Raw genomic sequence first — 57,671 nt, 5'->3', positions numbered from 1 at the left:
GATCAAAACCTACATCGCTTTGACTACTATTCTTGGCCTGCTCGGCAAAATGCTGCTGATGACTAAAATACGGCACAAAACTCAGTTGGCTATGGTTTGGAATGGCCGATTTGAGCTTTGGCATACCCAGATAAAAATCGCTATTGCTGGTTGTTTGTTTTTGATTTGAATAGATATAATTTTTCCCCAGGTCATAAAGCTGTATTGACACACCAATATCACCAAGCGCACTTTCCGTGCCTTGAGCCGGGTTGTAAAAAGATACGGTATGCCACGGGATAAAGACTTCTGTAGACCAGTAATCATCCGCCTCAAACGTTGCAAACTGCCAATCGCCATCCCAGTCACCGTCTTTGGTCAGCTGTGGCGTCAATACGGCATCTTGCGTGCCACCACCCAGAGTCACGGCAAACTCGTACGCGCCGCTGCCATCACCCGCGAAATCCACCACGATGCGGTTGAATTCAGCCTGCATAAAGGCATCCTGAATATTAAACTGCTTCTGCCTGCTTGCTCTGTCCTGAAAGTTAACAATACCAATATAAACCCCCGCTGCGTTGCTGAATGCTTTTGCATGGAGCTTGTCTGAATGTGTTGTCAGTGTCGCCGGAACCACCTGATAAAATTGCTTAAACTGATGAGCTGATTGCCATTGTTGTTCATCCAGACGACCGTCGAGGTTTACCTCTGTATTGTGAATTTCGCTTGCCCAGAGTGACTGGCTGCCCAATACCGCTGTGATACACAAAGTTAAATAGTGCTGTTTCATATGACTGCTTCCGATATGACTGATTGCGTTCATTGCAGCAGAAATGGGCCTTTAAAAAGCTGAAATTTTCCTGAATAAAGGTGATCAACCCCTGAAGATTATTGACTTTGTTCTGAACTAGGTTAGTTTCAGCAGACAGAATGCGTGACACCTGATAAGTCGGCCTCTGAGTCAGTCATCTGACCAAACGATCCAGACTCAGGTGCGGGTACCGCATTGCAGCGGCAACAGGCTACAACAATAATTAAGGAAACAACCACCATGGCGATATCGACTGGCGCTCAGCAATACCACTTTTTATCCTGGCATTTTGATGCCAGTCAGGATGAATTGCGCGCCCCCGAAAGCCAGGTCGCTATCAAGCTTGAGCCACAAGTTGCCAGACTCCTTGAACTCTTTGTTACGTCTCCTGATAAGGTCCTGTCTCGGGAAGCATTAAACACCGCACTGTGGCCAGACACCATTGTCGAGTCCAATAGCCTGTACCAGCTGCTGACCAAATTGCGTCGTGTACTCAATGACAGTGCCAAAACCCCTCGCTTTATTAAAACCGTACCCAAACGAGGCTATGTATTTATTGCGCCAGTGACAGTTCTGCACGCCTCCCCGCTAGTACGGGCACCACAATATAACGGGCACACTATCACGGCTTTACCAAACGATGCGGTTGCAAAGCAAGGCATGACCGGTAAAAAGCGTGTACTAATGATGGCACTCCCTGTCGTCACAGCCTGCTTCAGTGCAATCGCTTACTTTTCTGCTGCACCGGCTCCCTTTGCTGCTCCGCAGTATGAGGTCGCAGATATCACGTATGAATTGGGGTTAGAATTTGATGTCGCCGCCCACGCCAGTAAATCGCTTCTGGCGTATATCGACGATTTCAAAACTCTGGTTATTTCCGATAAGCAAGGCAACCCGATACAGCGTTTACAATTTGACAGCCGAGTTGCCAAACCAACCTGGCACCCTGAAAAAGACTGGCTGGCAGTTTGGCGTTATCAGGGTGACCGTTGTGAACTATTGATTGTGAACGCGCAAGGTCAGCAGCTGAACCGCGCTCAAGGCCTGCCTTGTTATCGTATACAGGCGCCAAGCTGGCAATCAGACAATCAGCTTATTGTCTCTGTATTAAGCAAAACGGGCATGCAGGCATATCAGTATCATACTGATAATAATAAATATATTCCTATTCCTCTCAAGCTCGATGAAGGCGATAAGCTCACCAGCACATTGCGCGGCTGGGACAATCAAATCTATTACCTGGTGAAAAATGCCTTTCAGCATTCACGCTTAATCACGCTGGATGGCAAAGTGCAGCTACACTGGAACTTCCCAGTCTGGCTGATTGCCTATGATCCAAAACAACACAGCATGATCACTAACGATGGCAGCAAGCACCATAACCTGATCGCCACAACGCGTGATGGACATCAATATCAGGTCATCTCGACACCGCAGGGGATATTTAGCAGCCTTAGTGTTGACAAGCAGGGTTATATTTTCAGTGCCGCCGAAAGCTGGCAGGTGAATATTCGCGACAAAGACAACCTGCCTATTTTTTCCAGTTCCAGCCATGATTATCTGCCAGTCACCAACAGCCTGGGTGAAACGGCATTTATGTCACGCCGCACCGGCGCGTGTGAAATATACCTGCATAGCAATGACAAGGTAGTTCAGCTGACCCATCACAAGGGCAGTGAGTACGTCAACTTTGTCACCTGGAGCCCGGATAATGCCCATATTCTGGCTAACCGGGAGACTCGGTTACTGCTGCTAGACCGCTCTGGGGTAATGCACACCTTCACTCCTGCCCTATCGCGCTCACTTCGCCATTTTGGTTGGATAGATGCAGATACGCTGTGGGCAACAGACGGTCATGACGTTTTGATCTATGACAAAGCAGGTCAATTGCAGCGCCGCTTTGCACTGGCATCAGATATGTTGATGTATGACTATCGGGCTCAAAGTTGGCTCATCTTTAAAGACGCCGCACTTTATCACAGCACGGAAATAAGCGCTGCGCGCATGGAGGAAACTAAACTGACTCCCCTTGAACCCAGAGCATATCATCAGATAACCAATCCCAGACTCAAAGATGGTTATTTGTACTGGCAAAGCGCCTGGTCAAAAACGGATCATATCTGGCGACTGGCACTGGATGGTGTCGCAAAGCCTGAGCTTCTGAAAACACAACACCTGCTCTGGCACTACGATATTGCAGCCGATGGCACCTTAGTGATCGCCAAAATGGAATCGGTTGAGGGAGATATCAAGCGATTAAGCGCCAAATAAAAAGTCGAACCTGGTTTGTCGAAGTTTAACCCTAATAGAGGTAGACCTTTCTCACCCAAAAGTTAACGGGGCCGGTCAGGTATGGGATCGAGAAACCCAGCTAAGGTTAACGCCCAGTGCAAACGCGAGCGTATTTGGCTGCTCCTGAAAAGTAGTGCATCACTGTAGTGTATGGAGAAAAATGATAGCGGCAGGCTTACACCGAATGATGAGCCTGCAGCGTTTGCCATGTGTCGATAAAACCATTTCGGGAATGACACTTGTTGAAAGAGTTCCCTTTGCATCATGGCTTAGGCACACGGCGTTACTCAACTGAACTTAGCACAGGGTGGTTCTGCAGCAACCTGTACCCTGGTAGGTATAAAGCTGAGAGTTACAACCCTGATCTTTATTCGTAAAGCAATGCATAGTATTGCAGTAACTGCCCGTATCACATTCGTATTGTGTGAATGTTCCACCAGCAACCGCAGGCGTTGCTGCATTAGGGAGTCTTTTGTTGTCCGAACTCAACGATTTGATGCTTTTCTTCTTTAGATTTAACTTCATTATAATTTCCTTATGTTTGTTAAAGTCGCTTCAAACTAACACATTAAAATCAAATTACAACACCGCGGGAAAATCCATGAATTAATTCATAATGACAAAAATACAGATAATAAACAGCCAGTTATATTTGGTCTTATCATTATCCTGACACGTCATCTGACAAGCTGGAGAAGCCGTTTCTAGTGTGGCCTGCTCACCTTCCATAGAAACTAACGTTCCGGTACAAACTCTCCATTCAGTAACCGCTGCCACTGGCGTTCAAACTCACCAGTCGCTTTGAGTGTTTGCAGCCCCCGATTAAACTGGTCGCGTAGCACAACACTCTCTTTTCTAGATTTTGGAAATAAGACATGAGCGCGGTAATTTAAAAATGGTCTGGGGTGTGCCCGAATCTTATCTTTTTGTAAGGAAGGAAAGTGGTTGTTCAGCAGGCTTTGCATTGCCGTGTCACTGAGCAGGATCAGGTCCACACGGTCATTGAGTAGCATATTCAGATTAAGCCGGTCATTGCTGACCATAATCACATCCAGCTCGCCCTCTTCAATCGCCTTGCGAAACTCTGGCACATATTCATAGCCTAAAATCGCGCCTATCCGATAAGGTTTCAGATCGTCAATACTACGCCACTGTGGCAACGGTGTGTCGGAACGGAAATACAGCAAAAGCTGACCACGATAGAGCTCATCGCTACAGTAAAAATGTTGCTGATATTCAGTCTCACAGACCCAGTATGACGCCATCGCATATTGCCCCTGCCGAGCCGCCTGAAAACTGCGCTTCCAGGGTAAGTATTCAAACTGCGCCAGATATCCTTCATTCGCCAGTGCCAAGCGGATAACCTGGTTCACGAACCCATCGTCCTGCAACTTACTGCCGGTAAACGGCGGATATTCACCAGTTGCAATACTTACGGGATTTGTGCCCTGAGCGTGCGGCTGCCAGGCTAGAAAAGATAACAGCAATATGATCCTGAACATGATGCAATATGCAGTACAAGGAATTTAGTTAAACTATAGAAGCGTGTGGTCGCTTGCGCTAACTTTGCGCCGGGGTAGCGTGTTTACAGATAAGCGAGTTGAGAGGTTAGATGCCCGGCACACTCACGTGCCGGACCAGGTCGATGGCTTAGCGCCTTCGGACCACCCCTTACTAAGATGCGCAGTTCGCCGCTTCCGTTTGAAACAGACTAGCTGCCGCTAACTGCATTTGCTTTTGTAACTTAGCGTCAACAGGTGCGGTGGTGGTGACTGCAAGCTGATCTGCCGGGCGACCAAGAATACTTTGCGATAACACCAGCGCGGCCAGAAACGCGCCTTTGTCATTAGCATGGTTACCGTCCATAGCATGTAAGTTCATACGGTGCTCCGATAAAAACTTATCCCACACCAAACCAACGGGTGCAATACATGCGCCCGACTCTTTTGCTATGCCCGCATAAATATCATGCACATACTGGCCTTCCCACTGACGGCCTCTTTGACCCCACTCAGGAAACATAACGGCCTGGGTGCCATGGTCCTTCGCCAGCGCAACCAGCTTTTTCGCCTCTTTGGTTGAGTAGAGCTTTCTGCGGCTTTGTGAGTATTTTTGCGCCTGCAATACCACATGGCTTAATGAGGTGTCTTTTAACATCTTACGGCTCGGACCATGATCCCAGCGCTGATCCAGAAATAAGATCCCGGGCGCCATTTGATAGCTAACCTGAACCCCCGGCTCGGACGCTTCAATGATGGCTTTGACAAATTCGGGCACACTGTGACGTTTGGTGTGACTGTTGCCCATGTATAATATGTTCAGTGTTGATGTTTCCATTGCGTGTTTTTTAACTCCGCTATCCGTGACTACTGCGGCTCCTGCCTGTGCGCTGACCAGCAGCGACACGGCAGAAGCCAGTGAATAAAGTGTTTTCATTGTTGTCTATCCTTTTCTAGTTCCGTTTATCGGCTACATTGGGATCCGCGTCAAGAGCAGATCGACCAGTAAGGCCTGTTGGTGATGGATAAAAAAGTGTCCACCGGCGACTGACTCCAGCTCAGCCTGTGGCAGCAACTCGCGCCATGCAGACATCGCTTGGGCGCCCACATCCACATCCTGTGTACCATAAATCAGCGTGGTGGGAAGCTGCTGCAAGCGCTGCTGAGGCTCTGTGGACATATAATCAAACCCCAACTTAAAGTCGCTGCGTAGCATAGGTGACAGCAACGCCAGCAATTGTTCATCCGCCAACAGCGCCTGTGGTGTGCCGCCCAGCTCAGCCAGTGCCTGCCTGAAATCCGTTTCATTCAGCAAGTGAAGCGGATCGCGCCGATAGGTAATTCGGGGCGCGGCCTTTGCGCCCAAAAATACCCGCCGACAATTTAGCAACTGTCCGCGATTAAGTAACTGACGAGCAAATTCATAACTATATAACGCACCATTACTGTGACCATACAGATAGAAGGGCCTGTCCAGATAGGGCACAAACTCGTCAACCATATTGGTTGTGGCCGCCTCAATGCTGGCATCAAATGGCTCACCAAAGCGCGCACCGCGCCCTGGCAGACTGACTGCCACTACTTCAATCTGCCGGCTGAAAAAATAGTCTGGCCAGTCAAAGTAAATACTGCTGGTGCCCCCCGCGTACGGAAAACAAAAGATCCGTGCACGAGGGTTAAGCAGTGGCTTAGGTGCAAAGTAATACGGAGACTTTATCATCTTATAACCACCCACTTTCTTGCTCATCCAGCATTATGTCGATTTCTTCGGCCATCGACGCAATGTCGCCCAGCTCAAACAAATCAGCCACATTCAGCTCTAACTCAAAGGCATCATTGATCTTCGAAATCAGCTGCATCGCTAACAAGGAGTGGCCTCCCAGTTCGAAGAAGTTGCTGCGGATACTGATCTGCTCCAGGCGAAGCATCTGCGACCAGAGCTCGGCCAGTTGTTGCTCCGTGTCTGTTTCCGGTGCGACATAGTTATCCACTGTACACTCGCTGAGGGTCAGCGCCTGCAGGGCTTTATCGTCGCGCTTACCATTGAGATTCACCGGCATTTCTGTCACTAAGGCATAATGCCCTGGCACCATATATCCGGGTAACCCTGTACGAACCTGTTGCCAGATATCGCCAAGTTGCGTCTCGTCGGCGCCCTGGGCCAGGCATACATAAGCACACAAGGTAGGGACCGCAAAGTCCGTTTTATTGACCAAGACCGCGGCCTGACGCACCGCAGGATGCAGTTCAAACTGTTGCTCAATCTCCTGTAACTCGATACGGAAGCCCCGCAGTTTCACCTGATGATCTTTGCGTCCCTTGAAGTAACACATGCCATCCATACCAATCCGTGCCATATCACCACTGCGATAGTATCGCTGTTGCGACTGCGGATCTGTGATAAAGGCCGCTTCAGTGGCTTCAGGGTTGTTCTGATAGCCAATACCCACGCTCGGGCCATGCCAGCACAGCTCACCCACAAATCCAGATGGCAGACGCTGCCCCTGTGCATTACGGATTGTATACTGGGTACCACCCAGAGACAGGCCAATAGGAATATCATCGCTCAGCTGCAATGTGCGCGGAACCGGATAATAACTCGACAAAACGCTGTTCTCGGTCGGACCGTAAACATTGTAAACCTCAACCTCAGGGTCTAGTTCAAATAAGCGTCGCACCGACTGAGTCGGGAAAACGTCTCCCCCGATCAACAAGTGACTAAAGCCACAAGTGCCCGTGAGCTGCTCACACCAGGGTTCGAACAGTGCCGGGGTGATCAACGCGGTATTCGCACCACTTTGCTTCACCACCTGCTCCAGCTTATCTATCTCAACATGACGACCCGGATAGAACACCACAGCACCGCCGTGGACCAAAGGTCCCCAGATGTCAAAAACAGCCGCATCAAATGCCAGTGACAACAACTGCAATACCCGGGTATCGCGATTGAACGGGCAGAATTCCAGCTGGGTCAGCATAGAGAAAATCGAGCCCTGGCTGATCTTCACCCCTTTCGGACGCCCTGTGGTACCTGAGGTATAGATAATATAAGCCAGATCATCCGGGTGGTTTTCGACCACAGATACAGCCGTGCCGTGAGCCTCAGGAAGTTGCGCCGCGGTGTAAGTCGGACACGGCAGTTCAACCTCAAAGTGTGAGGCTTTCAGCAACATACAACATTGTGCGTTATCTACAATGTAGCTCAGCCGGTCCATGGGGGCGTTCGGGTCAAGTGGCACATACGCTGCGCCCAGCTGCATAATGGCCAGCTGCGCGACCACCAGCTCAAGCGAGCGGTCAAACATCACCGCTACCTTGTCGCCATGACTCACGCCTTGCGCCGCCAGGCGTTGCATCAGTGCGTCGGCCTGCTCGATAAGTGCGCCATAACTGAGCTGCTCCTGTGCATAGAACACCGCAGTATGTGCGGCATCCTCCAGCGCAAAGGCGCGGATCGCCGCAGCGATGGACTGTGGCCCTTGCGACGAGTGACAAATTGCCTCAGCAATCGGCTCATCGCTGAGCGTGTGCTGTGACAAAGCCAGCTGTGGCGCATCAACTATCCCTTTGAGCAAGCGGTTAAAGGCCTCAGCGGCGATTTCTATGCTCTGCTGAGCAAACAAATCACGGCAGTAACCCCAGGTGAAGTACAGACCGGTATCAGATTCGTGGGCTGTCAGTGACAAATCAAACTTCACATCTGACTCAGCTGAGCGTTGATAGTCCTCTACCACCAGCTGGTCCAGACCATAATCCGCCGACTGATTGTTTTGTAACACAAAGAGCACCTGGAACAACGGATGATAAGCCGTGCTGCGTTCTGGCTGCAGTTGTTCTACCAGCAATTCAAACGGCATATCCTGATGCGACTGAGCATCCAGATGCATTTGCTTGGAGTCGCGCAACGCCTGCTCAAAACTCGGGTTGTCATCAAAGCGGTTGCGCAGCACCAGGGTATTTACGAAGAACCCGATCAGCGCTTCAACATCTCGCTGGGTGCGGTTTGCCACCACGGTCCCCATCACAATATCAGTTTCATTGCTCCAGCTGCTTAGCAGTGCCGCAAAGGCGGTTTGTAACGTCATAAACAAGGTTGCACCATGACGTTGCGTAAGCGCTTTAAGCCCCGCCAGGGTCTGCTGATCCAGTTCAGTACCAATAAAGTGCCCACGGTGAGACTGGGTTTTCGGTCTGGCAAAATCCAGCGGCAAACTGTGCACCGCCGGGATATCCTGCAGCTGTTGTTGCCAGTAGTCACTTTGCTGTTCAAGCACTGCACCACTGAACCAGCCGCGCTGCCATGCGGCATAATCCCGATACTGCACTTTTAGCTCAGGTAACTGCGGTTGTTCACCACGTACCAGCGCGGTATAGAGATAACTGAGCTCCTGCCAGAAACGTCCGATTGACCAGCCATCACAAATCACATGATGGAAGACAAAGTTCACCATGTGGCGCTCAGCCCCCAGGGTAGCGACATGTACCCGGAACAGGCTGTCTCCCTGCAAATCAAACGCGCGGGTCGAAGTTTCATTCACCCAGTCAGCGATACTTTGTGCATCCCCCTCTAACTCTGCCAGCTCAAGGGCAACCTGAGTATGTTCCGTGTAATACTGTAATAGTGTCTCGCCCAGCACAAAACGTGTCCGTAAGCTGTGCTGACGTGTCACGATTATATCTAGCGCTGCCCTGAACATCGTCAGATCAAGCGGCCCTGAGATGTCATACGGGTAAGGCATGTTATACAGCCCGGACTCAGGGTTGGACTTGGCAATAAACAACAGACGCTGCTGTGCATAAGACACCACAGACGGGCTGTTATCTGCCAGCACCTGGATCTCGGTCATGCCTGAAACTGCACTCATTGCACTGAGTCGCTCGCAGAACTGCGCCAGTTTTGGTGCTTCAAAAATGGTTCTGACCGGCACTTCCAGCGTCAGCTCATCGCGGATCCGCGAGACCAGCTGAATGGCCAACAATGAATGCCCGCCCAGTGCAAAGAAGCTATCGTCCAGGCCAACTTGTGCCTGGCCCAGCAATGACTGCCAGATCTTTGCTAGCTGCTGCTGCAATGGCGTTTCAGGTGAGCGATAAGCCACCTCTGATTGCCAGCTAGGCTGAGGCAGTGCTTTACGGTCGACTTTACCACTCATATTCAGTGGTAAGGCATCAAGCTGCATCCAGGCTTTAGGCACCATGTATTCAGGCAGCAAAGCACTGAGCTGAGTCTGTAGTGTCTGACTGTCGAGCGTCTGCGATGCACAATAATATGCCACCAAAATGGCCTGCTGCTGCGCATCTTGCCTAATCACCACACAGCTTTGTTCAACCCCATCAAGGCGCTGCAGACAGGATTCAATCTCTGCGGTTTCAATCCGGTAACCGTTGAGCTTCACCTGTCCGTCGTTACGACCAAAGTACAGGATCGTACCGTCATTGAGCCAGCGCACCTGGTCGCCCGTGCGGTACATACGGCCACCCGGATTACCATATTCAGGCAGGTAACGGCTCCCGGTCTGCTCAGCGGCAGCACCAAGGTAGCCCAGCGTGACCCCTTCACCCGCAATATACAATTCGCCCACAGCGCCCACTGGTGCCAGCGCCTGGTGCTCATCCAGCACATACAAGCGAGTATTGTGAATAGGTTTACCCAGGGCAATCGCGGTCCCCTGTGGCGGCTCTGCCACAAAGTTAAATGTACAGCCAATGGTGGTTTCAGTCGGACCATAGTGGTTATAGATGCGGGCGTCAGGCAATAAAGCACGGATCCGCTCATAGGTTTGCACCGTGAACTCCTCCCCTCCCATCATCAGTGTGTGTGGCTGAGCCACAGGCGCACTTAACTGAGACAGCAGGACCTCTATCTGAGTTGGCGTCACCTTAATGTACAGCGGCACGTCGCTGTCTGTCAGGATCTGCGCGGCACTGAGATACAGGTTATCATTGTCAGCGATATGGACTGTTTTACCCCGCAGTAACGGCAGGTAAATATTCGGGATAGTACCGTCGAAACTGACCGAGCTCATCAGTACTGACCCTTCCAGTTCCGACACAAAATAAGTGTCTAACGCCTGAGCCAGATAATTGGCAATATTGGCGTGACTGATCATGACGCCCTTTGGCTGACCGGTAGAACCTGAGGTATAAATGACATAGGCAGGCATCAGTGACGACACGGTGACATCAGGTGCGACAGTCTCACAGGCGCTCAGCTGAGCCTGCCAGTGCGGACAGTCAACTAAGCAGCGTGTTGCCAGTGCCGGGAACTTCTCGCTGTCAGAGTGTGATGTGATCACACAAACAGCCCCGGAATCAGCAACCAGATAGTCAATCCGTGACTGCGGATAATCAGGGTCAACGGGCAGATAGGCACCGCCGGCTTTTAATACCGCCAGCATGCAGGCAATCAGCGTAATCGATTTATCCAGGCTCAGCGCAACCACATCACCCGGTTTCACGCCCTGTGCAATCAACAAATGTGCCCATTGATTAACCAAAGCATCCAGTTGCTGATAGTCTATCTGCGCAGCGCCCTGACGAATAGCAATCGCATTAGGTGTCGCCTTAGTCTGGGCACTGAACCAGTCATGGAAGGGCACCTGCTCAGTAAACTGATGGCGGGTATCATTCCAAGCGGCAAGCTCTGCATGTGCCAGCGGGTCGATCATGTCCAGTTGTGCCAACGGAGTATGGGGCTGGTTCACAACCGCCCGGGCAAGCGTGGCAAAACTACGTGCCATACGTTGTATGCTCTGCTCGCTGAACAAGTCCAGGTTATATTCCCAGGCCAGCACTACGCCGCCCTCGGGTTGCTCTATGGTCGACAACTTAAGGTCAAACTTACTGGTGTCCCTGTCATATCCCATAGGTTCAACCGCCAGATCAGCGACCTGCAATTCGTCAAATTCATTGTTCTGAAGCGCAAACAGGATCTGGAACAATGGTGAGTGACTCAGGCTACGCTCTGGCTGAAGCACTTCCACCAGGCGCTCAAATGGCATGGCCTGATGCTCAAAGGCGTCCAGGATCATCGTGCTGGTACTTCTGAGGTTTTCAACAAAGCCCTGCGACAATGCCAGACGGTTACGCAGCACCACAGTATTGACGAAAAAGCCAACCAAAGGTTCGATTTCAGGTCGTTCACGTCCGGCAACGGGTGTGCCTATCATGATATCGTCCGTGCCACTGTAACGGGCCAGCAACGCCGCAAAGAGCGACTCCAGCACCATAAATAATGAGCACCCCTGATCCAGCGCCAGTGTATTGAGCATCGCACTGACATCACTATCCAGTTCGGTAATAAACCGTGCCCCGCTAAAGCTCTGTACCTGAGGTCGAGGCTTATCCAGCGGCAAGCTGTGCAGTTTGGGGGCGCCGTTAAGCGCCTCTTTCCAGTGCTGCTCGGAGCGACTCAGCGCCTGTTGCTGCGCATCCTGATGTTGCCATTGGGCAAAGTCTTTATACTGAATGGCTAATGGCTCTGCATCCGGCATCTGATCGGCACACAGCTGCTCATAATGAGCGAACAACTCGCGCTCAATCACTGCAAATGACCAGCCATCAACGGCAATATGGTGGATCACCAGCGCCAGAACATACTCCTGTGTGGCCACTTTATATAACACCGCCTGTACGGGCAGATCTGCTGCCAGGTTAAAGCAGGTCGCAGACAACTCGCGAAGCGTAGTGTCCAGTGCCTGTTGCGGATCAGACAGACCACTCAAATCACGCAGGGTGAGCTGAGCTTGTCGCTGTGTAATGCGCTGGACAGGCCCGTCTGTGCCCTGTTCGTAAACTGTACGCAGGATATGATGACGGTCACTCAGGGCGGCAAAAGCGGCTTGCAGTGCGGTCACTTTAAGGGCACCACGAAGGCGATAATTCGCCGGTACATTGTAGTTGCTGCTGCCCTGCTCCAGCTGGTCGATAAACCATAGGCGACTTTGCGCATAGGACAAGGGATAACAGGCATCCGGGTTGGATACTGCATTTATCTGCCCCAGCTCACTGTGTGCAGCCGCATCAATGGCCAATGCCATGCTGTCCAGAGTCGGAGTCTCGAATACCTGCTTAACCCCAAACTCGATGGCAAAGCTCTGCTTAACCTGAGTCACCAGGCGCATTGCCAGCAGAGAATGCCCGCCCAGAGTGAAAAAGTTATCCCCTTTGCCCACTTGCTCTACTGACAGCAACTGTTGCCAGATCTGCGCCAGTGTTTGCTCGGTTGGCGTCTGGGGTGGCGTATACTGCGCCTGCTGCTGAGCATCAGGCTGTGGTAGCGCACGTCTGTCGACTTTACCATTATCGGTAAGCGGCAGTCGCTCAAGGTGATAGTAAAGCTCCGGGCACATATAATCTGGTAAAGCACCTTGCAATACCGCCTTTAGAGCTTCATCACAAGGCTTATCCGCCACATAGTAAGCAATTAAACGGCTTTGCTGGTGTACCGTCACCAGAGCTTCACTCACGCCCGGGTATTGGTTCAGCAGAGTTTCAATTTCGCCGAGCTCAATACGGAACCCGCGCAGCTTAACCTGGGTGTCGCTGCGGCCAACATAGCGCAACTGGCCCTGCTCATCGAGCTGCACCAGATCTCCGGTGCGATACCAGCGTTTGCCCTCTGCCATCTCGACAAAGCGCTCATTGGTCAGTACCGGATTATTCAGATAACCCAGCGCCATGTTCACACCGCTGATAAATAACTCACCCACGCACCCGGGCAACACAGGCTGAAGATGCTTATCCAGCAGGCGTGCTTCATTACCCGGCAGTAGCTGACCAATTGGTGGAAGCTGCGGCCACTGAGCCGGGTCTCCCCGGAGTACATACTCGGTCACAACATGGGTTTCAGACGGACCGTAATGGTTAATCAGCGTGCAATTCGGATACTGATTGAAGAAGCGGGTAATATCAGCACTGATCTGCAGCTGCTCACCGGCTGTCACAATCTCACGCAGCGCATCCAGTGAGACACCAGACGCCAGCGCCTCACTGCACATCACCTGCAAAACGGCAAATGGCACAAATATCCGGGCGACTTGCTGTGTGGCAATCACATCCAGCAATGCCGCCATATCGGTACGGGTATGCTGATCGACTACCACCAGCTCAGCGCCTGTGGTCAGTGCCGTGCAGATCTCCTGCACAGACACATCAAAGTTCAGTGAAGCAAACTGCAGCGTTTTTGCCGGTGCAGACAGCACACTGTTGTCGCGGCGCTGGAACGCCAGCAGGTTTGCCAGTGTACGGTGAGGCACCACCACCCCTTTGGGTTTACCCGTTGAGCCCGAGGTATGGATCACATACGCCGCTTCATCCGCATCCCCCTGCCAGTGAGGTGCGCTGGCTGCCACGGTACTGTTCAATAAGGCTTCAATTTCCAGTACCCGGGCGACGTCAGGGTGCTGCGCTGATGGCGTGTTGTTGCTGATCAGCGCAAAGGTCACCTCATTGTCGTGGCAAATGGTGTCGATACGAGCCTGAGGCCATTGACTGTCAACGGGCATGTATACTGCGCCCAGACGCCAGACTGCCAGCATCGCCAGCACCGCATTGATCCCCCGCGGGACCATCACTATGACTTCACTACCGGGCTCAACACCTTGCTCGAACAAAGCGCCGCTGAGATGCTCAACCCGCTCAGCAAGTTGCTGATAGGTCAGGTGTGTCCCCTGGAAACTCAGCGCACCGTGTTGCGCATATTGCTCCGCAGCGGCCATAAATAAAGGTATAACCCGTGACTGCGGCGTCACTTCAACAGCGGCAGTTGTCAGCTGACCTTGCGCTGGGGTAGCCAGCGAGATATCCGCAATACGTTGTTGTGGCGTATCCAGTAGCAAGTCAATCAAACGGTGCAGCGCCGCATCAAACAGGGCGATCCGCTGCGCGCTGAACAAATCGGTATTGTACTCCCAGGACAGACCCAGACCCGACTCATTTTCCATCGCCGTCAAGGTAAGGTCGAACTTAGCCAGTGCCGCTTTACTGCGCTCAATATCAATTTCGAAGGCGCTGTTGTCCAGCTCAACCGCCTGGTTGTTGTGCAGTACAAACATGATCTGGAACAGCGGGCTGTACGCCAGACTACGCTCCGGTGCCAGACTTTCAACCAGTGCTTCAAAAGGCACATCCTGATGGGTCTGCGCCTCCAGCATATAAGCCTTGGAACGAGCCAGCACATCCATAAAGCCATCCTGCGCCTCAAACTGAGTACGCATGACCAGAGTGTTCACGAAAAAGCCCACCAGGTCCACCAGCTCTTCACGGCGGCGGTTCGCCACCGGTGTACCCAGCACAATGTCATCCTGATGACTCAGTTTGTGCAGTAATACGCTGAACATAGACTGCAACACCATGTATAGTGTGCTGTCTGTTTGCTGAGCCAGAGACTGTAACTGAGCAAGCTGTGCATGACTGAGCTGAGACTCATGCCAGGCACCGCGATAACTCTGTTTTGCCGGACGAGGCTGGTCGGTCGGCAATTCATGCACCACGGGGATCCCTGCCAGAGCCTGTTGCCAGAAGCCAACTTGTTGTTCCAGCTGTGCCCCCTGCAACCAGCTTCGCTGCCACATTGCAAAGTCAGCGTACTGCACACTCAGTGTTGGCAATACGGCCTCACGCCCTTCAACCAGCGCTTCGTAAAGACGAATAAACTCATTGGTGATCAGGCCCATGGACCAACCGTCGGCAACAATATGATGTACCGTCAGCAACAGTTTAAAGCAACATTCCTGCTCTTTGATCAAGGTGACATGCAACATAGGGTCACAACTTAATTCAATCGCCAGGGTGGCGGCCTGCGTTGTTGCCAGGGCCAGCTGCTGCTGTTTCTGTGCATCAGGCAAGGCACTCAGGTCACGATAATCCAACGTGAAATGACTGCCATCATGGGCAATTTGTCGCGCCTCTCCGTCATGGTTGACAAATTGGCTGCGCAACACTTCGTGACGCGTCAGCAACTGAGCAAAAGCCAGCTCCATAAGACTGACATCCACCTCACCACGGATCGCATACACCATCGGGATATTGTAGTTGCCGCTGTTGCCTTCCAGCTGGTTGATAAACCACATACGCTGCTGCGCATAAGACAGCGGAGCCCCTTCAGCAGGACGCGCCTGAACGCTCAACTGAGCACCAACAGAGAGCTGCTCACTGCTGTCTATCAGCAGAGCCTGCTTGGCAATGGTGTTGGCACTGAATACGGATTTAACCGCCAGCTCCACGTTAAACTCAGCAATGATGGCCGTCACCAGACGCGTAGCCAGTAATGAGTGACCCCCAAGGTGGAAGAAGTTGGCTTCGGTACTAATCGACTCTTTGTCCAGCAAACGTTGCCAGACAGCTTGCAGCCGTTGCTCTGTTGGCGTAGCCGGAGCGACATACTCATCCTTCACCGCCACATCAAATGCCGGTAAGCGACTGCGGTCCACCTTACCATTGGGTCGATAGGCAAAGCTGCTGACACACATAAAGGCATCCGGCAACATGTAATCAGGCAGGGTCTGAGCCAGCTGCGCTTTGATTGCCTGCAACAAGGCCGATTGCTGACAGGCAGGTACCTGGGTCAGCAGATACGCCTGCAGGCTCTGCTGCTCAGGCACATATATGACAATGGCATTCTGGACATCACTGTGACGCGCCAGCTGCGCTTCTATCTCACCGATCTCAATACGGTAACCCCGGATCTTAATCTGATAATCTTTACGGCCAAGACAATGCAGACGACCCGCTTCATCAACCCGACCCAGATCGCCCGTCGCATAAGCCCGGCCAATCGGAGTTTCAATAAAGGCACCAGCTGTTTGCTCCGGACGATTAAAATAGCCAGTTGCCAGGCCGTGGCCTGTGATCACAATTTCACCCACCGCGCCCTGTGGCACCGGATTGTGGTTGGCATCCAACAATACCACCTGGGTATTGGCTATCGCAGCCCCAATAGGCGCATATAAGGTATCGGTAAGCGAAGTGTCAGTGACAACGTAATGGGTGACATCTGACATCACCTCAGTGGAGCCATAGAGATTCACCAACTGAGTATCGCCCAGTGTAGGCAATACCTGACGGGCCAGTGCCGTCGCCAGCGGCTCACCACTGACAAACCAGTAGTTCAGCGCCAGTAACCTGAAGCCCGTTTGCGCCATATATTCATTGGCAATATTCAGCAACGACGGCGCCGTAACAATACGGGTGATCCCTTGCTCACTCAGAGCCTGCAGCAACTGAGGTACCTGCTTAACCAGTTCGCGGTCTATCAGGTGCAGCGTAACGCCTTGCAGTAACGGCGTGAACAATTCCCATACCGCCCGGATAAAGGCCATCGATGTAATATGACAGGCCTGCTCATCGTCCTGATATGGATAGGCTTGTGCCATCCAGTTAACCCGGTTCAGGGTGGCGCCATGGGTTCCCAGCACCCCCTTTGGATTACCTGTTGAGCCAGAAGTAAAGATGATATGGGCGCCATCATTGGGTGTCAGGCTAACCTGATAGCAAGGCGTTGTTGGTTGAGCCGCAATCGCGCTGGCAGCGTCGCTGTCATCCAGGGCACAAACCTGCGCTTCAACCTGCCAATCCAAGACCTCACTGCCCGCATTACTGAGTACCCATTTACAGCCAACTTCATCAATCATAAATTCGCAGCGCTGTTGAGGCAGTTCAGTAGAAACAGGAACATAGATTGCACCCAGCTTGATCACCGCCATAATGGCGACAATCCTGGGCAACGCCCGGGCCATACACACGGCGATCCGATCGCCCTGCTCAACCCCCAGCGTACTAAGGAAGTTCGCCACCTGTGTGGCCTGTGCATCCAGCTGCTGGTAAGTGAGGCGATGCTCACCAGATATCAGCGCAGGCTTATCGGCACACATCGCCACCACCTGCTGCCACTGAGTCAGTATGGTGTCAGTTTGCGATGGCAGAGCCAGAGGCTGCGGCAGCACCGCGTTGTCGCTCCAGGCATGGCTCAGCAGCGGCTGTTCCGGGTTATTGCAGCCCAGAGCCAATAGGTGTTCAAATTCAGCGGCAATCATGCTGATTGTGCTGGCTTTAAACAACCTTGCATCGTACGCCCAGGTCAGTTCATATCCCCGTTCACGGCGCGACAAATACAGGGTCAGATCATATTTGTTATCGAACTCGCCCAGCGCAAGGCCTGATACGTCCAGTCCGTCCAGTGCCAGTTCGGGTTGGTCATGACCATCGAAATTAATCATCACCTGGAACAGTGGTGCATGTTGCAGGTTACGCTCCGGATTGAGCACTTCCACCAGCCGCTCAAATGGCAGGTTGGCATGCTCATGCGCCGACAGGTGGTGCGTTTTTGCCTGTTGCAGCAGGTTCGTCAAACTCGGCGAGTCACTTAAATCCAGACGCAACACCACTGAATTTAAGAACAAACCAATCACATTTTGCAACGCGGCATCGTTGCGGTTAGACACCGGAGTGCCAACCACAATATCCGTCTCATTACTCCAGCGAGCCAGCAGCGCGGCAAACACGCTATGCAACAGCATGAACGACGACGCCTGCTCATTTGCAGACAGCGCATCAATTTGTGCACTGAGCCCCCCGTCAAGCTGGTGGTGATGGAACCCACCCTTAAATGACTGTGTGCTGTCGCGCGGCTTATCCAGTGGAATGCTGTGGACAGTTGGCAGACCTTGTAACTGTGTTTGCCAGTACTGCTCGCTGTGCTCCAGCGCGGCCAGATTCTCAGGCGCGCGTTGCCAGGCAGCAAAATCACGATACTGAAGGTCCAGCTCTGCAACTTCAAGCTGTGTCTGGGCACGGCGCGCATTGTAGGCGCTGAACAGTTCCTGCTCAAAAATCGCGAACGATCCGCCATCGGTTGCTATGTGGTGCATACAAATCATCAAAATATGATGCTGCTCAGCCACTTTACACAACTCAGCACGGATCACCTCGCCCGCCTGCAAATCAAACGGCCGGGCGTTAAAGGCATTAAAGTGTGCTTCTGTCTCTGTGTCGTTCAGTGTGCACTGAGTCAGGGTAAAGGATAACTGCGCCGGGCTCAGGCTGCGCTGACGTACAACCTGTTGTTCCCCTTCATCTGCAAACACCCGGAACTGAGTGCGCAGGCTGGCCTGTCTGGCCACAAGCCAGTGTAGTGCTTGCTCCATCGCAACGACATCCAGTTCCCCCTTAAACACATAGGCTGCCGGCATATGGTAACTGGTAGCATCCGGGTTAAGTTGCTGCATAAACCACAGCCTTTCCTGTGCAAAGCTCAGCGCACACCACTGGCCTTCCACAGTTGCAGCAGTCAGTTTCAGGGACTGCTCCGTCGCCTGTGAGTCATCAATCAGTGCGGCCAGTTTGTTGATGGAGCTGTGACTGAAAATGACTTTCAACGGCAGCTGAAGCGAGAACGCTTTTTCAATGGCAATTAACAGGCGTGTCGCCAGCAGTGAATGTCCGCCCAGTTTAAAGAAGTTACTGTCGATACTGATCTGCGCTTCGTGCAGTTTCAGCAGCTCGGCCCACACAGTGACCAGGAAAGTCTCTGTCGGCGTACTGGCTGCTACAATCACTTCATTCAGAGTGACTGAGCTTTGCAGTTGCTCGAGCACGCGAGCCTTGTCCAGCTTACCATTGCGGGTCAGTGGCAGGCTCGCCACAAAGGCATAGCGCTCTGGCACCATATAGGCAGGCAACTGCGTGCCCAACGTCTGAACCAGGGTACTTTGCAGTGTTTCATTTGCCTCACCGGACTCACACACCACGGCCGCGGCGAGCTGCTGCTGCCCCTGGCTGTCTGTAAAGGTGAAGCAACGTGCCTGAGTAACTCCCTCGCATTGCTGCAATGCCAGGTCAATTTCACTCAACTCAACACGGAAACCACGGATCTTAACCTGATCGTCACTGCGGCCCAGATATTCCAGCTTACCGTTACCATTGAAGCGAACTCTATCGCCCGTGTTGTAGCAAGGCTGTCCGCTGGCGTGCGTATAAAAACGCTCCGCAGTTAACTCATCGCGGCCCAGGTAACCCAGGGCGACCTGCGCGCCACTGACATGCAACTCACCGATGGCACCTCGCGGCACCGGCTGACCATGGGGATCCAGAATATGCAGCCCACACTGGCCCACAGGGAGACCAATAAAGGCAAAACCGGGCTGGCTAAAGTCGTCGACAAACTCCGCACAGGCTACATGGGTCTCTGTCGGACCATAATGGTTCCAGAGCTTGCTGGGGAAGCGGGTAAACAGCGCCGCGATGGCCTCTGAGATATACAAGGCTTCACCGGCAACAATGATCTCATCCGGCACCGCATCATAGTCGTTACCCTTCACTTCTTCAGCCAGGATTTGAAGTACCGCTGGTGGACAGAACAAACGCTCGATTTTGCGTGCACTCAGTAGCTGAGGCAGCTGCGCCAGATTGTCTTTTTCTTCTTCGTTTATCAGTACCAGCGGACTGATTGTGAACCAGCTGGTGATCAGTTCCTGCACGGACACGTCAAAGGTGAGAGGCGTAAACTGCAAAGTTCGCTTCGCATCAGTGAGTCCATGCTTGCTTTGCTGGGCAACCGCCAGATGGCATAGAGTACGATGCGTTTGCACCACCCCTTTAGGCTCACCGGTTGTCCCTGAGGTATAAATCACATAGGCCGCGTCTTCACCCTGAATGGGCTCTTCACTGCGATAGACGCTGTCGTCCAGCCCCTTCAGTTGCGACTGCAGCGCCGGCCAGGTGAGTGCCAGACAGTTTAATTCAAGCGTGTCGATTAGCTCTGCGAGGCTGGCGTCGCCTCGGGTGTCAATCACATGTTCAACGCCACTTTGCTGCAGAATATAGCGCAGACGCTGCTCTGGCAGTTTAGGGTCCAGAGGCAGATACGCCGCGCCCAATTGTAGCAGGGCCGCAATGGCCAGATAGCTGGCAGGTGTGCGCGCATAAGTCAGCGCCACAACCTGATGTTGCCTGACCCCGTGCTGTGCCAGTAAACGCGCCAGCTGGCTGGATTGAGCCACAAACTCACCATAAGTTAGCTGTACCTCGCTTGATTCTAACGCCAGGGCACCGGGCTGAGTCTGGGCGCTTAACTGCAAGACATCGGCGACAGACTGAGGTAAGTGCGCCACGTCTGCAGCGTCACAGCTGTCCTCAGCGTTCAGCGGCAGAGACAGTAGCTGTGCATCTGGTGTCGCCAAAGCTTGTTCACATAGAGCCACAAACGCCTGTGCCAGTGATTCTATGGTCGCTTTGTGGAACAAGTCACTGTTATATTCCCAGTCGAGACGGATCTGTCCTGCTTGCTCAACTACCGACAGTGTCAGGTCAAATTTACTCTGATCAAAGTTAACCGGGTGCTCACGCAGCTCGACCCCATCCAGTAACCAGGCACTATTGTGCTGACTCTGAACCACCAACAGGATCTGGAACAGAGGGTTATAACGATTGTGACGCGCCTCTTGTAAATCTGCCACCAGGGTTTCAAAAGACACGCTTTGATTATCAAACGCAGCCAGTGCAGTGTCGCGGCTTTGTGCCAGCAATTGTGCAAATGACATGGACAGATCTGTGTCCATACGCAGGACCAGAGTATTGGCAAAGAAGCCTAACATGCGCTGCGTTTCCAGCTGTTCACGATTGGCCACAGGCGTACCGATAACAATGTCGCGACTGCCACTGAACTTACTCAATAGTGCGCTGAGTAAGCCATGCATCGCCATAAAAGTACTGACCCCCTGACGTTCGCAATAGGCTTTTAATGTCTGGCTGCATTGTTCGCTAAGCTGATTGAACACCACCTGACCACTGTGGGTCATTTCCTGAGGGCGCGGCTTATCCAGCGGCAGCTCATGCACAGGCGGTAACTGTGCCAGCTGCTGATGCCAGTAGGTCCGCTGTGCGGCCAGATTTTCGGGGTGACGACCCTGATGCTCCCACAGCGCATAATCGGCATATTGCAGTGCCAGCGGCTTCAGGCGTTCGTTGTCTCCCCTGTGGCTATACAGCGCGTCCAGCTCAGCAATGAATATCTCCATGCCCGAACCATCCATTGCCACATGATGGAAGTTGAGTAGCAGGGTGTAATGATCATCACCACGGATAAAGACATGTGCACGCAGCAGCACGTCCTGCTCCAAGTCAAACGGGGTCACCGCCAACTGCTCAAGCAGACCGGCAAATTCCTCTGTACTGTAATCACTGGCATCGAGTACTTGTGGCTCAAATGCACTGACCTCCTGGATATACTGGTAAGGCCCCAGCTCGTCCCGACGCAAGCAGGTGCGCAGCACCTCATGGCGCTCGACCAGCGCCGTCAATGCCTGTGTCAGCGTCGTTAAATCAAGCACACCATGATAATCAAATGCGAATGGCATGTTGTACTGAGCACTGCGCCCTTCCATCTGATCAACCAACCACAATCGCTGCTGCGCATCGCTTAATGGCAGTCGTTCCGGACGCTGCGTCTTCACCAAAGGCTGATCCTGAGGCAGCTGCCGTTGCGACGTCAGCGCACGTGCCAGTGCCCGAATGGTCGGCATTTTAAACACATCAGATACGTTCAATGTGCATGGCTGGGTTTGCTTCACCCGGGCAACCAGTTTGCTCGCCGCCAGAGAGTGGCCCCCCAGCGCGAAGAAATTGGCCTCAACGCTTATCTGGCCAACATCCAGTGCGAGAATTTCAGCCCACAGCGTTTGCAGCTGCGACTCCAGATATGTTGCCGGCGCCTCATAATGCGCCTGCTCGACACTGATCGCAGGCAGTGCCCGCAGGTTAATTTTTCCGCTTACGGCATACGGCACCTGCTCAATCTGAACATAGTAACTTGGCTGCATATAGTCAGGCAGAGCTTGCTGAGCCAGTGCCCGCAAACGCGCCGTAATGTCCTGCTCGCTCAATGCGCCTGCCGCGACGAAATAGGCAACCAGGTGCGAGCCCTGCACCGTTAAGACCACTTGAGCTACAGCTTCGCTGCGACTGAGTACCGTTTCAATCTCGCCCAGTTCGATACGGAATCCACGCAATTTGACCTGCTGATCGATACGACCAAAGAATTCCAGATTGCCATCATGATCCCAGCGTACCAAATCGCCACTGCGATACAGCAAACCTGAACCAAATGGATTGTTAATAAAGGCTTTTTCACTCTGTGCCGGATTGTTGAGATAGCCCTCAGCAACGCCCGCACCGGCAATATACAACTCCCCTTTGGCCCCGACAGGAATACAACGCTGCTGAGCGTCCAGTACGTAAAGCTGGGTATTGGCTATCGGACCACCGAGATGAGGATGGGTGCCTGTGACCTCAGTCTGAGTTACTTCGACGGTTGTTTCCGTCGGACCATAGGCATTGAAGAACACGCGACCATGTTGCTCACTGTACTCACTGAGCTGGCACCAGAGTTTACGATTCAGCGCTTCACCACCGAGCATCAGCGATGGCATATCTTGTTCATGACACTCCAGCATTTGCTCCGCAAAAGAAGGCGTGGCAAAGCTGTAGTTAATATCGTGAGCCTGACAGAACTGCATAAAGGCATAGGGGTCACGACCCGTTTCATGGTCAGCAATGACCAGACACCCGCCAAATGCCACTATGGCCAGGCCAAACATAGACGCATCAAATACTAAAGGAGCACGCCAGCCCCAGCGCACCGTGGCCATGTCTGCCGTTGCAAAGGTCCGCTGTGTCCAGCTTGTCAGTAGATGCGCCAGATTTTGCTGACTGATACACACGCCTTTGGGCTCGCCGGTAGAGCCGGATGTAAAGAGCAAATACGCCATCTGTGCATATCGCTCTGGCACCCGGTAGTCGCAGCCAGATGGAATAGTTTGCAGGCTGACAATCTCGGCTATTCCCTCAAATGCCTGCCCTGCATCCGGGTGCTGAACCAGTAACAGACGGATCTGTGCCTGTTCAGCTATTTTCTCAAGCCGGGCGCGAGGGTAATCCAGCGCCAGCGGCACAAAGGTCGCGCCACACAACTGGGTTGCATAAATAGCCACGAGCGCATCGGCGCTGCGCGGTAATAGCAGTCCCAGATTATCACCGGGCTGCACACCCAGAGATTGTAAATACCCTGCCAGTTGTTTGGCACGCGTTTGTAGCTGACTGTAAGTCAGTGTCAACTCGCCCTCTTCAATGACGATGTGCTCAGGGGTTTGGGCAACACGCGCTTCGAGCATAGTGCGCAAATCCGCCTCGTACTGGCAAGACGCGCCTTTACCCAGTGCCTCAATGGCACGCCGCTGAGTGTCATCAACCAGTGCGGGCAAAGATTCGAATGGCGTACTGCTGTGAGCCAGTAAGTTGCTGAGTCCATCGCTCAGACAGGTCAGCAGGGCTTGTGCTGTCGCGGCCTCAAAGATGTCCGTACTGAAGTCAATTTCCAGCAGGATATCGCCATTTTGCTGCTCTGTTGCATTGAGCGTCAGGTCAAATTTAGCGAAGCTGTTTGGCTCTTCCAGCGTTTCGCAGCCAAGCTCTCCCAGAGAAATCGCCGCACTATGCTCGGCTGTCAGATAGCTGAACATGATCTGGAATAGCGGATGAAGATGTGCGACCCGCTCTGGGTTTAAGGTTTCAACCAGAGTCTCAAACGGATAGGCCTGATGCTCATAAGCGCTCAGGAAGGTACTATTTTGCGCTTTGACCAGTTCACTAAAACTAAGCTGAGGAGATACCTGCGCACGCAACACAACACTATTTACAAAATAGCCAATCATGTGTTCACAGCTCGCCTGCTGACGGTTTGCCATTGGCGTACCCATCACAATGTCTTGTTCACCACTGAACAACGACAAGACCCAGGAAAAAGCACTCTGCAACACCACAAATGGGGTGGTTTGCTGTTGTTGAGCAAATTCGCGGATTGCACTCACCAGCTCCTTAGGAATGCGTCTGCTCAGAGTCTGCGCTCGATAGCTGGCATCAACCGGACGCGGATTATCCAGTGCCAGCTCATGATGCAGTGGTAGGTCTGCCAGCTGCTGTTGCCAGTACTTCGCCAGCTTATCCATATGAACAGGATCGTCGAACCGTGCTTGCTGCCAGCGTGCATAGTCATGATATAGAGGCAGGTCAGACTCATCAGCGTGCCCAGTACGATAAAAGTGATCCAGCTGCTCCAGGATCAGTCCCATGGACCAGCCGTCCGCCGCGATATGATGAATACACAGCGCCAGAACGTACTCTTGAGCGCTCAGGGTGATCAGTTTCGCGCGCAGCATCAGCGGACTTTGCGGCGTCAGATCCTCATGAAGTTGCGCAAAACTGTTAGCCAGTGCCGTGTCACGTTGCTCTGTCTCACACTCTGACAGATCATCAAACGTTAGCACGCTGTCAGGCTGGGCATTAAGTTTTGCTATCAGCTCATTATCTTGCTGCACTACTGAGGTTCTCAGTACCGGATTGTGCTCAAGTAAAGCACATAAGGCTTGGTCCAGACGTTCAGGGTCTGGGCAAGCATCAAAGCGCAGGTAAAGCGGAATATAATAACCCGCCTGATCGTCACTCATCTCACAGGCCAGCCACATCTGGCGCTGTGCCATAGACAGCGCTGGTTCATCACAGTGTGAACGCGTAATTTCGACACTGTGGGTAATCTGCGTGTGCTGCGCAATCATCCCTGCCTGAGCCTGAATGCTCGCATACTTAAAGACACTCGCCAGTGACCAGTCACCCCCAAACGCCCCATTGATCAACGTGATCAGCTTAGCTGCCAGCAAAGAATGTCCGCCCAGCGCAAAGAAGTTGGCCGTTGTACTTATTTCATCGGCTTTGCGGCCCAATACCTGAGCCCACAGCTCCACCAGTTGTTGCTCTGTTTCATTAACCGGCCCCAGATACGCCTGCTCAACGATATTTGCTGCAGGTAACCTGCGCTTATCCACTTTCCCGTTTACGGTTAATGGCATTTCATCAAGCAAAATGCACTGTGAAGGCACCATATAATCCGGCAACTTTTCACTCAGATATTGTGTCAGTTGACGATCAAGATCGCCTGTCGCAGTTTCTGGTGCCGTAAAGTAGGCAATCAAATGCTGCTCAACAACCTGCACGCAAGCTTGCTTTACCAGACCGCTGTTGCTCATCAAGCGGGTGATTTCTCCCAATTCAATGCGCAAACCGCGTAGTTTAATTTGGTCATCCGCCCGACCCATGTATGTCAGACGGCGAGCTTCATCCCAGCGTACCAGATCGCCACTGCGGTACAGTTTTCCTGCACCAAACGGGTTATTCAGGAAGCTGTCCCGGGTTTGTTGGTCACGATTCAGATAACCCAGAGAGACCCCGCTACCTGCGATGTAAAGTTCGCCTTTCGCACCAAATGGTTGCAGACGCTGGTAAGCGTCAAGCACATAAAGCTGGGTGCTGGCTACGGTTTGCCCCAGATGCGTTGTGTCGCCGGTTACCTCAGTACAGGTCACATAAACCGTTGTTTCCGTTGGTCCATAGACGTTATAAGCCCGGTGCCCCTGTTCACGCAGAGTGACCAGTTGTGACCAAAGGGGCTGCTCCAGCGCCTCTCCGCCTAACACAAGATCCGGGATAGGCTTATCCTGTGGCCAGGCATCGAGCATCAGCTGAGCAAACGAGGGGGTTGCAAAGGTCAGATTGATACCCTGTTGCTGAACGAACGCCGCATATTTAACTGGATCCCGGCTGGTTTCTCTGTCACACATCCATAGCTGTCCGCCCAGTGCCAGTGCAGCAAGGCCAACCACCGAGGCATCAAAGACCAGCGGCGCACGCCAGCCCCAGCACACATCCCTGACATCACGACCACTGAGTACAGTATCTTGCATCACTCCAATAAAGTGAGCCAGGTTGCCATGGCTCACCTGCACCCCTTTTGGCTCACCAGTTGAGCCAGATGTAAATAATATATACGCGGTATCTTGCGCACAGACATCCACACTCTGATAGCGGTTATGGTCAGCACTGAGGGTTTTCAGCTGGTGGACCACACGTTCACCCCGATACAGTGTTTGCAACGACTCACAACTGATAATAAAGCGCACATCGGCTTGCTGACAGATGTTGTCTATCCGCTCAGTCGGATAGCTTTCATCCAACGGGATATAGACGCCGCCACACAGATGAATTGCTTGTAGCAATGCCACCAAATGCACATCTTTGGGTAGCAACAATGCCAGCGCATCACCCGGCTTTACACCCAGCTGCTGAAGACCCGCAGCATACTGTCTGGCCTGATGATCCAGCTCAGCATAACTCAGTTGAGCATGCGCATCGTGCACGGCAATGTGCGCCGGACGAGCGGCAGCCAGATCAGACAAGCGCTGTGGCATGAATACCGACTGCACAGTCTGCTCAGGCCCGTGACCCAGCTGCTCGCGCACTACAGGCATTTGCTCTGGTGCGAGTAAATCAAGTGCATTGAGCGGCTCAGAAGGCGCGGCGCAACATACCGAGATAATATGCACGAACTGAGACAGCAAGCTGTTTATCATCGCCTCACTGAACAGATCCGTGGCGTAATCCACTTCAATGCTCAACGCACCAGAGTCGCGCTCTATGATGTTCAGTGACAGATCAAACTTAGCGGCGCTTTGCTCTGGGGGCAATGTACTCACCCGGACACCCGGCAAGGCAAACGACGTCAGACGTTCATCACTGGATAAATAATTGAACATGATCTGGAAAAGCGGATGACGACCATGCACGCGTTGCGGCTGTAAGAGCTCAACCAGCTGTTCAAATGGCAGTTCCTGATGCTCATACGCATCGAGGATCATGGCTTTTTGTCGGACAAGCATAGTGCTGAAGCTGTCTGTCCAGTCTACCGCGCTGCGCAGCACCACTGAATTAACGAAATAGCCAATCAGTGACTGAGTTTCTTCATGACGACGATTCGCCATCGGCGTACCCATTACCACGTCTTGCTCGGCGCCAAATTGTGCCAGCAGTAACGCAAATGCGCTCTGTAATGTCACAAACGAGGTAACATCATGAGCACCCGAAAATGCTTTCAGCTGCTGGTTTTGCTTTTCATCAAGTGTCACCCGACAGGTATGCGCGGTATGCAGATCCCCCTCAGGTGCACCATCTATCGGCAAACTGTGTAAACTCGGTAAATCGGTGAGCTGCGTCTGCCAGTATTCACGCAGTGACGGCAGCACATCTTGCTCAGCAAAGTGCTCACGCTGCCAACGGGCAAAGTCACTGTATTGTAACGTCACGTCATGCTGAGCTGTGGGGTCAACATATAAAGCGGATAATTCATTACCCAGCAGCTCGACAGACCAGCCATCCGCTGCGATATGATGACACCATAATCTCAGCTCATACTGCTCAGTACCGAGCGTAAACAAGACGGCATGCAGCATAAGATCGCTGGCAGGTGTTAGTGTCGTTGCCACTTGCTCTGTCACTTTAGCAATGGCCTCTTGCTGCTGCACGGTATTGTACTCACGCAAGTCAACCTGACTTAAAACCCTGTCCGGTGCCGGATTTACCCTGGCAACAATCCCCTGTCCGGTACGCTCAATGGAAGTACGCAACACGGTATGACGAGTGAGCAGGCTAACCAGCGCTGTATCAAGCCGGGCAGCATCAACCGAGCCGTGCAATGCCAGGTGTAGTGGCAGCAAGTACCCAGCCTGATTGTCACTCATTTCACAGGCCAGCCACATCTGTTGCTGCGCAAATGACAATACGACGTCTGCATTGGGGTCAAATTGTATTTCACTGCGTACAGCACTGTCGGCTGCCTGAGGCGCTGGCAGCAGGGCTGCCAGCGCTGCGATGTTTGGATTGGCAAACAGCTGTGTCATTGTCAGCGGATAGCCAAACACCTTCTTAATCATACTGATCAGCTTAGTTGCCAGTAAGGAGTGGCCACCCAGCGTAAAGAAGTTACCGTGTACACTGATCTGCGAGGCGTCCAGTGTTAATACTTCTGCCCATATTTCGCAGAGCTTCACCTCAGTAACATCGCCCGGTGCAACATACTCATCTGCGCCACTCGCCTGAGGAAGCGGCAATGCTTTTTTGTTGACCTTGCCGTTCAGAGTCAAAGGCAGCTGAGGTATAAAAACAAAGTGGGTCGGTATCATATAAGCTGGGAGCTGCGCATTCAGGTTCACCTGTAAAGCACGCTGTAGCTCGACATGCGCGCCCTCAGCGACATCACCCACTGCCACATAAGCAACCAGCTGCTGGCGGTGCGCTGTTACAAACGCTTGCTGCACGACTTCATGCTGAGCAATAACTGATTCGACTTCGCCGGGCTCAATTCGATAGCCACGCAGTTTTAATTGCGTATCTGCGCGTCCCTGAAAAGTAAGCTGCCCTTGTGTATTCCAGCGCCCCAGATCGCCGGTTTTATAAACCAAACCAGGACCAAAGGGGTTTTCAATGAATTTTTCCGCAGTCAATGCCGGCTGGCCCAGATAACCGGCTGTGACACCACTACCTGCAACCCATATCTCGCCAATCGCGCCACGAGGTAACAAGGCACCGCAGTCATCGACCAGATAAATCTGCGCATTGCTTGCCACCTTGCCGATACTTGGTAAAGCTGATGTGCTGATATCACAGCATGTGGCATGTACCGTGATTTCTGTCGGACCGTAGTAATTGATGATGCTCAACCCGGTTTGAGCGGCAATCTCATTGAGGCGTGCCCATAATGACGGCGAAATCGACTCGCCTCCCATCCCCAGGTTTGGCATCTGTGCAACATCCGGCCATTGCTCGATAAATAGCTCACAAAATGAAGGGGTGACACAACAGTGAGTGAGCTGATGCTGACGACAAAACTCCGCATAACGCTCTGGATCCTGACAGGTCGCTTCGTCTGCCAGCACCACAGTTGCACCAGCAGCGACAGCGCCCAGCCCCAGCATGGAGCCGTCAAAGACAAACGCCAGGCGCCAGCCCCACCGTACATTACGAGGATCATGCGCCGAAAATGTATCCGTATCATTGGTAGTTAAAAAGTAGCTTAAGTTACGCTGGGTGACGATAACCCCTTTGGGCGTGCCGGTTGAACCGGACGTAAACAGCATATAGGCCGTATCTTGTGGACGGTTGACTACCGGCTGACAACTCAGCCCTTGTGCAATCGCAACCCGGACATCGATAAATTCACATGCCAGTTCCGGGGCCTTGGCAACTTCCGATACACTCAACAACCAACGGATACCGGCCTGGCTGGCGATATTATTAACTCGCTCAACCGGGAAGTGAGTATCAACAGGAACAAACGCCGCGCCACATAAATGGCAGGCATAGACAGCGACAATATACTCAACACAACGAGGCATCATCACGGCAATGGCATCACCTTGCTCCACCCCGTTACTTTGTAAGTAACCAGCCAATGCACGGGCCTGTTGTGCCAACTCCCGGTAACTGAGAGAACGATTATCGTCAATCAGCGCCGGGCGGCCGTCACACTGTTCACTGAGGCGATTCAGACGTTGCACAAAAGACTCACCCAGCTCACATTCTACCCCTTTACCAAGTGTCAGCAGCACTTCCCGGGCAGACTGAACAGGGACGTTTGTTAACTGATGCAGAGGTTGGGTAGACTCTGTCAGCCAGTGATTCAGGGCCTCACAGAATTGCGACAGAATTGACTCCGCGGTCGTGCTGTCAAACAAAGCACTGTTATAGTAAAGGCTGGTGGTGAGCTGGTCATCCATGCTTTGCCAGATATCCAGGGTCAGATCAAACTTCGCCTGAGTGTCTTGCTCAGTCAATACCCGGGCTTCAACCTCGCCCAGTGTAAAGTGTTCACGATGTGGGTTCTTACCCAGAAAGTTAAACAGAATCTGAAAAATTGGATGAACATGTTCCTGGCGTGGCGGATTAAGCGTATCGACCAAATGAGAAAAAGGAAACGCCTGGTGCGCCATCGCCGCCATGATGGTGTCGTGCTGACCGGCAATAAACTGCGCCAGAGTTTGCTGGCGATTGACCTGACTGCGAATAGCCACCGGATTCACAAAATATCCGACCATCTCCTGGGTGGCGCGCTGTTGACGATTCGCCATGGGTGACCCAATAACCACGTCTTCTTCACGGCTAAACAGGCTTACCACCAGCGCAAACATACTCTGCAATACCACAAATTCAGAGGTGCCATGGCGCTTGGCAAATTTAGCCAATTGCTGCCCAACAGTCTGTGGGAGCACAACTCGTGCCATACCTGCCGCGGGTGATTGCTCCTCATTGAGTGACAAATGACTGCGCGGTTTGTCGAGGGCAATACCATGCAGAGCCGGCAACGACTCTAACTGCGTCTGCCAATACTGGCTCATGGCCTGCGCCTGCTCACTGCCCTCCCAGTGTTGCTTTTGCCAGCGAGCATAATCCCCATAACCTGCCTGCTCACCAGGCTCAACCGCATGCTGATAGAACTCACTCAGTTGCTGGCACAGTAAATTGACCGACCAGTCATCAACTGCGATGTGATGAAACACACAACATAAAAGGTGACGCTGCTCAGACACGCTAATCAAACAAGCGTTCACCATCAGCGAACTGGCTGGTGTCAGTCCGCGGCCCAACTCAGCACGGACCTGTGCAATGCGCTGTGATTGCTGTGCTTCATCCAGCTGACTCAGTTCAATGTGTTGCAATGGCAGCTGCGTAGTGTCAGCGAGCTGGGGCTGCAACTGGCCGTCTTCGTCCATCACCAGGCGGGTGCGTAAGATTGGGTTATGTGCCAGCCACAGATCCAATGCAGCTTGCAAACGCGGGATCTCCAGCGGGCCGCTAAGCGACAGTGTCAGTGGCACTAAATAGCTGTGTTGTCCATTTTCCTCCAAGCCTTCGTGCTGACTGGCCAGCCACATCTGTTGCTGCGCAAAGGATACCACCGGACCACCTGCTGCATCAGGTTGCACCGAGATGGCGGGCAATGGGTTCACTTCCTTTGCCAATGACGCAGTGTCGAGTTCAATGTAGTTTGCCAGGTCCACTATGGTGGGATGAGTAAGCAGGCTTTGAAACTCAAGGTCTACCATCAACTGTTCGCTAATGGCGCCGAGTATACGCAGACCAATCAGGGAGTGTCCGCCCAGCGCAAAAAAGTGTGCAGCACAACTGAGTGCCTCTTCAGGCAATTCAAATGCCTGCGCCCAGATCTTCCTAAGCTGTGTTTGTAATGGCGACTGAGGCTCAACGATTTCGCTGGCCACAGGTTCAGGCAAGCGATGATCTCGCAGTGCGCGACGATTGACCTTTCCATTGGGCAGCAGAGGTAATTCATTCAGGGCGACAAACTGGTTTGGTACCATATGCCCGGGCAGACGAGATGCCGCAAATTCACTGAGTTCCTCGCCAGTGGGCGGCTCTCCCTGCGCAACATAGAAGGCAACCAGCTGTTGACTCTGTCCTCGTACAACATCAACCACCGCAATGCTTCTGATCTGATCATGACGAGCCAGTTGACTGTCAATCTCGCCCAGCTCGACACGAAAGCCCCGTACTTTGACCTGCTCATCAGCACGTCCCAGGAAATAGAACTCGCCATCGGGACCTTGTCTGACTAAATCCCCACTGCGGTACCAACGTATGCCACGATATTGAATAAACTTACTGTGGTTTTCTGCTTCGCGATTCAGATAACCTGAACTCAGGCAGGGTCCTGCCAATAACAATTCCCCAACAGCACCAGGGGGCTGTTCATGGCCTTCACTGCCAACCACTAACGCAATTCTGGGCCCACATAACTTACCAATGGGAATACTGGCACGCGACAAATCAGCCGATGTTACCTGGTGCCAGGTGGAGGTAATGGTTGCTTCAGTGGGTCCATAGGCATTAAATAATCGACAGCGTGAGAAAAGCGCCAACTCTTCCCAGCGACGGACAATCTGAGGGTTCAGGGTTTCTCCGCCCAGTACTAAAGTATGCAACCGGGTTTGCTGCCAAAACGCCATCTCGTTCGTTTGCTCACTGAGCAGTTCAGCGACCAGCGCCGGCGGCAGGTCGGTACAGGTGATCTGTTGTTGCAACAAGTAATCGGTCAGCTCCTGATGACGCCACAACCGCTCGCCCTTAATATGCACCGCTGCGCCGGCACACAGTCCCACCCAGATCTGCTCCAGTGCGGTATCTACGTTCAAAGATGCAAATGACAACACGGCATCCTTATCCGATAACGCCAAATGCTCAGACATGGCATGAATGTGCGCAGCAAAAGCTTCATAGCTTATCGGCACGCCCTTGGGCAAACCGGTCGACCCGGAAGTATAAATAATATAAGCAGACAAACTGGTGTCTATCTCGGGTGGATGCCAGACCTTACTGTGTGTCTGTGCCATCAGAGCATCATACCGATAGCACTTCACACCATCGCGCACACCTTTGTGCTCATTGGTAGCATCTGTGAGCACACATTTGAGCTCCGCATCGGTCATAATGTGTGCCAGTCTTTGTGCCGGATAACCAGGGTCAAGCGGTACAAAGGTGGCGCCTAAGCGCCATAACGCAAGCTGTGCCACCAGTGCAGCTACTGAGCCGGGCAGCATCACACCGACCCGAGTACCCGGGTCAACCTGCTCATTAAGTTGTGCCGCCAGATGACAGGAGCGAGTCACTAAAGTGCGATAATCGATTTGCTCATCACTGTCACACACAGCCAGGGTCCGGGGAGCGTGTTCAGAAAGTTGGTCGAGTACATCGACAATGCTTTGAGGTGTTTGCGCAACCGGGGGAGACAAAGTCTCATGATAATAAGCCAAAGCGTTCAGAGACTGATTTGGGTCAATCGCGACCTCTGTAACCACAAAGGTTAGCCAGTCTGCAAGCGTCTCCACAGTTTGATGGTCTATCTGCCGGGCATCATAAAACCACTCAAGATGTGAGTCAGATGCCATGTTTAACAGCAAAGTAAATGACAGACGTTCAATGTCTGCTTTGGCAGACTCTGTCACAAGAAAAACCGGCAACAGCGCATCTGCACTCTCTGACGCGCCTGTTGGCACGGGAAGTGCACCTGTTGTCTGTGTACACACATAATCGTGCCATTGCTGTACAGTCATCATGGGGTCAAGGTGTAAGTCACATACTTGTTCGGTATTACTTGCTGAATCAGCGTCAGCATTATCTACATATCGCATCCTCGCTGGTGACATCTGGTAATATCTGGCATACACCAGTGCGAAGCAGCTAAACAACATCTGCGCTTTGTCTGTATTCAGCCTGGTTGCTGCCTGGGTCACTGTTGCAGCATCTAGGCTGGATTGAGCCAAACTGGTTATTTCCTTAGCCATGCCTGGATTAGCTCTGTCGACAATCACTGTATCTCTCCCGGTATTATTATATTTATAAAATTCAGTACATAAGGGCTTGCACTTGTTGTCGTGCAAACCAGTGTGAATCTGTGTAACTCTGTTTATGCTGTCCGTGATTGGCCAAACCATTGTTGCACTAAGCGTCATATCTCTCGTTTTGCGATGCGCAAAGCAACTTAAAACAAGATGCCGGACTCGGTTTAACGGCACTGCAGAATGAGATAACGGACACCATCACAGTGGCCTCACCATTACCCGTTCTTCACAGACCTAAGTTAGTGGTTGCTTAATCAAAGGCATACTCAATGCGAAGTTTTATTACCATAGACAGGACTCATACAAAGGCACTGAATCCCCCGCCTGCTTCTTCATGCATGCTCAAAAATCACACAGAACATACAAAATGACATACAGCAAGACAGTGAACTCAGATGTTATTAACTTTGCACAAGCCTGTTCATACATTGCACAAAAAGTTCACTTTTCATCCCGATTTACACAATAAAATAAAACTTACAATTTCAATACTTAAAATTAACCACAAACAAACAATTTGGTTTGTAAGTGCACACAAACAAACATGAATTAATTAATTTGCAAGCACTAAAAGTCACTTAATACCTAATAAACACACAAGATGAGCACAAATCAAACTAAATTTGAATTTTTTTAATCTTGACAATTTCCAAGCCTTAGGTACTCTAAATCCGAATTGCAATAAAATGAAAACAACACTGTTAATTGCTGTAACAAAAACAACAAACAAAGATAACCAATTCTCTATATCCAAGGAGGCGACATGGATATCCAGAGCTTGATCCAGGAAGCAGATTCAGCAGGTGTTTCGCTGTTTATTGAAGATGGAAAACTGGGTTACAAGACAAACAGGCGGCTTAAAGATCGCTCCATTCTGTCCAGAATTTCGGGCCGGAAATCTCATATCATTGCCTACCTTGAAGGACAGCAGGCTGCTCGTTTGTCAGGTGATGCGCCCGCATCGCTGAGCCAAAAACGTATTTGGCTGACACAACAGCTTCAACCCGGCACTACAGACTTCAATATTCCAATGTGGATCAGGTTCGATAACAGCTGGGATACACATGAGCTGGAAACTACGATTCGAAATTTGATTTCCAGTCATGAAATATTTAATACCTGCTACTACGAAAAAGACGATGAAGTTTATCAGCGAGTACAATCTGATTTGGTACTTACTGTTGAGCATCACCAGTGTACTCAAAGCAGCGAACAAGATTTGGCGGAGCAGGTACAAACCTTCTCTGCTTACTCGTTTGAGCTGGAGGCGGATATGCCGGTGCGCGTTGCCTTTTTCCATACCGCCACGGGCTGCGACTTGTGTTTGTTGTTCCATCACATTGCGCTGGACGAGACCGCCTGTCAGACGTTTGTTGCTCAACTGTTTGCTTCACACCAGCAACACACCACACCATCATCGCGCACGGAGCAATATCGCGATTATGCGCTGTGGCAAAAGCAACATCTGACAAGCCCGGCTTTTCAGCGCCATGCAACTACGTTCATTGAGACCTTGCGCGGCGCACCTCAACTACATCGCTTACCGCTTAAGGCACCTCATGCACAGAACACCCGCAGCACAGCGCAAACCATTCCCGTCACCATTCCCGATACGCTGGCAGACTCAGTAAAGCATCTTTGTCAGGAAGCTCGGATCACCGAGTTTTCGTTTTATCATACCGTCCTGGCAATACTACTGGGCCACTGGAGTAAAGTGGATGATGTGATGTTCGGTACACCCGTGATCCATCGCCCGACAGCGAATATGGATCAGGTACTTGGCTGCTTTTTAAACCTGTTACCACTGCGCCATCAGCTTGACTATAACTGGTCTTTTGCTGAACTCATTGAGTACATTAAGGGTAAGCAGAACGCGCTGATGCGCTATCAGGATGTGCCCTTTGAATACGTACTGGAGCAATTAAAACCGGCTCGTCAGCCTTACGTAAACCCACTCTTTCAGATCCTGGTATCTAACCATACCAGTACCGACCAGGCACATTCAGATGCGCAAAGCTGGTCGTTTGTCAGCTCAGCACAGGCAACCTCAAAATACGATTTGACTCTTAAGATTGTCACCGCACCAAATGAAGCGCGGATCCTTTGGCAATATCGGGAAGACCTGTTCAGCAGCGAGTTGATGACCATGATGAGCGACAGCCTGGTGCCCTTGCTCACACAATTAATGAATACCCGGGAGCAAACATTAAAACGCGCCCTGACAGAGATTAAGTATCCAACTCTGGCTCAGCTTACATCGACACAGATTGCACCAAAACGCACTCTGCTTGGTGCCCTTGCTGAGCACGCACAGCACCAGCCTCATGCCATTGCACTGCGATGTCATCAGCAGCAGATAAGTTATGAATCTCTTAATAATCAGATTAATTTACTGGCACAAAACCTGCTAAACCAGGGACTCAAACAAGGCGATCATCTGGGACTCATGCTTGAGCGCCATTGCGATATGGTTATCGCGATGCTTGCAGCCCTGCGCCTTGGTCTGATTTACATTCCGATGGATCCTGATTATCCGCAGCAGCGCCTTGAATACATTGCACAAAAAGGCCAGTGTAAGCTTATCTTGTGTGAACACACGCAGCAGCTTAGTGGCACTTTTGCTCAGATGACCTTAGATGAGCTCAGAGCACAGCCTGTGGCACCAACGGACTTGGATCTGCTCCCCGAGTCGGATCAGCTTGCCTATATCATTTTTACCTCAGGCTCGACCGGACAACCCAAGGGAGTCAAGATCAACCATGGGAATCTGGATAATTTCCTGACCAGTATGGTCACTCAGTTGTCACTGACTCGCCACGATACCTTGCTGGCGGTTACACCCATTTCGTTCGATATTTCGGTTTTGGAGCTGTTTGCCCCATTGATGGCTGGCGGTGAAGTGGTCATTGCGCCACAGCAGCAAAGGGATGGTCTGAGTCTCAAGCAACAGCTCAATACGCTGCCTATTACCGTGATGCAGGCAACGCCTGCAGGCTGGCAATCGTTGCTTGATGCAGGCTGGGAAGGCAAACCGACTGTGCGCGCCCTCTCTGGCGGTGAGCGCCTGCCGACTACGTTGGCTCAGGCACTCAATGGCAAAGTCGCATGCCTGTGGAATATGTATGGCCCCACCGAAGCAACCGTTTGGGCAACCTGCCAGTTGGTTGACCCTAATACCAGCCAGGATATACCGCTTGGCCAGCCAATCAATGATTGCGCTATCCATATCCTCGACGAGCAGGGCAACCCCTGCCCGCCTCAGATGCGCGGGGAAATTGTCATTGCTGGCGCGTGTGTAGGTCAGGGCTATGTCGGATTAGCATCTCAGACCGCTGAACGTTTCATCACGCTGGATAGCCCACAAGGTCCAGTCAATGCATACCGTACGGGCGATCTGGGCTACATCAATTGCGAAGGTGAGCTTTACTGTTTAGGCCGAAATGACCATCAGGTTAAAATTCGTGGCTTTAGGATAGAGTTACAAGAAATCGAGCGCCAGCTTCAGCAACTGGCGGCACTGGAAAAAGTGTGCGTCGTCGTGCACACCATGCCAAACGGCAGTCAAAAACTCATCGCCTATTTTGCCGATCCGACGCAAACGCAAGATTGCGAGCAGTTGCAATTTCAGCTCCGTCAGGTACTACCGGCCTATATGGTGCCAGATTTCATCATCGCGATGGACAAATTACCACTCACCCCCAGTGGCAAGATAGATCGAAACCATCTGGCTTCACTGGAGCCCAGCCCGGAATACAATCAGCTCGTTCCCCCGGCAAATGATCAGGAACAGCAATTGCTGGAGCTTTGGAAAAGCCTGCTCAACCAGTCTGACATTGGCACTAATTGTAACTTCTTTGCACTGGGCGGAGATTCAATCACCGCGATTAAGCTGGTGAGCCAATTACAGACACTGGGTTTCAATGCAAACAGTGGCCATATTTTTCAACATCAAACCATTAAGGATCTGGCTCAGAGCCTGATCCCGAACTCAACACCCAACACTGTGCTTGCCAGCGAGCAGCAACTGCATGGCGTTGAGGTGATTGGTGATGCCGTATCAGAAGCGGATCTGCAGTCCTTATTCGATGAGTTCGAGTCCTGATTTTTAAAAATATAAAAAATATAAGAAAACAAGGAATACCCATGAGTTCTGTCAAAGAAATACAAGCTGTGTACCCGCTTTCGGCAACCCAACGAGGCATGTTGTTTTACCTGGTTAATGCAACAGAGTCAGACGAGAACTACCGAGAGCAGCTCAACCTCATCGTTGCAAAGGAGACCCGGGTAGAGATCTTGCAACAAGCCTGGCAGGCCGTCGTTGACCACAACCCTGTACTACGTTCAGTGTACAGCTGGGAAAACAAGTCTCAGCCGTTGCAAGCTGTGCTGGGTCAGTACGCCCTGCCGTGGCATCAGCACGATTTCAGTGCAATGAGCGAACAGCAGGCCGAGCAGAGCGTCTTAGAACATAGCGCGCAGAGTCGCCGCAAACCGCTTGAGTTAGGCAAAGTGCCCCCTGTCTGGGTGGACTATTATTTGCTCCCTGAGCATAACCTGATGACCTTTAACTTCACCCACTTGCAACTGGATGGATGGTCCATGGCGCTGATCACCAATCAGCTCGAACTGGCTGTATCCCAGCTGCTTCAGGGTTCAGCTGTGGCGCTTCCTCAGGGAGGTCAGTACAAAGACTACGTTAAATGGCTGCTGGCGCAGGACACCAAACAGTCTTTAGGCCACTGGTATACTCATCTGGGAGAGCCGCAATCAAGTGCTCCGCTCAAATTGCAGGGGTTTGCGGCCGAGCAGGTCAGTCAACAAAACTCTCAGGCAAAGCTCAGTTTCAGCGAGCAAGAATTTTCAACGCTCAACGATTTTTGTCAGCGCCAGGGGGTGACATTAAATGCCCTGATGCTGGGCGCATTTGGCTTGTTTGAAGCTCAGGTCAGCAGACGTGAAGATGCCGTCATTGGTTCGGTTGTCGCAGGTCGCCCGCACCAGGTGCCTAACATGGAAAGCATTGCAGGCTTTTTCAGTAATGCCCTGCCAATCCGTATTGATGCACAGCAACATAGCGACTTCACCAGCTGGCTGAAACAATTCCAGAGCACTCTAGTGGCATCATGGGATCATGCCCATGTCTCTTTGGAGCAAATTAAACAAGCGGTCAAAATGCCGATCACTGAGCATTTGTTTTCTACTCTGTTTATTTTCCAAAACTTCCCTAAGCGTCTGGTCAGTGATGAACAATCAGATGCGCAGCAAGCTCCAATGCAGCAAGTGGTGGGTTATGAACAGAGCCACTATCCACTGACGCTGTATGTCATGGCATCGGGCGCACTCAGTGTGCACGCCAGTTATCAGTCCAAGCATTACAGCGCTGCGCATATTCAGGCGTTGCTGGACTTTTACAAGACTTTCCTGCTGAACTGTGTTGAACAAGCTCAGCAGTCGCTGACCCAGTTGGACCCTTACAGCCAGGATGTGCTGACGGCTATGCCAGCGGCGGATCTTAGCACTCAATGGGAAAACAACCATCTGCACGCACATTTGGCCAAGCTGGGTGAACCGGGCGAATCCATTGCAATCGAGGATGGAGAACAGTCAGTCTCATATCGCGAACTGAATACACTTATCAATGGCTGCGCTCAACAATTGCAGGCACAAGGTATTACAGCAGGACAGCGCGTCGCCATTGCACTCGACAGAGGATTACCTTTTATCGTCGCAACACTGGCAACCCTGCGCATTGGTGCCAGCTATATTCCGCTTGACCCTAAAATGCCAGCAAGCCGACAGGCATTTATTTGTGATGATGCGAAACCGGCCCTGTTGATCACCAATGTCGCCGTCGATAGTCAGCTACCTTGTCTGAGTGCAGAACAAGTCACATCCATACATGCCGATACACTGCTGGCAGCAGACGTTGAAGACACGGCAGAAGCCTACGTCATTTATACCTCTGGCTCTACCGGTAACCCGAAAGGGGTAAGTGTGCCACGCAGCGCGTTGCTAAACCACACTTTGTCAGCGATAGAGTGCTACGAAATTACGCCTCAAAGCAGTGCTTTGCAGTTCGCTTCAGTGAGCTTTGATACCGCCGTTGAAGAGATCTACCCCACCTTATTTGCGGGTGCCAAACTGGTGTTACGAAACGATGCCATCATGGCTGATCCACAGGCATTCATCGACTTTATTACTGCCCATAACCTGAGTATCCTGAACTTCCCAACCGCATTCTTTATTGCCTGGAGTAACACCCTTGAGCAGCCACTGCCTGCATCAGTGAAGACAGTAATTGTCGGCGGCGAAGAGCTCACCCAGCAAAGCTTCAGCGCCTGGCACACCTTCTGCCAGCAACACCAGCTGAACATTGACTTATTCAACACTTACGGCCCGACAGAAGCGACCGTGGTCACCACTCGAATCAAGCTGGATGAGTCACATCTGACCCTCGCCCGTTTGCCTATCGGTCGTGCCATCGACAACGCCGCCTGTCATATCCTGAGCCAGTCTCTGCACTGTCTGCCGGAAGGATTTTTAGGTGAGATTGCCATATCGGGTGCCGGTCTGGCACGGGAATATCTGAACCAGCGTGAGCTGACCGATGCCGCGTTTGTTGCGCACCCACAACTTGGCCGCTGCTACCTCAGTGGCGATCTGGGTTATATCAAAAAGGGCGTGCTCTACTATGCAGGCCGTAAAGACCACCAGGTCAAAATCCGCGGCTACCGCGTTGAGCTGGGTGAAATTGAACATGCCCTGGCGCAGCTGGAGGACATTTCAGAAGTGGTCCTGGTTGTTGTCGATAACGACCAGGGTGCTCAGGAACTGGCGGCTTACTACACCGCGGCGGTGGAGTGTGACTCGGCGTCACTGCGTGAAGCACTGACAGAGCGACTGCCTGATTATATGGTGCCCAGTCACTGGATGCAGTTACCACATATTCCCAAAACCATTACCGGTAAATATGACCGGAAAAAACTGCCTGCACTGGAGCGCAAAGCAGTCACAATCGATTTCGAGGATCACTACCTCAATTCACTGGCGGTGATCTGGCAGCAGTTACTCTCTCCGGAGACACTGAGCGAAGACAGCCACTTCTTCCGTTTGGGAGGTCACTCAATTCTGACCATCAAACTGCTGGCAAAAATTAAAGATGTTTTCCGCGTAAAACTGAATTTCAGCGAGATCTTTGATTATCCAACACTGGCAGCACAGGCTCAGCTGATCGCCCAGAAAGCGCGTAACAGCGAGAGCAGCCAGCAACTGCTACCCAGCCTGACACATCGTCCGGAGCTGGACCGCTACCCCTTGTCGTTCCAGCAGGAACGCGTATGGTTCCTGCAGCAATTACAGAAAACCAATACGGCCTATAACTTCCAGATGACCTTCTATCTCGACGGTCCATTGAACATCACTTACCTGGAAGAAACGCTCGAAGAGATCGTTGCCCGTCATGCGCTGTGGTTCAGTACTTTCCACGATGACGATGGTGTGCCTTATCAGCGCATCGAAAGTCCGTTCAAAGTCGACCTGACCCCGCTGGACATGAGTCACCTGAGCGAAGAACAACAACGAGCAGAATTGGATGAGTTACTTCCTAAACTGACTCAGAAGCCATTCGACATTACTCAGCTGCCACTGATCCGCTGGAAACTGATCAAACTGGCTGAAGATTCTCACTGCCTGCTACAGGTTGAGCACCACCTGATCCACGATGGCTGGTCTGTGGGTATTTTCACCAAAGAACTGCACGCCATCTACGAGGCCAAACTGGCAGGTAAAGCCCATTCAATGGCGCCGCTTAAATTCACTTATGCCGACTTCTGTTTGTGGCAACGTGAAGTGATGTCTGGTGCCTACTACGAAGAAATGGAGCAATACTGGCTGGACAAGCTGGCAGATTTACCGCCAGCACTGGAGTTGCCTTATGACTATCCACGCCCGCTGGAGCCGTCGTTTAGAGGTGACTCACTCATGTTCAACCTGGACTTTGAACTGTATGAATCACTGCGTACGTTTGCGCGCGAAAATGGCTTCACCTTATATATGACCATGATCGCCGCGTACTATGTGTTACTGCACAAATATAGTGGCCAGACTGACATTAATATCGGTGCCGGTACGGCGTCACGTACCGCACCCGAGCTGCACCCTATCATGGGTATGATGGTTAACAGCATCGTGCTACGTACCAGCCTGGAAGGTAACCCAAGCTTCCTTGAGTTGCTGCAGCGCGTGCGTAAGACCTGTCTAGATGCCTATGCTTATCAGGACATGCCATTTGAACAACTGGTTCAGAAACTCAGCCCTGAGCGTATGGGACAGGCCAACCCCTTGTTCCAGACTATGTTCAGTTTCCATGACGCGGAAGTCCCTGAGCCAGACTTTGGTGGCTTACAGGTCAATGGCCTGGTTAACACCAACAAATCGGCCAAGCTGGACCTGAACATCATAGTCGCGCCGCATGCAGAGCAACGCGTAGGACAAACTACATCACGACGCGCGGCAGCAGTTATGACCTGGGAATACAGTACCGATCTGTTTGCCAAAGAAACCATGCAGGAAATGGTGGCTAACTTCATGCATCTGCTGGCTAACCTGACCCAAAACCCGGATCAACCTATTGACCAGCTGACGGCCATCAATGCCAGCTCTGCCAGTCAGCTGCTGATGAACGAAGATGAGCTCGCATCACAGCTGTCACCGTCGGTTGCAGCCCTGTTCGACCGCCAGGTTTCGCAATACCCGAATAACACAGCTGTTATTGATGCAGACTCAACCGAGTACAGCTACCTGGCATTGCAACAGCGCTCTGCCAGCATAGCCGCAGCACTACAGGCACAGGTTACTGCGGGTGATACTCTGGGTCTGGTACTTAAACCCGGCTTTGAACTCTATGCTGCCATGCTCGCGGCGGCTCGTCTGGGTGCGAGTTATATGCCTATCGACCTGGACAGCGGTGAAATCCGTACCCAAACAATGCTCGATGACCTGGCACAGCTAAATGCCAGCCCGGTGATTGTGACCGATCAACAGGCACTGACACTGGCAGAGCGGTTCAACCTGGTACATGTCAGCGAAATTGCCGATATGTCTGATGCGCCATTGCTGGATTTAGGTACTCAGGACTCGACGGCATACATCATGTACACCTCGGGCTCTACGGGCAAACCCAAAGGGGTTCGCATTCCGCAAGCCGGGATACTGCGTCTGGTAGAACACCCTGATTTCATTGCCCTGGGCAGTGAAGACGTATGGCTGCAGCACTCGTCTCAGTACTTTGATGCTTCCACACTTGAGATCTATGCACCACTGCTCAATGGCGGCACTTTGGTTGTGCCAGCGCAGAAGCGTCTGTCTCTGGCTCAGTATCAGGATTACCTGAACACCCACAACATCAGCCATATGTGGTTAACCGCAGGCCTGTTCCATCAGTTGGCTGAAGCACAACAAACGGCCCTGCCCGCCTCGCTGCGTTATTTGCTGGCCGGTGGTGACGTGCTGTCTCGGGACAAAGTGCAAAAGTTTGTGGAGCACAATCCGCACTGCACCCTGATCAATGGCTATGGACCGACAGAAAACACCACTTTCTCATACTGTCAGCAACTCACAGCCGACGTCCTCGAAGCCACTGCGCTGTCACGCTCAGTGCCCATTGGTACAGCCATCAAAGGAAGCGAAGGGTTTGTGCTGGATGCGCAAGGCCAGTGTGTACCACAAGGTGGCATTGGTGAGTTGTATCTGGCCGGACTGGGACTGTCTCAGGGATATCTGGATAATGAGCTCAACGCACAACGCTTTGTCACTCATACCTTTAAACTGCATGGGATTGAACGCAACGTTCGCTTGTATCGCAGTGGCGATATGGTGCGCGAAAATGCCCAGGGACAGCTTGAGTTTATCGGCCGTAACGACAACCAGGTCAAGGTGCGTGGTTTCAGGGTTGAACTCAATGAAATTGAAGAGGTGATAGGTCAGCACCCTGACGTACAAGCCGTATGTGTGGCCGTAACTGGTGAAGATAATCAACATCTGGCCGCGTATTATCAGGCAGACAAGAACCTGGACGACGCATTGCTGGATCACTGTCAGTCTGCGCTGATGGGCTTCCAGATCCCGGATTTCTTCGTTAAAGCGGAGCAGTTCCCGTTAACCAGCAATGGTAAACTGGATCGCAATGCCATTATTGAGGCGAACCCGATTGATGTACGCAGTAAGCTGGCGCAGTTTGTGGCACCACAGACTGAACGTGAGCAGACACTGTGCGCTATCTTTGCACAAGCCCTGGGGCTGGAGCAGGTTGGCTGTAACGACAACTTCTTTATGCTGGGTGGCCACTCGCTGGTCGCAGTCAAAGTCATTGCCAACATCGAAGAGCAGCTACAGGCACATCTCACTCTGGTTGACCTGTTCACTGCCCCTACGGTCGCTCAGCTGGTCCGCAAACTGGACGAGCAGCAGAGTGCACCTCAGGCAGCGGATCCTGTCAATACACCGGAACAGGCTGAAATCGACGAGCAACTGTCCGATCAGGAACTGGATGCCTTGCTGGCTGCGATGGATGGCGAGGAAAGCTAGGATGACAGCCTCGACTCTGAGCCGCGCGGAAAAACTCGCGCGACTGAAACAACTGCAACAGCAAAAGGCGGGTCTGGCCCTGCTGGGACTGAGCGATAAGCAGCAACGCTTCTGGTTCAGTCATCAGCTGGATGCCACCAGCGGCATGAATAATATTTTTCGTGCCTACCGCTTTGCTGGCAGACCAGATACCGCGGCATTGCAACAGGCAATTGCCGCTGTCATGCACCAACACCCGGCTCTGACCAGTAAATTTGTGATGGTCAAAGACGAGCCCAGGCAATTCAGTCAGCCTCTGGAAAAGGTCCCGTTTGAGCAGGTGCCGGTGAACTCTGCGAGCGAAATGAAGCACGCGATTGAAGCCGAGGCAAAAGTGCCGTTTGAGCTCAGTCGTCAGTACCCGTGTCGGTTCAGGTTATTCCATAACACTGAGGCCGCAGACGAATACGTGCTGACCTTGTGTTTCCACCATATTGCGCTGGACGGTTATTCAGTGGTGATGGTAGAACGCGCCATTATGGCTCTGTACTCGGGTGCTGTAAGTGTACCGACAGAGCCCGCTTACACGCTTACTCAGTTACTCGCCACCCAAAGCGGCGACCGCAGCGCAATGGAACAATACTGGCTGAGCCGCCTTGCAGACACTGAGCATACTTTATCTCTGGCGCTCAACCCAGCATCACCGGAGCAGGATTTACAGCAAGGCAGTTATGTCAACTTCAGCTTTGATAACGCGCTCAGCAAGCAAATCACTGTTTGCTGCCAGCAACTTGCTATCACGCCATGTGTGTTCTTTCTTGCTGCGTATCAGTTGTTACTACATAAGCTGACCGGTCAGCATAATTTTATTGTGGGCATGCCTGAGCTGGCACGAGCCAATCAGCAGCAACGCGCTATGGTGGGCAACTTTGCCAACACCTTACTGATCCCTGCAGGCGTGAGCGCAAACACACCGGTTAGCGCTTTTATTTCCCGGTTGCAGCAGCATTTCTATCAGGATCTGCAATGTAACCAGGTCACGGTTGAGCGACTGGTCGATTTGCTCGGGGCAGATCGTGACAGTGGCACGAATCCGCTGTTCCAGGTGATGTTTTCATTTAATAACCTGGGCAGCAGCACGCCATCAAACTCTGAGGAAGCGCCAATTTGGCAGCCCTACCCGGTACAAAGACACTACAGCAAACTGGATGTGACGCTGGAAATTCAGCAAAGCAGTGACACGTTTAGCGGCTACTTTGAATTCCGCACGGCGCTGTTTACGAAAGAGCAAGTGCGTCAGTGGCAGCACCAGCTCGCCGCTATCATCAATGTGATGCTGACCCGCTCTGAGTGCACTATTGGTGAGCTTAGCAGCTTCGATTATGCACAACAGTCGGCGCTGCTGAATCAGTCTCAGCCATCACATCTGGTGCCCTGCTTCAGTGAGCGACTCATCGCGTTATCTGAGCATCAGGGAGAGTCCATTGCACTGGTTGCGCCCGGCGTACAACCGGATCAGGATACCAGCCTTACTTATACCCAGTTACTCCAGGTGGTGCGCAGCGTCAGCAGTGAGCTGCGCTCTGTTGCACAGACCGGACAGACCGTCGCCATTAGCTGTGAGCAAAGCTACCATTGCGTGATAGCCATGCTGGCGGCCCAGTTTGCCCATTGTGCCTTCGTTGTCATTGACCCTGCTTTACCTCAGTCACGGCGCGAGTTTATTGCCCGGGATGCTCAGGCAAGCGTAATGTTAACTGATGACACAAACCAGCTTGCACTGACCGTGCTTAATACACAGGCGAGCACAGATCCTGAACTGGGTTATCTGGTATATACCTCAGGCTCTACGGGCACGCCCAAAGGGGTGCGCGTAACCAGACAAGCGCTCAATAACCACTGTCAGGCGGTTGCCGGGCTCTATCACCTGGGGGCGCATACCAGAGCGCTGCAATTTTCGGTATTGTCATTTGACCTGGCACTGGAAGAGTTTTTCCCGATCCTGTATCACGGTGGTCAGGTCGTGCTGCGTCCGGCAAAAGACACCCCCTCTTTTGCCGATTTGGGTGATCTGATTGCGCGCTACGAACTCAATCATCTGAGCCTGCCGACGGGCTATTTGCATGCCTGGATGGAGCAACTGCGTCATGCAGATCAGCCGCTGCCAAGTGAGATCAAACTGGTCGTAACCGGCACTGAACAACTGCAAAATCGCACCGTTGCCAACTGGTTCGCGCTGGCCAACCCCAAAACCCAACGCTTTATCAATGCCTACGGACCGAGTGAAGCCACTATCAGCTGCAGTGCCCACGAAGTCAATCAGCTTGATATTCACCGCTCGCCAGTACCAATTGGCTCTGCGCTGCCACACAGCCAGGTCTATGTGCTGGACCAGCAGGGTCATGCGGTTGCACCTTATGTGCTTGGCCAGCTCTATATTGGTGGTGACAACCTGGCGCAAGGTTATCAAAACCTGCCAGAGGTAAGCGCCGAAAAATTTGCTGTCCACCCTCTGCTCGAGCAACGCTTGTATGCAACGGGCGACCAGGCATATTACGATCAACAGGGGCTGCTCTATTTCAAAGGCCGCATTGACGAGCAAGTGAAATTCCGGGGCTACCGGATTGAGCTGGAAGAAATCAGCCGTCAGCTAAACAACATCACTGGTGTGACCGCCAGTATTTGCGTAGTGCAACAAGCACCTCAGCCAACCCTGGTTGCGTATGTCGTCAGTCAGGCACAGTTACAGCAAGACAAGCTCAACTATGTGCTGGCTCAGACTTTACCCGCTTATATGCTCCCTGAGCACATTATTCAACTTGATGCGCTGCCGCTGACCGCACGGGGGAAAATTGATAAAAAAGCCCTGCCTAAAGCCGATGTGGTTAACGCACTGACTCAGCGTGCTGCGCCCAATTCGCAGCTTGAGGCGACGTTGCTGACCATCTGGCAGACGGTACTGAATAAGACCGGGCTCTGTTGTGAAACCAGTTTTTTCCTGCAAGGGGGTCACTCACTGGCAGCACTCAAGGTGCTCAGTCAGATCACGCAGCAGTTAGATAAAGAACTCACGCTGAAGCAGTTTTTCGCAGCGCCAAGTATCGCACAGCAAGCGCAATTGCTGGAGCAGCAGCAAACAGAGCAGCGCATGAGTGCACTGCAACCGGTTTCTCGCACAGAGGCAGGCACCCTGACTCACAGCCAGCAACAGATGTATGTGCTGGATGCATATGCCGGTGAAGCCGGACTGTACAATATGCCGCTGTTAGTGCAGCTTGATGGCCCGCTGGATAAAACCGTACTCATCAGCACACTGCAAGCCCTGACAGCCAGGCACGAAGCTCTGCGCACCTGCTTTGTTGAGCATCAGGGCGAGGCCCGCCAGCAAGTGCTCAATACCGTTGAGCTGCCTTTACAAACGCTGCAACTGAATGAAACAGAGGCAAAAGCGCACTTTCATACTCTGCTCAAGCAGAAGTTCAATTTGGCCAAACCAGCCTACTGCTGGGTCTTGTATCAGCTAGAGGATGGCCGTCACTGGCTGGGGTTAGTGATCCACCATATTCTCTGCGATGGCGCCTCGATGGATGTGCTGATCAAAGAACTGACCGCCTGTTATTATCAGCAGCTTCGGGGCAATCACTGGCAGCCAGATCAATTGACGGTGCAGTTACTGGATTACGCTCACTGGCAGCATACTGAGCAGGGCCAGACATTTTTAGCACACAGCCAGCAATACTGGCTCGATGCGTTAAACGGTATGCCGCATACTCTGGACTTGCCGCTCGATGCACCTCGCCCGGCCCGTCCCAGCTTCCGGGGAAGTCGTCTAGAGTTGACGCTGCCAGCGGCGCAAAGTCAGCAGCTGGAACAGCAGGCAAGCCGCGCTGGCGTCTCTTTATATACCTTGTCTCTGTGCGCCTTTGCACTGTTATTGCAAGAGCAATCGAGACAGCAGGATTTCGCCATTGGCATTCCGGTTTCCGGACGCCCGGGCCATCAGCTGGATCAGGTTGTGGGATTATTTGTTAATTCCCTGCCAATTCGCATGACACTGACGCCTGAGCAAACTCTGACTGAGCTGCTAACACAAACGCAGGAACGCATCTTGTCTGGGTTTGACAACCAGAGCCTGCCGTTACAATCGTTAGTCCAGTTACTGGACGTCGACCGGGCTTTAAATTACAACCCGCTATTTCAGGTATTCTTTAACTTTTTAAGCAGCAGCGCGGAGCAGTCACACCCCATCACGGATACGCTGACACTGTCTTTGCCGGATACGCCCAATGACACCGCCAGATTTGACCTGACCTTAACTCTGGTCGCCTCTCCTGCGGGGATAAAAGGGCACCTGGAATACAGCGAAGAGTTATTCTCTGCCGATACTATCGCTTTGCTGCGTGCACGCTATATTGCGATTATGACGCAGCTGGCGAGCAGCCTTGACGGCTCGGTAGAGACATTAGAAAGCACAGCTCAGTCAGACACTTTGGCAAATCTGCCGCAAGGAACAGCCATTGCCCCTGCGCAGATCCCTGACTTACTGGCACAGCTGGCGCACCACGCCGCGCAGCACCCGCAGCAGACTGCGCTTATCTGTGGCGAAGCACAATGGAGCTATGAAGCACTACAGCAGGCGGTTGAAACGCGTGCCATGCAACTCCACCAGCTTGGCATACAACCGGGCGACCTTATCGCGGTCTCACTGCCACGCCAGGGAGACTTACTGATCAGCCTGCTTGCCATTTTTCATTGTGGTGCAGCCTATCTGCCACTGGATCCCGACTACCCCAGCGAACGCCTGAGCTTTATTGCAACGGATGCGGGGGTCAGATTTGTACTCAGCGATAGCACAGAGTCCGGCTTTAGCCTTGGCGCAGACTGCCAGCTTGTTGACATCAATCAGCTCGATGCGGCCACCTGTGCATTAACAACACCTGAGTATCGCCCTGAAAATCAGGCCTATTGTATCTACACTTCGGGTTCAACGGGTCTGCCTAAGGGGGTTGATATCAGCCGTGCCAACATGAATAACTTCTTGTACGCAATGGCTGAAAAACCAGGGTGCACCGCCACAGACAAGCTGCTGGCCATTACCCCCTACTCCTTTGATATTTCTGTGCTGGAACTTTTCTTGCCACTGTACTGTGGTGCCACTTTGGTACTGGCGAACGATGTACAAAGCAAAGATGGCGCACAACTTTGTGCCCTGATTACACAGCAGGATATTACCCTGATGCAGGGCACGCCCGCCACCTGGCGTCTGCTGTATAGCGCAAACTGGCAAGGCAAGTCTAACCTCACTTGTCTGGTTGGTGGTGAAGCTCTGCCCGATGCACTGGCACAACAATTAGTACAAGATAATCAGGCACTGTGGAACATGTACGGCCCGACAGAAACCACCGTCTGGTCCAGCATCAAACAGATCCAGCCCGGTGAGCGCGTGACCATAGGTTGCCCGATCCACAATACCCAGTTGTATGTGCTGAATGAGCATAATCAGCTGGCACGCTTTGGTGCAATGGGACAACTGGCTATCGCGGGCCAGGGTGTGGCCATGGGTTACCGTGACCGCCCTGAGCTGAATGCCGAGAAGTTCGTTACCCTGGATATTGATGGCCAACCTGTCGATGCCTATCTGACCGGAGATTTAGTTCGTCAGCTTGGCAATGGTGAACTGGCTTACCTGCAGCGCCTGGATGATCAAGTGAAGCTGCGTGGCTACCGTATCGAGCTTCAGGAAATTGAAGCGGTACTTGAACGGCAAAGCGGTGTCAGTCAGTGTGCTGTGGTCATCAACCAGACCCAGACCGAGCCTGTGCTGGCGGCGTTCTATGTCGCCCAGAGCACATTGGAAGAAACGCAGCTGGTCACCGGTTTATCAGCTCAGCTCCCTCACTTTATGGTGCCGACTCATCTGATAGCACTGGACACTCTGCCACTGACGCCCAGCGGTAAAGTCGATAAAAAGGCACTGGGTCGCTATCAGCTCACCCAGTTAATGCCCTACCAGGCACCACAAAGTGAGACAGAGCGAACCATTTGTGACTTATGGCAGAACATTCTCGGCCAGGACAAAGTCGGGCTCAGTGACAACTTCTTTAAACTCGGGGGCAACTCTATTTTGGCCATGCAACTGGTCGCAGGACTCAACGAGGCATTTGGCCTGAGCAGCCTGACGATTGCCGATGTACTGGCCTATCAGAGCGTAAGCCAGCTCAGCAGTCACATTGAGCAAGTACAGTTAAGTCAGGTGGATGACGCCGATTTAGCTGCATTACTGATGGAACTAGAACAAGAATAACAATGAGGCATTATGGATATTCAACAGAAACTCAGTGCACTTAGCCCCGAAAAACGGGCTAAGTTACTGCAACAACTTGCGGAAAAAAACAAAGCAGCCAAAGCGGTGGCCAACGACATTCCCGTCGTGGCTAAAGCAGCGCAGCAACGTTTTCCACTCTCGCATGAACAACAAAGGATCTGGTTCTTGTCTCGCTACGAACCAGAGAGCCCGGAATACAGCATTCCTCAGCTATACCAGAGCACACAACCGCTGGATCTGGACAGTTTTACTCAGGCCGTTGAGCAAACCCTGGCAGATCACGACATTCTGCGCTGTCGGTTTGACGAAGATCAGGGCGAAGCGCATCAGGTCATCCTTAGCATGGATGAGCTCAAAGCGCAGGACAAATATCGGGTGTTGCCCATTGTCGATTTCTCAGAGCGTACTCTTGAGCAAGGCAAACAGGACGCGCTCAGAGAAATTGAGGAAGATTGCGAACGCGCATTCGATCTTACTCGCGAAGGCATCTTCCGCACTCGCCTGTTCAAGCTCGCCGGCGATCACTACATCTGGTATGTCAATGTGCACCACATCGGATTTGACGCCTGGTCGCACAATCTGTTTATTCGCTATGTCAACCAAACCTATGCCGCACTGTCGGGCAAAGGCGAGCAGCCTGCTAAACCGCAGGCCAGCTATATTGACTATGCCTGCTGGCAACGTATGCCTGAACAAGAGGAAGCTCTGAAAAGCAAACTGCAGTACTGGCTGAAACAGCTCGAAGCCGTTCCGCCGATTGAACTGTATTGCGACCGCCCTCGCCCGGCCGAGCGCACTTTTAACGGCGATGCCTGCGGGCTGCCACTGGAAGAACACCTGGCTGCACGGGTACGTGCGTTTTGCGAGCAACGTGGTATCACGACCTATAACCTGCTGCTGTGTGTACTGCGCATTTTATTGCACAAATACACGCGTCAGAGCGACTTTGCCATCGGTACCTTGATTGCCAACCGTGAAAAACCCACCCTGGCGCAGGCTCTGGGCTTTTTTACCAACACTCTGGCCTTTCGCACCCAGGTGGAGCCCGAGCTAAGCTTCACTCAGATGCTGGATCTGGAAAAGCAAACGCTGCTTGATGCTTATGCTAATCAGGACGTGTCATTTGAAAAACTGGTGGATGAGTTAAACCCGACCCGGGATTTAAGCCGCGCCGCTATTTTCCAGGTCATGCTGATCCTCGATAACACCACCTCATCAATGGGTAATCCGGCATCGTCAGGGCAGCAACCCCTGTTTGCGCCCATGAGCTCGGAGAACAAAACGTCCAAACTGGATCTGACCTTCTACTTTAGTCAGTCAGATACATTGAGTGGCTTTGTCGAGTTCAACACTGATCTGTTTGATATGGCGTCGATTGAGCGACTTGCCGGTCACTTTGCATTATTGCTGGAGCGCGTGATAGCCGCGCCTGAACAAAAAATTGAGCAGTTTTCATTGCTCTCTCAGGAGCAGCAGCAGACCATCACAGAGCAATGGCAGGATGGGCCACAACACACCTTTGATCATCAGCCGCTACACCAGCTGGTCAGTGCGCAGGTTAACCGTACCCGCAATGCCAGTGCCATCATCGATGGCGACCTCACCCTGAGCTATCAGGCGTTAGAAAACCGTGCTAATGCCCTGGCGAACCACCTTTATCAGCAAGGTGTGCGTGCGGGTGACTTTGTGGCCATGGCCACGCACCGCAATGCGTCTATGATAGTCGCCATGCTGGCGATTTTGAAAACCGGCGCTGCGTATATTCCACTTGATACCGACTATCCGAAAGAGCGGGTCAGCTATATGCTGGACAATGCTCAGACACAATATGTGATCACCAATGACTCGCTCAGTGAGAAATTCAGCCAGTATAGTCAGCTGACTCTGATCACGCCCGATGGCTTGTTGAGCACAGCTGCACCGCAGCCGGATGCGGATATCGCGCTGAGCTTTGATGTGGCCAATGATTTAGACCTGCTGGCATATGTGATTTTCACATCCGGCTCGACCGGTAACCCCAAAGGGGTGATGATCCCACATCACAGTGTCAGTAACTTCCTGTTTGCTATGCAGCAGGCACCCGGCATGCGCACAGGCGAGAAACTGCTGGCCTGCACCACTATTTGTTTTGACATTGCGGTGCTTGAGATCTTTATGCCCCTGATCAGCGGCGCCACTGTGGTATTGGCACAACGAGAGCAAGTGCTGGATCCAACCCAGCTTATCGCATTGATTGACCGCCACGATATCGACGTAATGCAGGCCACCCCATCGACCTGGCGAATGATGCTGGAACTGGGCTGGCAGGGTAAACGCGACATGCGGATCCTCTGTGGCGGTGAAGCACTCCCGCCTGAGCTGGCAGAAGACCTGCTGCTTAAATCCTCGTCATTCTGGAACCTTTATGGTCCTACCGAAGCCACCGTATGGTGTTCACGCCACCGAATTGAAAGTGGTGACGGAGAAACCGGTGCGGTAACCATAGGTAAACCGATTGAAAATGTCACAATGTTGCTGCTCGACAGCCAGATGCAGGCAGTACCGCCTGGCGTACCTGGCGAACTGTACGTCACTGGTGATTGTCTTGCCCGTGGTTATCTCAATCGTGATGACCTGACTGACGAGGCATTTATCAGCCATGACTATAAAGGTCAGACTCTGCGACTGTATCGTACCAAAGACCTGGCCAAATACGACCCGAGCGGCAAAATCATCTTCCTGGGCCGTGCCGATGATCAGGTAAAAGTGCGCGGTTATCGTATCGAGCTAGGCGAAATTGAAAGCACACTGAACAGCCACAACGACATAGAGCAAGCGGTTTGTCAGGTGCACACATTTGGCAGTGATAAAAAGCTCATCGCTTATTACAGCAGTGCTGCGGGTGAATTGGAGCAGGAACAGCTGGTTCGTCACCTTAAGAAAAAGCTGCCCGAATACATGGTACCCAGCTTATTTGTATACCTTAAGCAGATCCCTCTGACGCCCAACGGTAAACTGAACCGTCGCGCATTACCGGTACCAGACATGAGCGCGATGAGCAGTAAAGTGCCCTACTGTGCTCCGGAAAATGACTTGCAGGCCACGCTGTGCCGCTTGTACAGCGAAATTCTTAAAACGCCGCAAGTGGGCATAGACGACGACTTTTTCAGCCTGGGGGGTGACTCACTACTGGTGATCCGCCTGGTTGCCAAAGCCAAACCGTTTGATATCGAAATCACGCCAAAGCAAGTGTTCCAGCACAAAACCGTGCGTGCCCTGGCCGAGGCATCATTGACCACGCAGATCCTGCGTCAGGTCGAGCCTGTGGTTGGCCCGGTTGCTATGACACCGGCACAAAAGCACTTCCTGGAGTTGTCTCATACTCATCCGGAATATCACACTCTGGGTGTATTCCTGCTACCCAGAGACAAAGACTTTGATATTTCAGCAATTGAGCAGTCTCTGTTACATGTGATGGCACAGCACGACACGTTGAGAATGCGCCTGACCACAGATGCGTCTGGTCAGCATCAGCTGATAGGTGATGAACTACCAGCCAGGGCGCCACTGACGCTGGCAAGCCTTGAAGAAACCCAAGAGCGTACGCTGGCACAGCAGGTTAACTATCATATATTCGATACAGCAACTGCCATGGACCTGGCCAATGGCCCGCTATTTCGCGCCATCCTGTACCCGGCAAGCCCAGGTGAAAAACCTATGCTGTTCCTGATCGGCCACTTTATGCTGGCGGATATTGGCAGCTGGCATACCATCATAGATGATTTTGAAACCTGCTACCGTCAGATCAGTCGCGATGAGCCACTGGAGCTGCCCAAAAAAGGCACTTCCTTTGCTCAGTGGGTGGAGAAACTGACCCAGTGGAGCCAGTCGGAAGATGCCCTGAAGCAGCGTGATTACTGGATGCTCGAAGAGCGTAAACATGCCGCCGATTTGCCAAAGGACTTCCCGGATGGCGTCAACAGCATGGCCTCTTCACAAAGTGTTTATGTGCAGTTCGATGAAGCCGAAACCACCTTGCTGACAACAGAAGTGACTAAGGTAACGGGCGCACAAATAGACAGTGTTTTGCTGACCAGTATCGTCTATGCCTTTATGCGTGAGTGTGACTCAAACTGTCTGATGATCGACCTGCTCGGTCATGGTCGTGAACCTTTGTTTGATGACGTCGACTTGTCTCGCACCGTGGGCTGGTTCAATACCATTTACCCCGCTTTTCTCAGCTATGGCGACAACCGCAGTCCGGTTGGTGCCATGAAATATATCAATGAACAACTCAGAGCCATTCCTAACGGCGGTATCGGCTATGGCGTACTGCGCTATCTGGCAAAAGATAAGGAGCTAATCGACCACTTTAATACCGTCCCTGAACCTCAGGTGTTCTTTAACTACTTCGGCCATGACAATGTCGCCGATCTGCGCGTGTTACAACGTGAAGATGGCTTCGGCGGCTATGGTCTGGATAAAGAAACCAAGCGTCTGCGTCCTCTTGCCGTGGGTGTTTATATCAAGCAGAACCAACTGAGTGTGCGCTGGGAATTCAGTAGTAATCAGTTTGAAGAAGCCAAAATAGCGCGCCTTGCTGAGCATTGTGAAGCGTGTTTAAAAGAGATCCTTGCAACCTATAACCAATTATAATGAAGAGATTTTTCCATGTTTGAGACAATCAAAAACTCCAGTAGTGGGATGAAAACCTACTACCTTATGTGGCTGGGACAGATGGTATCTGTACTGGGCTCAGGGATCACCAGCTTTGCCGTCGGTATCTGGCTACTGGGCGAAACCGACTCAGTAACCAGCTTTACTATGGTTGCCGTGATAACCGGTCTGCCGGCCATTATTTTTTCTCCCATTATCGGTGCACTGGTTGACCGCTACGACCGTAAGCTGATTTTGATTTTTGCTGATACCCTCAGCGCATTGGTCACGCTTGGTCTGGCAGCGTGTTTCTACTTCGACATGCTGAACATGTGGATCATCTTTATCGGTGTGGGTATCTCTGCCATCGCCACAGCCTTCCAGGGGCCGGCGAATATCGCAGCCATTACTACCCTGATTGAGCGTAAGGATTATGGCCGGGTATCGGGCCTGATGCAGATGATTGGTTCTATCTCACTGATTGCAGGACCACTGTTAGCGGGCGCTCTGCTAGCCTTTGTGGATCTGTTCACTATCTTCATCATTGATTTAGTGACCTTTGTATTTGCCCTGTGCACCCTGCTACTGGTGAAAATCCCTAAACCTGAACCTTATGAGGGCGCAGAAGAAGAATCTAACATGTGGCAGGAGATCAAAGTGGCCTGGAACTACCTGTTCCAGCAAAAAGATCTCGTCTATTTGCTATTATTTTTCTGCCTTGTTAACTTCGTAGTAAGTATGGGCACAATTTCCATTGTTCCTATGGTGAACTTCACTGCCGAAAACTGGCAGACAGGTCTGGTGTTATCCGTTGGCGGTATCGGCTCGCTGGTTGGTGCCAGCTACCTGGCATGGAGTGGCGGTCCGCAACGCAAGATCAACGGTATTCTGTTCGGCGGTCTGGCCATGGGCATTTGTCTGTTCATCATGGGTATGAGCAATATGATCTGGGTCGTTATGATAGGCCTGTTCCTGTTCCAGTTTTGTGTTCCTACCATTAACGGCAGTAGCCAGGTTATCTGGCAAACACGTATCCCACCAAAAATGCAAGGACGTGTGTTTGCTCTGAGAAGGATGTTTGCACAATTTACCATTCCGCTGGGTGATTTCCTCGCCGGACCTCTGGCCGACTATGTGTTTGAGCCGGTTATGCGTAGTGAGAATGCGGTATCAAACTTCTTCGGACCAATCATTGGCACCGGCCCGGGTCGTGGTATTGGCTTAATGCTCATCCTGCTCGCGGCACTGCCAGTACTATTTGCTGTGCTGGGCTTTATGAACAAGCACATTCGCAACATTGACGAAGCCAATGATGACGATGATGCCAGCCCGGACCAGCAAGCTGACGATACTAAAGCGCAAACCGCATAACGTAATGCCGGGCCCGACAGGGCCCGGGAACGTCATTTAAGGAATAGAGATGGATGTAGTCAAACACAAAGCTAAAAAGCAATCGAATAAAAAGTATCTGATGACAGGTGCCGCGTTACTGTGTGTTTCGATCCTGGGCTGGGTTGCCTTAAAACCCGATGGCGAGCGCAAGATCCAACGCAACGACATAGTGACAGCACAAGTGCAACGGGGCACGTTGCAAGCTGAAATCACCGGCTTTGGTGTACTGAGATCAAACAGCCAAAAGCTGATCACTGCCCGCTACCCTGCCACCATTGACGAAGTGGTACTCAAGCCTGGCGCCCGGGTCACCCCGGATTCGGTTATTTTACGGATGAGTAACCCGGAAATGGAGCAAGAGTTAGAACGCTCTTTGATGGCACTATCAAAAGAAGAAGCCAATCTCAAACGCCTGGCACTGGACAATAAACGAGAGTTACTTACCGAATCCTCTAAGCTGAGCGAACTGCGTGCCGAGTATAAAAAGCTGGCACTGAAAAAAGCCGCCGAAACTGAGCTGGTAGAGAAAGGGATAGTATCGCGACTAAGCTACAACACCACTGTACTTGAATATGAGCAGTTGCAAGAGTCAATCGATATTCAAGAGAATCGGATGGCGCAGCTCAAACTGGTTCACGAACAGGCCTATGCCATTCAGGAAGGTCAGATGGAACAGCAAAAAGCCCAGCATCAGGCAATCCAGGATCGGGTCAACAGGCTAACCGTCAAAGCGGGCATGAGCGGTATTTTGCAGCGCTCACCGGTTGAGCTGGGTCAAAGTGTTATCGCAGGCCAGGAGTTGGCGCTGGTAGGCAGTGAGGATGACCTGGTTGGTCTGATCAAAGTGTCTCAGTCGCAGGCTGAACGCGTTCAGATTGGTCAGGCTG

13 protein-coding genes (2 of these 13 only partly in view) are annotated in these 57,671 nt (G+C 52.1%); 7 read left to right on the top strand and 6 right to left on the bottom strand.

Annotated features, from left to right (window positions below):
- Positions 1-769: the start of a DUF5916 domain-containing protein gene (locus ACXAH1_RS15420; protein WP_475197826.1), read on the bottom strand. 1,499 nt of this gene lie to the left of the window's left edge; the window shows 769 of its 2,268 coding nt (coding positions 1-769); it begins with the start codon at positions 767-769; its stop codon lies beyond the left edge, outside the window.
- Positions 770-1,030: 261 nt separating this feature from the next.
- Here ACXAH1_RS15420 and ACXAH1_RS15415 point away from each other — a divergent pair, with 261 nt between their 5' ends.
- The gene (locus ACXAH1_RS15415) at positions 1,031-3,061 is read left to right on the top strand and encodes a winged helix-turn-helix domain-containing protein (RefSeq protein ID WP_475197824.1); all 2,031 of its coding nucleotides are present in this window, start codon (positions 1,031-1,033) and stop codon (positions 3,059-3,061) included.
- 318 nt (positions 3,062-3,379) lie between these two features.
- Here ACXAH1_RS15415 and ACXAH1_RS15410 read toward each other — a convergent pair whose 3' ends face one another.
- The 5 genes from ACXAH1_RS15410 to ACXAH1_RS15390 form a co-directional block, all read right to left on the bottom strand.
- Complete coding sequence (locus ACXAH1_RS15410; RefSeq protein ID WP_475197823.1) at positions 3,380-3,607, bottom strand: hypothetical protein; 228 nt, start codon at positions 3,605-3,607, stop codon at positions 3,380-3,382.
- A 209-nt stretch (positions 3,608-3,816) separates the two neighbouring features.
- On the bottom strand, positions 3,817-4,569 hold the full coding sequence (locus ACXAH1_RS15405; protein ID WP_475197822.1) for a substrate-binding periplasmic protein: 753 nt from the start codon (positions 4,567-4,569) through the stop codon (positions 3,817-3,819).
- 187 nt (positions 4,570-4,756) lie between these two features.
- The gene (locus tag ACXAH1_RS15400; RefSeq protein WP_475197820.1) at positions 4,757-5,518 is read right to left on the bottom strand and encodes a hypothetical protein; all 762 of its coding nucleotides are present in this window, start codon (positions 5,516-5,518) and stop codon (positions 4,757-4,759) included.
- Positions 5,519-5,551: 33 nt separating this feature from the next.
- Positions 5,552-6,301, bottom strand: a complete 750-nt coding sequence (locus ACXAH1_RS15395) for a thioesterase II family protein (protein ID WP_475197818.1) — start codon at positions 6,299-6,301, stop codon at positions 5,552-5,554.
- Between the two features lies 1 nt (position 6,302).
- On the bottom strand, positions 6,303-33,839 hold the full coding sequence (locus tag ACXAH1_RS15390) for a non-ribosomal peptide synthase/polyketide synthase (RefSeq protein WP_475197816.1): 27,537 nt from the start codon (positions 33,837-33,839) through the stop codon (positions 6,303-6,305).
- Between the two features lie 793 nt (positions 33,840-34,632).
- Between ACXAH1_RS15390 and ACXAH1_RS15385 the strand changes: the two genes are divergently transcribed.
- The 6 genes in view from ACXAH1_RS15385 to ACXAH1_RS15360 are tightly spaced (at most 49 nt apart) and all read left to right on the top strand, a layout consistent with a single transcriptional unit that may run on beyond the window.
- A complete protein-coding gene (locus tag ACXAH1_RS15385; RefSeq protein ID WP_475197814.1) occupies positions 34,633-37,971 on the top strand; it encodes a non-ribosomal peptide synthetase in 3,339 nt (1,112 codons plus the stop codon).
- Between the two features lie 41 nt (positions 37,972-38,012).
- Positions 38,013-44,453 (top strand): amino acid adenylation domain-containing protein, encoded by a 6,441-nt coding sequence (locus ACXAH1_RS15380; RefSeq protein WP_475197812.1) that lies wholly within the window; start codon positions 38,013-38,015, stop codon positions 44,451-44,453.
- A gap of 1 nt (position 44,454) precedes the next feature.
- Complete coding sequence (locus ACXAH1_RS15375; protein WP_475197811.1) at positions 44,455-50,736, top strand: amino acid adenylation domain-containing protein; 6,282 nt, start codon at positions 44,455-44,457, stop codon at positions 50,734-50,736.
- Between the two features lie 12 nt (positions 50,737-50,748).
- Complete coding sequence (locus tag ACXAH1_RS15370; protein WP_475197809.1) at positions 50,749-55,392, top strand: amino acid adenylation domain-containing protein; 4,644 nt, start codon at positions 50,749-50,751, stop codon at positions 55,390-55,392.
- Positions 55,393-55,407: 15 nt separating this feature from the next.
- A complete protein-coding gene (locus ACXAH1_RS15365) occupies positions 55,408-56,763 on the top strand; it encodes an MFS transporter (protein WP_475197807.1) in 1,356 nt (451 codons plus the stop codon).
- A 49-nt stretch (positions 56,764-56,812) separates the two neighbouring features.
- A protein-coding gene (locus ACXAH1_RS15360; RefSeq protein WP_475197805.1) for an HlyD family secretion protein crosses the window boundary here: on the top strand, positions 56,813-57,671 show its 5' portion. The gene runs 392 nt beyond the window's last position; 859 of the gene's 1,251 nt are visible here — the first part of the coding sequence; its start codon is at positions 56,813-56,815; its stop codon lies off the right edge, out of view.

It is taken from the genome of Pseudoalteromonas sp. AWH4_217 (genome assembly GCF_056161105.1).
The sequence above is the reverse complement of the archived record's forward strand: the minus strand, read 5'-3'. Positions and strand labels throughout refer to the sequence as shown.

Bases quoted from the DNA above. Each gene is read 5' to 3' on its own strand.
- ACXAH1_RS15415 (WP_475197824.1), top strand. From the start codon at position 1,031: ATGGCGATATCGACTGGCGCTCAGCAATACCACTTTTTATCCTGGCAT.
- ACXAH1_RS15410 (WP_475197823.1), bottom strand. From the start codon at position 3,607: ATGAAGTTAAATCTAAAGAAGAAAAGCATCAAATCGTTGAGTTCGGAC.
- ACXAH1_RS15400 (WP_475197820.1), bottom strand. From the start codon at position 5,518: ATGAAAACACTTTATTCACTGGCTTCTGCCGTGTCGCTGCTGGTCAGC.
- ACXAH1_RS15395 (WP_475197818.1), bottom strand. From the start codon at position 6,301: ATGATAAAGTCTCCGTATTACTTTGCACCTAAGCCACTGCTTAACCCT.
- ACXAH1_RS15385 (WP_475197814.1), top strand. From the start codon at position 34,633: ATGGATATCCAGAGCTTGATCCAGGAAGCAGATTCAGCAGGTGTTTCG.
- ACXAH1_RS15380 (WP_475197812.1), top strand. From the start codon at position 38,013: ATGAGTTCTGTCAAAGAAATACAAGCTGTGTACCCGCTTTCGGCAACC.
- ACXAH1_RS15375 (WP_475197811.1), top strand. From the start codon at position 44,455: ATGACAGCCTCGACTCTGAGCCGCGCGGAAAAACTCGCGCGACTGAAA.
- ACXAH1_RS15370 (WP_475197809.1), top strand. From the start codon at position 50,749: ATGGATATTCAACAGAAACTCAGTGCACTTAGCCCCGAAAAACGGGCT.
- ACXAH1_RS15365 (WP_475197807.1), top strand. From the start codon at position 55,408: ATGTTTGAGACAATCAAAAACTCCAGTAGTGGGATGAAAACCTACTAC.